The 57020-nt window shown below is 48.0% G+C and carries 58 protein-coding genes and 1 pseudogene (1 of these 59 only partly in view); 50 read left to right on the plus strand and 9 right to left on the minus strand.

Annotated features, from left to right (window positions below; all coding sequences use genetic code 11):
• Positions 1 to 519, plus strand: partial view of a glycosyltransferase family 4 protein gene (locus AC2JF8_RS00575; protein WP_500729313.1) — the 3' end only. 648 nt of this gene lie to the left of the window's left edge; the window shows 519 of its 1167 coding nt (coding positions 649–1167); the start codon falls outside the window, past its left edge; the stop codon is at positions 517 to 519.
• Positions 520 to 605: 86 nt separating this feature from the next.
• Here the strand turns inward: AC2JF8_RS00575 and AC2JF8_RS00580 are convergent, their stop codons facing one another.
• The gene (locus AC2JF8_RS00580) at positions 606 to 1268 is read right to left on the minus strand and encodes a YigZ family protein (RefSeq protein ID WP_500760225.1); all 663 of its coding nucleotides are present in this window, start codon (positions 1266 to 1268) and stop codon (positions 606 to 608) included.
• 45 nt (positions 1269 to 1313) lie between these two features.
• On the opposite strand from AC2JF8_RS00580, the gene AC2JF8_RS00585 reads away from it, so the two are divergent.
• The 17 genes from AC2JF8_RS00585 (at position 1314) to whiA (ending at position 22181) form a co-directional block, all read left to right on the plus strand.
• Positions 1314 to 2597: a helicase-related protein gene (locus AC2JF8_RS00585; protein WP_500760227.1), complete on the plus strand. Its 1284-nt coding sequence runs from the start codon at positions 1314 to 1316 to the stop codon at positions 2595 to 2597.
• The gene (locus AC2JF8_RS00590; RefSeq protein ID WP_500729317.1) at positions 2594 to 3289 is read left to right on the plus strand and encodes a ComF family protein; all 696 of its coding nucleotides are present in this window, start codon (positions 2594 to 2596) and stop codon (positions 3287 to 3289) included. Before AC2JF8_RS00585 ends, AC2JF8_RS00590 begins: the two co-directional genes overlap by 4 nt.
• Before the next feature lie 82 nt (positions 3290 to 3371).
• The gene (hpf, locus tag AC2JF8_RS00595) at positions 3372 to 3926 is read left to right on the plus strand and encodes a ribosome hibernation-promoting factor, HPF/YfiA family (RefSeq protein WP_500729318.1); all 555 of its coding nucleotides are present in this window, start codon (positions 3372 to 3374) and stop codon (positions 3924 to 3926) included.
• A gap of 126 nt (positions 3927 to 4052) precedes the next feature.
• The gene (gene secA / locus AC2JF8_RS00600; RefSeq protein ID WP_500760230.1) at positions 4053 to 6452 is read left to right on the plus strand and encodes a preprotein translocase subunit SecA; all 2400 of its coding nucleotides are present in this window, start codon (positions 4053 to 4055) and stop codon (positions 6450 to 6452) included.
• A 69-nt stretch (positions 6453 to 6521) separates the two neighbouring features.
• A protein-coding gene (prfB, locus tag AC2JF8_RS00605) for a peptide chain release factor 2 (RefSeq protein ID WP_500760233.1) occupies positions 6522 to 7638 on the plus strand; the annotation gives its coding sequence in 2 pieces (ribosomal slippage) (positions 6522 to 6593 and positions 6595 to 7638; 1116 coding nt in all).
• An 8-nt stretch (positions 7639 to 7646) separates the two neighbouring features.
• Positions 7647 to 7925 (plus strand): hypothetical protein, encoded by a 279-nt coding sequence (locus AC2JF8_RS00610; RefSeq protein WP_500729321.1) that lies wholly within the window; start codon positions 7647 to 7649, stop codon positions 7923 to 7925.
• 18 nt (positions 7926 to 7943) lie between these two features.
• Positions 7944 to 8906 carry an HPr(Ser) kinase/phosphatase gene (hprK, locus tag AC2JF8_RS00615; protein WP_500729322.1) on the plus strand — a complete coding sequence of 321 codons (963 nt, stop codon included), beginning with the start codon at positions 7944 to 7946 and terminating at the stop codon, positions 8904 to 8906.
• Positions 8903 to 9739, plus strand: a complete 837-nt coding sequence (gene lgt, locus AC2JF8_RS00620) for a prolipoprotein diacylglyceryl transferase (protein WP_500760235.1) — start codon at positions 8903 to 8905, stop codon at positions 9737 to 9739. Before hprK ends, lgt begins: the two co-directional genes overlap by 4 nt.
• Positions 9740 to 9772: 33 nt before the next feature.
• A complete protein-coding gene (locus tag AC2JF8_RS00625; protein ID WP_500760238.1) occupies positions 9773 to 10792 on the plus strand; it encodes an NAD(P)H-dependent glycerol-3-phosphate dehydrogenase in 1020 nt (339 codons plus the stop codon).
• Between the two features lie 57 nt (positions 10793 to 10849).
• Positions 10850 to 11776 (plus strand): thioredoxin-disulfide reductase, encoded by a 927-nt coding sequence (trxB, locus tag AC2JF8_RS00630; RefSeq protein ID WP_500729325.1) that lies wholly within the window; start codon positions 10850 to 10852, stop codon positions 11774 to 11776.
• Positions 11777 to 11915: 139 nt separating this feature from the next.
• Complete coding sequence (locus AC2JF8_RS00635) at positions 11916 to 13640, plus strand: phospho-sugar mutase (protein ID WP_500760241.1); 1725 nt, start codon at positions 11916 to 11918, stop codon at positions 13638 to 13640.
• A 96-nt stretch (positions 13641 to 13736) separates the two neighbouring features.
• A complete protein-coding gene (gene uvrB, locus AC2JF8_RS00640) occupies positions 13737 to 15776 on the plus strand; it encodes an excinuclease ABC subunit UvrB (RefSeq protein ID WP_500760243.1) in 2040 nt (679 codons plus the stop codon).
• The gene (gene uvrA, locus AC2JF8_RS00645; protein WP_500760244.1) at positions 15766 to 18618 is read left to right on the plus strand and encodes an excinuclease ABC subunit UvrA; all 2853 of its coding nucleotides are present in this window, start codon (positions 15766 to 15768) and stop codon (positions 18616 to 18618) included. The genes uvrB and uvrA overlap by 11 nt, the downstream gene beginning before the upstream one ends.
• Before the next feature lie 51 nt (positions 18619 to 18669).
• Positions 18670 to 19209, plus strand: coding sequence for an HdeD family acid-resistance protein (locus tag AC2JF8_RS00650; RefSeq protein WP_500729329.1), 540 nt, complete (start codon positions 18670 to 18672; stop codon positions 19207 to 19209).
• Positions 19210 to 19328: 119 nt separating this feature from the next.
• Positions 19329 to 20207 (plus strand): RNase adapter RapZ, encoded by an 879-nt coding sequence (gene rapZ, locus AC2JF8_RS00655; protein WP_500729330.1) that lies wholly within the window; start codon positions 19329 to 19331, stop codon positions 20205 to 20207.
• A gap of 4 nt (positions 20208 to 20211) precedes the next feature.
• A complete protein-coding gene (locus tag AC2JF8_RS00660; protein WP_500729331.1) occupies positions 20212 to 21240 on the plus strand; it encodes a gluconeogenesis factor YvcK family protein in 1029 nt (342 codons plus the stop codon).
• Between the two features lie 5 nt (positions 21241 to 21245).
• On the plus strand, positions 21246 to 22181 hold the full coding sequence (gene whiA, locus AC2JF8_RS00665; RefSeq protein ID WP_500729332.1) for a DNA-binding protein WhiA: 936 nt from the start codon (positions 21246 to 21248) through the stop codon (positions 22179 to 22181).
• A 33-nt stretch (positions 22182 to 22214) separates the two neighbouring features.
• On the opposite strand, the gene AC2JF8_RS00670 is transcribed toward whiA, so the two are convergent.
• Entirely contained in the window at positions 22215 to 22997 is a 783-nt protein-coding gene (locus tag AC2JF8_RS00670) for a DeoR/GlpR family DNA-binding transcription regulator (RefSeq protein ID WP_500729333.1), read from the minus strand.
• Between the two features lie 276 nt (positions 22998 to 23273).
• On the opposite strand from AC2JF8_RS00670, the gene AC2JF8_RS00675 reads away from it, so the two are divergent.
• From AC2JF8_RS00675 to AC2JF8_RS00705, 7 genes are all read left to right on the plus strand, one after another.
• On the plus strand, positions 23274 to 23741 hold the full coding sequence (locus AC2JF8_RS00675) for a PTS sugar transporter subunit IIA (protein WP_500729334.1): 468 nt from the start codon (positions 23274 to 23276) through the stop codon (positions 23739 to 23741).
• Positions 23742 to 23752: 11 nt separating this feature from the next.
• Positions 23753 to 24070 carry a PTS sugar transporter subunit IIB gene (locus tag AC2JF8_RS00680; protein ID WP_500760247.1) on the plus strand — a complete coding sequence of 106 codons (318 nt, stop codon included), beginning with the start codon at positions 23753 to 23755 and terminating at the stop codon, positions 24068 to 24070.
• A gap of 20 nt (positions 24071 to 24090) precedes the next feature.
• Positions 24091 to 25635 (plus strand): PTS galactitol transporter subunit IIC, encoded by a 1545-nt coding sequence (locus AC2JF8_RS00685; protein WP_500729362.1) that lies wholly within the window; start codon positions 24091 to 24093, stop codon positions 25633 to 25635.
• A 20-nt stretch (positions 25636 to 25655) separates the two neighbouring features.
• A complete protein-coding gene (locus tag AC2JF8_RS00690; protein WP_500729336.1) occupies positions 25656 to 25913 on the plus strand; it encodes a hypothetical protein in 258 nt (85 codons plus the stop codon).
• A gap of 6 nt (positions 25914 to 25919) precedes the next feature.
• Positions 25920 to 26663 (plus strand): class II aldolase/adducin family protein, encoded by a 744-nt coding sequence (locus AC2JF8_RS00695; RefSeq protein ID WP_500729337.1) that lies wholly within the window; start codon positions 25920 to 25922, stop codon positions 26661 to 26663.
• 700 nt (positions 26664 to 27363) lie between these two features.
• Positions 27364 to 27492: a hypothetical protein gene (locus AC2JF8_RS00700; protein WP_500760250.1), complete on the plus strand. Its 129-nt coding sequence runs from the start codon at positions 27364 to 27366 to the stop codon at positions 27490 to 27492.
• Positions 27493 to 27519: 27 nt separating this feature from the next.
• A complete protein-coding gene (locus AC2JF8_RS00705; protein ID WP_500760253.1) occupies positions 27520 to 27894 on the plus strand; it encodes a hypothetical protein in 375 nt (124 codons plus the stop codon).
• A 150-nt stretch (positions 27895 to 28044) separates the two neighbouring features.
• On the opposite strand, the gene clpP is transcribed toward AC2JF8_RS00705, so the two are convergent.
• Positions 28045 to 28629: an ATP-dependent Clp endopeptidase proteolytic subunit ClpP gene (gene clpP, locus AC2JF8_RS00710; RefSeq protein ID WP_500729339.1), complete on the minus strand. Its 585-nt coding sequence runs from the start codon at positions 28627 to 28629 to the stop codon at positions 28045 to 28047.
• Between the two features lie 172 nt (positions 28630 to 28801).
• Between clpP and AC2JF8_RS00715 the strand changes: the two genes are divergently transcribed.
• Positions 28802 to 30550 (plus strand): SH3-like domain-containing protein, encoded by a 1749-nt coding sequence (locus tag AC2JF8_RS00715; RefSeq protein WP_500729340.1) that lies wholly within the window; start codon positions 28802 to 28804, stop codon positions 30548 to 30550.
• Between the two features lie 32 nt (positions 30551 to 30582).
• On the opposite strand, the gene AC2JF8_RS00720 is transcribed toward AC2JF8_RS00715, so the two are convergent.
• Both AC2JF8_RS00720 and AC2JF8_RS00725 read right to left on the minus strand, forming a co-directional pair.
• Positions 30583 to 31017 (minus strand): Fur family transcriptional regulator, encoded by a 435-nt coding sequence (locus tag AC2JF8_RS00720; RefSeq protein WP_500760839.1) that lies wholly within the window; start codon positions 31015 to 31017, stop codon positions 30583 to 30585.
• Positions 31018 to 31143: 126 nt separating this feature from the next.
• Positions 31144 to 32586 carry an APC family permease gene (locus tag AC2JF8_RS00725; RefSeq protein ID WP_500760256.1) on the minus strand — a complete coding sequence of 481 codons (1443 nt, stop codon included), beginning with the start codon at positions 32584 to 32586 and terminating at the stop codon, positions 31144 to 31146.
• A 178-nt stretch (positions 32587 to 32764) separates the two neighbouring features.
• On the opposite strand from AC2JF8_RS00725, the gene AC2JF8_RS00730 reads away from it, so the two are divergent.
• The 10 genes from AC2JF8_RS00730 to AC2JF8_RS00775 all read left to right on the plus strand — a co-directional run bounded on the left by AC2JF8_RS00730 (position 32765) and on the right by AC2JF8_RS00775 (position 43747).
• Positions 32765 to 34303, plus strand: coding sequence for an LBA0864 family S-layer associated protein (locus AC2JF8_RS00730; RefSeq protein WP_500760259.1), 1539 nt, complete (start codon positions 32765 to 32767; stop codon positions 34301 to 34303).
• Between the two features lie 155 nt (positions 34304 to 34458).
• Complete coding sequence (locus AC2JF8_RS00735) at positions 34459 to 35997, plus strand: SH3-like domain-containing protein (RefSeq protein ID WP_500760262.1); 1539 nt, start codon at positions 34459 to 34461, stop codon at positions 35995 to 35997.
• 179 nt (positions 35998 to 36176) lie between these two features.
• Positions 36177 to 37205 carry an ornithine carbamoyltransferase gene (gene argF, locus AC2JF8_RS00740; RefSeq protein ID WP_500760265.1) on the plus strand — a complete coding sequence of 343 codons (1029 nt, stop codon included), beginning with the start codon at positions 36177 to 36179 and terminating at the stop codon, positions 37203 to 37205.
• Positions 37206 to 37643: 438 nt separating this feature from the next.
• Positions 37644 to 38675 carry a sugar-binding transcriptional regulator gene (locus AC2JF8_RS00745; protein ID WP_500729346.1) on the plus strand — a complete coding sequence of 344 codons (1032 nt, stop codon included), beginning with the start codon at positions 37644 to 37646 and terminating at the stop codon, positions 38673 to 38675.
• Between the two features lie 62 nt (positions 38676 to 38737).
• Positions 38738 to 39754: a type I glyceraldehyde-3-phosphate dehydrogenase gene (gap, locus tag AC2JF8_RS00750; RefSeq protein ID WP_500729347.1), complete on the plus strand. Its 1017-nt coding sequence runs from the start codon at positions 38738 to 38740 to the stop codon at positions 39752 to 39754.
• A 103-nt stretch (positions 39755 to 39857) separates the two neighbouring features.
• Complete coding sequence (locus tag AC2JF8_RS00755) at positions 39858 to 41069, plus strand: phosphoglycerate kinase (RefSeq protein ID WP_500760267.1); 1212 nt, start codon at positions 39858 to 39860, stop codon at positions 41067 to 41069.
• A gap of 25 nt (positions 41070 to 41094) precedes the next feature.
• Positions 41095 to 41850: a triose-phosphate isomerase gene (gene tpiA / locus AC2JF8_RS00760; RefSeq protein ID WP_500729349.1), complete on the plus strand. Its 756-nt coding sequence runs from the start codon at positions 41095 to 41097 to the stop codon at positions 41848 to 41850.
• A 103-nt stretch (positions 41851 to 41953) separates the two neighbouring features.
• Positions 41954 to 42604 (plus strand): hypothetical protein, encoded by a 651-nt coding sequence (locus tag AC2JF8_RS00765; RefSeq protein WP_500760270.1) that lies wholly within the window; start codon positions 41954 to 41956, stop codon positions 42602 to 42604.
• 126 nt (positions 42605 to 42730) lie between these two features.
• Positions 42731 to 43345, plus strand: a complete 615-nt coding sequence (locus AC2JF8_RS00770; RefSeq protein WP_500729351.1) for a hypothetical protein — start codon at positions 42731 to 42733, stop codon at positions 43343 to 43345.
• 75 nt (positions 43346 to 43420) lie between these two features.
• Positions 43421 to 43747 carry an SGNH/GDSL hydrolase family protein gene (locus AC2JF8_RS00775; protein ID WP_500760272.1) on the plus strand — a complete coding sequence of 109 codons (327 nt, stop codon included), beginning with the start codon at positions 43421 to 43423 and terminating at the stop codon, positions 43745 to 43747.
• A 146-nt stretch (positions 43748 to 43893) separates the two neighbouring features.
• Here AC2JF8_RS00775 and AC2JF8_RS00780 read toward each other — a convergent pair.
• Positions 43894 to 44235 (minus strand): annotated as a pseudogene (locus AC2JF8_RS00780) (hypothetical protein); the annotation flags it as partial.
• Between the two features lie 296 nt (positions 44236 to 44531).
• Between AC2JF8_RS00780 and AC2JF8_RS00785 the strand changes: the two are divergent.
• Both AC2JF8_RS00785 and AC2JF8_RS00790 read left to right on the plus strand, forming a co-directional pair.
• Positions 44532 to 45596 carry a PucR family transcriptional regulator gene (locus AC2JF8_RS00785; protein WP_500760275.1) on the plus strand — a complete coding sequence of 355 codons (1065 nt, stop codon included), beginning with the start codon at positions 44532 to 44534 and terminating at the stop codon, positions 45594 to 45596.
• 5 nt (positions 45597 to 45601) lie between these two features.
• Entirely contained in the window at positions 45602 to 46084 is a 483-nt protein-coding gene (locus AC2JF8_RS00790) for a PTS sugar transporter subunit IIB (protein ID WP_500760278.1), read from the plus strand.
• 120 nt (positions 46085 to 46204) lie between these two features.
• Here the strand turns inward: AC2JF8_RS00790 and AC2JF8_RS00795 are convergent, their stop codons facing one another.
• Positions 46205 to 46813, minus strand: a complete 609-nt coding sequence (locus AC2JF8_RS00795; RefSeq protein WP_500760281.1) for a KpsF/GutQ family sugar-phosphate isomerase — start codon at positions 46811 to 46813, stop codon at positions 46205 to 46207.
• A gap of 159 nt (positions 46814 to 46972) precedes the next feature.
• Between AC2JF8_RS00795 and AC2JF8_RS00800 the strand changes: the two genes are divergently transcribed.
• From AC2JF8_RS00800 to AC2JF8_RS00830, 7 genes are read left to right on the plus strand one after another with little or no spacing between them, the layout of a single operon-like run.
• The gene (locus AC2JF8_RS00800; protein ID WP_500760282.1) at positions 46973 to 47455 is read left to right on the plus strand and encodes a PTS sugar transporter subunit IIB; all 483 of its coding nucleotides are present in this window, start codon (positions 46973 to 46975) and stop codon (positions 47453 to 47455) included.
• Between the two features lie 15 nt (positions 47456 to 47470).
• The gene (locus AC2JF8_RS00805) at positions 47471 to 48217 is read left to right on the plus strand and encodes a PTS mannose/fructose/sorbose/N-acetylgalactosamine transporter subunit IIC (RefSeq protein WP_500760285.1); all 747 of its coding nucleotides are present in this window, start codon (positions 47471 to 47473) and stop codon (positions 48215 to 48217) included.
• 10 nt (positions 48218 to 48227) lie between these two features.
• Positions 48228 to 49052, plus strand: coding sequence for a PTS system mannose/fructose/sorbose family transporter subunit IID (locus AC2JF8_RS00810; RefSeq protein ID WP_500760288.1), 825 nt, complete (start codon positions 48228 to 48230; stop codon positions 49050 to 49052).
• An 11-nt stretch (positions 49053 to 49063) separates the two neighbouring features.
• Positions 49064 to 49996, plus strand: coding sequence for a phosphoglycerate dehydrogenase (locus AC2JF8_RS00815; RefSeq protein ID WP_500760290.1), 933 nt, complete (start codon positions 49064 to 49066; stop codon positions 49994 to 49996).
• A 1-nt stretch (position 49997) separates the two neighbouring features.
• A complete protein-coding gene (locus AC2JF8_RS00820; protein ID WP_500760293.1) occupies positions 49998 to 50408 on the plus strand; it encodes a PTS sugar transporter subunit IIA in 411 nt (136 codons plus the stop codon).
• Between the two features lie 2 nt (positions 50409 to 50410).
• Positions 50411 to 51313 (plus strand): dihydrodipicolinate synthase family protein, encoded by a 903-nt coding sequence (locus AC2JF8_RS00825; protein ID WP_500760295.1) that lies wholly within the window; start codon positions 50411 to 50413, stop codon positions 51311 to 51313.
• Positions 51314 to 51315: 2 nt separating this feature from the next.
• Entirely contained in the window at positions 51316 to 51948 is a 633-nt protein-coding gene (locus tag AC2JF8_RS00830) for a beta/alpha barrel domain-containing protein (protein WP_500760297.1), read from the plus strand.
• A gap of 90 nt (positions 51949 to 52038) precedes the next feature.
• Here AC2JF8_RS00830 and AC2JF8_RS00835 read toward each other — a convergent pair whose 3' ends face one another.
• On the minus strand, positions 52039 to 52557 hold the full coding sequence (locus AC2JF8_RS00835; RefSeq protein ID WP_500760300.1) for an LURP-one-related/scramblase family protein: 519 nt from the start codon (positions 52555 to 52557) through the stop codon (positions 52039 to 52041).
• A gap of 12 nt (positions 52558 to 52569) precedes the next feature.
• The gene (locus AC2JF8_RS00840) at positions 52570 to 53445 is read right to left on the minus strand and encodes a Cof-type HAD-IIB family hydrolase (protein ID WP_500760303.1); all 876 of its coding nucleotides are present in this window, start codon (positions 53443 to 53445) and stop codon (positions 52570 to 52572) included.
• A gap of 160 nt (positions 53446 to 53605) precedes the next feature.
• On the opposite strand from AC2JF8_RS00840, the gene AC2JF8_RS00845 reads away from it, so the two are divergent.
• From AC2JF8_RS00845 to AC2JF8_RS00865, 5 genes are all read left to right on the plus strand, one after another.
• Positions 53606 to 54301 carry a uracil-DNA glycosylase gene (locus AC2JF8_RS00845; protein WP_500760306.1) on the plus strand — a complete coding sequence of 232 codons (696 nt, stop codon included), beginning with the start codon at positions 53606 to 53608 and terminating at the stop codon, positions 54299 to 54301.
• An 11-nt stretch (positions 54302 to 54312) separates the two neighbouring features.
• On the plus strand, positions 54313 to 55302 hold the full coding sequence (gene pta, locus AC2JF8_RS00850; RefSeq protein ID WP_500760308.1) for a phosphate acetyltransferase: 990 nt from the start codon (positions 54313 to 54315) through the stop codon (positions 55300 to 55302).
• Entirely contained in the window at positions 55299 to 55775 is a 477-nt protein-coding gene (tsaE, locus tag AC2JF8_RS00855) for a tRNA (adenosine(37)-N6)-threonylcarbamoyltransferase complex ATPase subunit type 1 TsaE (protein ID WP_500760310.1), read from the plus strand. The genes pta and tsaE overlap by 4 nt, the downstream gene beginning before the upstream one ends.
• Positions 55776 to 55936: 161 nt before the next feature.
• Positions 55937 to 56179, plus strand: coding sequence for a hypothetical protein (locus tag AC2JF8_RS00860; RefSeq protein WP_500760312.1), 243 nt, complete (start codon positions 55937 to 55939; stop codon positions 56177 to 56179).
• A 13-nt stretch (positions 56180 to 56192) separates the two neighbouring features.
• Positions 56193 to 56957: an SLAP domain-containing protein gene (locus tag AC2JF8_RS00865; RefSeq protein ID WP_500760315.1), complete on the plus strand. Its 765-nt coding sequence runs from the start codon at positions 56193 to 56195 to the stop codon at positions 56955 to 56957.
• Positions 56958 to 57020: the final 63 nt, after the last annotated feature.

Consider the following 57020-nt stretch of genomic DNA (forward strand, 5'->3'; position numbering starts at 1 on the left):
GACACGGGTGCACTCTACATTGGCTTTATGATTGCCATTTTTTCGCTCAAGGGGCTTAAGAACGTTACGTTTATTTCGCTGCTCGTCCCGGTCACGATTCTTGGAGTGCCAATCACGGACACAATCTACGCAATGATTCGGCGCAAGCTCAATAACCGGCCGGTTTCAGAGGCTGACAAGCACCACTTGCACCACCAATTGATGAAAATGGGGCTGACGCACCGGCAGTCAGTGCTTGCAATTTACGCACTGTCGCTCGTCTTTTCGTTTATATCGCTGCTGTTTTTGCTTTCGCCGGTTTGGGGGATGTGGCTGCTGATTGCCGGTTTAGTTCTTGCTTTGGAGCTTTTTGTTGAGTCGATTGGCTTATTGGGCGAAAAGTACAAGCCCCTCTTGCAGTTAACGCAAAAAATAATCAACTCGCGCAGCAAAAAGGATCCCACCGTTGAGGTGTGGCACCTCGGGCAGGACAAGCCGGATCAATTGAAAAGCAAAAACAAGCCCGGGGCGGACAAGTAAAAAAGACTGGCAATACCGTTTTTTAAAGCGGTAGCTGCCAGTCTTTTTTTGTTAGGGCAAATTATTGCGGGACGGTGACCACACCCTTACTGTTCGTGGTAGTTGGTGGCGCTGACCGGGAGCTCATTGTAGCGCCGGTCGCCCAAGGCAAATTCAATCTTGCCGGCCAGGAGGTTGGTCAGCTTGTCCTCAAGGTCCTGCTGGGCGTCTTCATCGATAAAGAGGTGGATGGCGACGTCAACGCCGTAGTCGATGTGGGCAACGAAAATCTGCTCTTGGGTTAAAAAATGCTGGACCTCGTCAAAGCGGCTGTAGGGAACGTGAAAAATGAGCTCCTGCTGCAGGACGCGCTTGACCACCCCGATGGCCTCGACGCCCTTGGTGACGCTGTTTGAATAGGCCCGAATCAGGCCGCCCGCGCCGAGCTTGATCCCGCCGAAGTAGCGCGTGACAATAACGGTCACGTTTTTTAGGTTCATCAGCTGAAGGGCCTTCAGTTCGGGCACGCCCGCGGTCCCGGACGGTTCGCCGTTATCGCTGGCCTTGACGTGCTCGTCGTTGGGCCCAATCGTGTAGGCGTAAGTGTTATGGGTTGCATCGCGGTATTTTTGTGTGGCTCCTTCAATCGCCGCTTCGGCTTCGGCAACTGTCGTGGTTCGCACCAGGGTTGCGATGAAGCGGCTCTTTTTGATGGTCAGCTCGTGGCTGCCGTTTTCTTTAATCGTTAAGTAATTTTGCGTCTCTGGCAAAAGATCTGCCTCCTTTTTGCGTAGTTAATGGTGGAGGGTGAGAGTATGGAAAATTTAACACGCCTCGCCGGCCGCCAGTGGATTAGCCGTCAAGAGGATTTTAGCATAAGAGTGGGACTAACCAAAGTCAGGGCGATTGAAAATGGCCGCTGCAGCCGCTGTGGTGCTACGGTCACCGCCAAGCTGCCCGGCGGACGCTTCTACTGCCGGGCCTGCATCGGAATCGGCCGCGTTGTTGAGGGCGACTGGCTGGTGCGCTGCACAGGCAACGGTGCGTTTCCCCACCTTAAAAACGGCGGCCTGACGTGGAAGGGCCGGCTGACTGCGGGGCAGGAAAAAATTGCCCGCAGCCTGGTGGCTAACCTGGACAAAAAGGAGAGCGTGCTTGTGCATGCCGTTACCGGTGCCGGCAAGACGGAGATGCTCTTCCCCCTGGTTGCCGCGTGTCTGGCCCGCGGGGGCCGCTGCTGCATTGCGACGCCGCGCATCGACGTGGTCAATGAACTGTACCCCCGTTTTCAGGCGGCGTTTGGCGCAGTCGCCATCGGCAAGTACCACGGCCGCGAATTTAAGGAGCCGGGACTAGAGCAGCTGACGATTTGCACGACGCACCAGCTGCTCAAGTTTTTCAGTGCGTTTGACCTGCTGGTCATCGATGAAGCAGATGCTTTTCCCTATGCCGGGGACGAGCAGCTGCACTTTGGGGCACGCAGCGCGGTCAGGGCCGGCGGCATGCGCGTTTACCTCACGGCTACGCCGACTAAAGACCTGCTCCAAGAAGTCGCAGCGGGCCGGATGCAAGTCCTGCGGCTCAACCGCCGCTTTCACGGTGGTCTGCTGCCGGTTCCCCGTGAGCGCTTTTTCCTGCGGCCGTTTTTACAAAGGGGCCGCATCAACGCCCACCTGCTGCGAGAGATTGTGAACGCAATTGCGGCCGGCCACCCCTTGCTGCTCTTTGTTCCGCGGATTGATCAGATTCCGCTCTATTTGGCTGCCCTCAGAAGGGAAGACCGCCTACAGGGCGTTGCGCTTGCCGGGGTGCACGCCCGGGACAAGGACCGCTTGGAAAAGGTGGACGAGTTCCGGTCTGGAAAGCTGCAGCTGCTCGTTACCACGACCATCCTGGAACGCGGCGTCACCTTTAAGAACGTGTGGGTAATCATCGTCCAGGCCGACGACCAGATTTACACCGCATCGAGTCTCGTTCAGATTGCCGGGCGGGTTGGCCGTGCGGCAGACGACCCAACGGGACTTGTGGAGTTTTGCTACCGCAAATACACGGCCAGTATTCGCCGGGCGGTGCGGCAGATCAGGGAGATGAACGAATGAAAAAGTGCCTTCTGTGCGGCCAGGACTTCGTTTTGCCTGTCCCGCTCCTGCGCCTTTTTTCCCGGCACGGGGCTCGTGCGTCCTGTATTTGTGGACGCTGCCTGGCCCGTTTTCGCCGCCTTCCCCAGAAGCGCTGCCGGGTGTGCTCCGGGCAGCTCGAAGACGGACAAGCAGGGATGTGTGCGGATTGCGTGAGGTGGCAAAATATTTACGGCTCCAACCTGTTGCACAACCAGGCCCTCTACCGCTATAACGAGGCCTTTCACGACCTGATGGTCAGATACAAGCGCTACGGGGACTATGTCCTGCGCCACGTTTTGCAGGAATTGTGCTACCGTGAACTGCACAAGCGTCATGCCGATTTTTATGTGCCCGTGCCGACGTCGCCCGAACACAGCGCTAAGCGCCAGTTTGATACGGTCAGTGCCATTTTTGGCGATCTGGTCCACCTGACGCCGATCTTGGGCAAAAAGCCGGGTGGGGGCGCGCAGGGGGAAAAAACACGCCGAGAACGCCTCGAGAGCCAGCAGAATTTTTTTGTTAAAGAAAGGCTTAAGTTTAATTTAAATAATCATAAAGTTCTACTGCTGGATGATATTTATACTACTGGTCGAACGCTGTATCACGCTCGGGACGCGCTTGCAGCGGTTTTTCCAAAAGCCCGCATCATGAGCTTCTCAATTTGCAGGTAGAATTATCTTGTTCTGTGCTTTTAAGTTTTGCTATAATATAGATAACGTAAAACTGCACGAGCAGTTGAAAGGAGAGTCTCATATGTTAAAGTATAATATTCGTGGTGAAAATATTGAGGTAACCGATGCTCTAAGAAGTTACGTTGAGAAGCGACTGAAGAAATTAGAAAAGTATTTCGAGTTGAATCAGGACATGCTTGCCCATGTTAACCTGAAAGTATATCGTGATCACACGGCTAAAGTTGAAGTTACCATCCCACTGCCATACTTGGTATTGCGAGCAGAAGAGACAACTGATGACATGTACCGCAGTATCGACTTTGTTTCCGAGAAGCTGGAGAGACAGATCAGGAAGTTCAAGACGCGCGTCAACCGCAAGAGCCGGGAGAAGGGCATGAACGACTTTTTCGTCGAAGCAGCAGCGGAAGAACAGGATGACGATACAAAGGACAACAGCGAATTTGCTATTGTCCGCAACAAGCATATTGGCCTGAAACCGATGAGTCCAGAAGAGGCAGTTTTACAAATGAACATGCTGGAACACGATTTCTTTGTTTTCCAGGACGCTGAGACCGACGGCACCAGCATTGTTTACCGGAGAAATGATGGCCGCTATGGTTTGATTGAAACAAAATAATAATGTTATTTAGGCGGGGCCTCACCTCTTGTGTGAGGTCTTTGTTTTGTTTATTTTTCATTTAGGGCCAATCATGTTAGAATTATCATGTGTTTTTATACTTTACTACATATAAGGATCGATTAAATGGCAAACATTTTAAAGAAGCTATACAACAACGATAAAAGGGAACTAAAGAAATTCGAAAAGATTGCGGCTCGAGTTGAGAGCCATGCCGATGAATACAGCAAGCTCTCGGACGAGGAGCTAAAGGCCAAGACGCCCGCATTCAGGGAACGGCTGCAGAATGGTGAAAGCTTAGACAGTCTTATGCCTGAAGCATTTGCGGTTGCGCGTGAAGGAGCCAAACGCGTGCTCGGCTTATTTCCGTTCCACGTACAAATCCTGGGTGGCATCGCCCTGCACTTTGGCAACATCGCCGAAATGATGACCGGTGAAGGCAAGACGCTGACCGCAACCATGCCGGTATACCTAAACGCCTTGACGGGAAAAGGCGTGCACGTTGTTACGGTCAACGAATATCTGTCCAGCCGTGACGCCGAGGAAATGGGCCAACTGTACAGGTGGCTCGGCCTAACGGTCGGCCTGAACCTCAATTCAATGTCGCCGGATGAAAAGCGGGAAGCGTACGCCGCGGACGTGACCTATTCAACCAACTCTGAACTCGGCTTCGATTATCTGCGGGACAACATGGTTGTCTACAAGGAGCAGATGGTTCAGCGTGAACTTAACTACGCAATCATCGATGAGGTTGACTCAATCTTGATTGATGAGGCACGTACCCCGTTGATTATTTCTGGCGAAGCGGAGCAGGCCAACGGCGACTATATCCGTGCCGACCGGTTTGTTAAGACGCTGCATGAAGACAAGAGCGACGAGGATGCCGATGACAATGAGGATCACGGTGACTACAAGATTGACTGGCCCACTAAGACAATCTCGCTAACCAGGACGGGTATCGAGAAGGCCTGTGAGCACTTTGGGCTGAAAAACCTGTACGACGTTGAAAACCAAAAGCTGGTCCACCACCTGGACCAGGCTCTGCGGGCTAATTACATTATGCTCAAGGACATTGACTACGTGGTCCAGGAAGGCGAAGTTCTGATTGTCGACTCGTTCACCGGGCGTGTAATGCAGGGTCGGCGCTATTCCGACGGCCTGCACCAGGCAATCGAGGCCAAGGAGGGCGTTCGGATCCAGGAAGAATCCAAGACGCAGGCCACGATTACCTACCAGAATTTCTTTAGGATGTACAAGAAATTATCCGGCATGACCGGTACGGCCAAGACGGAGGAAGAGGAGTTCCGCGAAATCTACAACATGCAGGTCATCACGATTCCGACGAACCGCCCGAAGATCAGGAAGGACCGTTCCGACATTCTGTATCCTACCCTGGACTCCAAGTTTGCCGCAGTTGTTGATGAGATTAAGGAGCGCCACTCTAAGGGGCAGCCGGTTTTGGTTGGTACCGTTGCGGTTGAAAGCTCCGAACGATTGAGCATGCTGCTTAACCAGGAGGGCATTCCGCACGCCGTCTTGAACGCTAAGAACCACGCTAAGGAAGCACAGATTATCATGAATGCGGGTCAGCGCGGTGCCGTTACGATTGCCACTAACATGGCCGGTCGTGGTACCGATATCAAGTTGGGGCCCGGCGTCAAGGAATTGGGCGGTCTGGCTGTTATCGGTACCGAACGGCACGAATCCCGCAGAATCGACAACCAGCTGCGGGGCCGGTCTGGCCGTCAGGGCGACCCGGGCGTAACCCGCTTCTACCTCTCGCTGGAAGATGATTTAATGAAAAGGTTTGGGGGCGATCGGGTCAAGAACTTCCTGGACCGCTTGTCCGATAATGATGACGACAAGGTAATCGAGAGTCGTTTGATCACCCGGCAGGTTGAATCTGCCCAGAAGCGGGTAGAGGGCAACAACTATGACACCCGTAAGCAAACCCTGCAGTACGACGATGTTATGCGTATTCAGCGTGAAATCATTTACGGTGAACGGATGCAGGTCATTAATGAGGAGAACTCACTGAAGGACGTTCTGCTTCCGATGATCCGGCGTACCATTAACAGCCAGGTCGACATGTTCACGCAGGGCGACCGCAGCAAGTGGCGGCTCGATTCGCTGCGCGACTTCATCAGCTCGAGTCTGACAACCGAGGAAAAAGCGGCTGAAATCGACTTCAAGACCATTACGGTGTCGGAGTTAAAGCAAAAACTGTACAATCTGGTAGAGAAGAATTACAAGGAGAAGGAACAGATTCTAGCCGATCCGTCCGAGATGCTCGAATTCGAGAAAGTGGTTATTTTGAGGGTGGTTGACGACCGCTGGACCGACCACATCGATGCCATGGACCAGCTGCGCCAGTCAATCAGCCTGCGGGGTTACGGCCAGCTCAACCCGCTGGTCGAGTACCAGGATTCAGGCTACAACATGTTTGAGGAAATGATTTCAAATATTGAGTTTGACGTGACCCGTCTATTCATGAAGGCTGAGATCAGGCAAAATCTTACCCGTTAAAAGTTAAGGTTGAGGGGAAAGCGGCTGCTTTCCCCTTTTGCTGTAAATTGATTAAGGAGAATATTAGTGATGGAACCAAGCGAAATTCAAAGTGAACTGGACAACTTAAAGAAGCGTCTTGATCACTTTAGGGGGTCTCTTTGACCTCGAAGCGATTAACGAGAGCATTCTGGTCAATGAGAACAAGATGCAGGAGCCTTCTTTTTGGAATAGCCAGGAGAAGGCACAAAAATTAATCAGTGAAAACAACGTGCTGAAGGAGAAGAGGGATTCCTTTTTAAGCCTGCAGGAAAACTACCAAAATGAGGTCACGGCGGTCGAACTGCTCCGCGAGGAGCCGGATGCGGACCTGCAAGAAGAGGTTGAACGCGACCTGCAAAAGCTGCAGGACGAATTTCATGAATATGAGATGGACCTGCTGCTGGCGGGCAAGTATGACAACCACAATGCGCTGCTTGAAATCCACCCCGGGGCCGGGGGCACGGAAGCGATGGACTGGGCCCAGATGCTGCTGCGGATGTACCAGCGCTATGCTGATAGTCGCGGCTTTGCGTTTGAAATCAGCAACTACGAGCCCGGTGAAGAGGCCGGGCTCAAAAGCGTCAGTGCCCGGATCAGCGGCAAAAACGCATACGGACTGCTCAAGTCCGAAAACGGCGTTCACCGCCTGGTGCGGATTTCGCCGTTTGACGCGGCCAAGAGGAGGCACACTTCCTTTGCATCGGTCGAAGTGATTCCCGAGGTTGACGACAGCATTAAGATTGATATTAATCCGAAGGACCTGCGCATTGATGTCTACCGTTCAAGCGGTGCCGGTGGTCAGCATATTAACAAGACTTCTAGCGCGGTGCGGATCACGCACCTGCCAACGGGTTTTGTCACCACCTCACAGGCGCAGCGCTCGCAGCTGCAGAACCGGGAGACGGCGATGAACGAATTGCGGGCCAAGCTTTTTCACCAGGAAGAGGAGAAAAAGCGCCAGCACAAGCAGGAATTGAAGGGCGACCAGAAGGAGATCGGCTGGGGTTCGCAAATCAGGTCCTACGTTTTCCACCCTTATAATTTGGTTAAAGATATGCGCACGGGCTATGAAACGGCCGATACAAGTGGTGTAATGGATGGAAAGTTGCAGCCGTTTGTTTACGCGTACCTGCAATGGCTGCTCGGTCAGGATAATCCGGAATAGGTGATAAAATGAGTTTTTGGGGAATTGTTGGCCTCGTTTTGCTGGCGGTGGTCATCTTAAGTATTTTGTTTGCGGTGTTTCACATTTTGATTATGCTGTTGCCCGCGGTTGTCGTGATTGCAGCGCTTATTTGGCTGATCAACCGCTTTACCAAAAAAGACGACGATAATGCGCCAACTGGTTCACGGTTTGACCAGCAGAATTGGTCCGAACCGTGGGGTGAAAATGGGTCCCAATTGCGGCGCAAGAAGGTCCGTGATGCCGAAACCAAGGATGTGGATAAATAATCTAAGGGGGCAATTGAAATGGCGAAAGCAGTCAAACTGAAAAATTTAATACGTGACAACAAGATTGTGCACGTCGTCCAGGGCAAGCAGTACATTGCGGATAAAGAAATAGTGGTTTCCGATATTTACCGGCCCGGGCTGGAACTGACGGGCTACTTTGATTTTTACCCCAAAAAGCGGATCCAGCTGCTGGGGCGCACGGAGATCTCATACGCCGCCCGGTTGGACCACGAGAGCCTGGTGCACGTTTTTGGCAAGCTGTGCACGGAGGCCACGCCCTGCTTCTTTGTGTCGCGTTCTTTGCGTGTGCCGCCGGAACTGCTGGTTGCTGCGGATGAAGCACACATTCCCATCTTGTCTTCCCACGAGTCGACCACCTACGTTTTGAGCATTCTGACCGAATACCTGCGTGAGCGCCTGGCGGTTCGGGATACGATCCATGGCGTGCTGATTGAGGTCAAGGGCTTAGGCGTTCTGCTCACCGGTGATTCCGGGGTCGGCAAGTCTGAAACGGCACTGGGGCTAATCCACCGCGGGCACCGGCTGATCGCGGACGACCGGGTTGACGTCTACCAGAAGGACGTGGAAACCGTGATGGGCGAGTCGCCGCAGATTCTGAAGCACCTGATGGAGATCCGGGGCATCGGAATCATCGACGTCATGGACCTGTTCGGTGTGGGCGCCGTGAAGAACCGTGAGAGCATCAAGCTGGTGATCAAGCTGGTTAACTGGGACAATAGCGCCAACTATGATCGCCTGGGCTTTGAAGAGAGCAAGCGTGACATCTGCAACGTCGAGGTTCCCCAGGTGACCATTCCGGTCAAGGTGGGACGCAACATGGAGGACATCATCGAGATCGCGGTGATGAATTTCAGGGCAAAGCAGATTGGCTATAATGCAACCGAGACTTTTGACCGCAACCTGAGCAAGCTGATTGCCCAAAATTCCCGGAAAGATGCAGAAAAGGATAATGATAAATGATTCTCACAATCAATCCGGTTGCTTTTACCCTGGGCGGCCTGAGCGTCAAGTGGTATGGCGTCATCATGGCGGTTGCAATTATCCTGGCCGTCTCGATGGCAATCGTGGAGGGCCGCAGGCGGCAAATTGCAAGCGATGATTTCCTCGACCTGTTATTGTGGGGCGTCCCGCTGGGATACGTAGGCGCCCGCGCCTATTACGTAGTTTTCGAGTGGGACTACTACGCCCAGCACCCCGACCAGATTATTGCAATTTGGAACGGCGGGGTCGCTATTTACGGCGGCCTGCTTGCCGGCCTGGTTGTTCTCCTAGTATTTTGTTACCGGCGCATGTTGCCACCCTTTTTAATGCTCGATGTGATTACGCCGGGCGTCATGGCTGCACAGATTCTGGGCCGTTGGGGCAACTTCGTCAACCAAGAAGCACACGGCGGTCCTACCACGCTGCATTTTCTGCAGTCGCTGCACCTGCCGGAGTTTATCATCAGCCAAATGAAAATCGGCGGCGTCTATTACCAGCCCACTTTTTTGTATGAGTCGCTCTTCAACCTTCTGGGGCTGCTCCTCATTCTGGCTCTACGCCACCGCAAGCACCTGTTCAAACAGGGCGAGGTCTGCATGCTTTATGTCGGCTGGTATGCGGTTGTACGCTTTTTCGTTGAGGGGCTGCGGACCGATAGCTTATACTTGGGCGGCGTCATCCGGGTCTCGCAATTGTTGAGCCTGATTTTGTTTATTGTGGTTCTCGGTCTGTTTTGCTACCGCCGCATGGTGGTCAAGCCGAAGTGGTACCTCGATGGCAGCGGCCTGAAGTTTCCGTACACGCGGGATTAGCACAGTATTATTTGAAAGAGAGACGGGAAGAAAATGGTAAAAATTGCAGTTTTAGGAGCCGGATCATGGGGCACTGTTTTGGGTTCGATGCTTGCCGACAACGGTAACGAGGTTGTGCTTTTTGGCAACAATGAAAAGGTTGTCCGTGAAATTAACGAGCACCACACAAACACCCACTACATGAGGAATTGGAGCATCAATACGGCGGCCCGGGCGACAAGCGACCTGCGTCAGGCACTGGATGGGGCAGCAATTGTCCTCTTCGTTTTGCCTACGCAGGCCATTCGCAGCGTTGCCCAGAATGTGGCTGCGGTCATGGCAAAAAGCGGGCAAAAGCCGCTGATCGTGACAGCCACGAAGGGAATCGAACCGGGCTCTAAGAAACTAATCTCGGAGATCCTGGAAGAAGAGCTCTATCCCGCCAATCCGGACCAGATTGTGGCAATTTCTGGTCCAAGTCACGCGGAAAGCGTTGCCGAAAAAGACCTTACCGCCATTTCCTGTGCTTCAACCAGCATGGAAAACGCGCGGCGGGTGCAGGAGCTTTTTTGCAATGACTACTTCCGCCTGTACACCAACAACGACCTGGTGGGAGTCGAGGTGGCCGGTGCGGTCAAAAACGTGATTGCGATTGCAGCCGGCATCCTGGTGGGCAAGCACTACGGTGATGACGCCAAGGCGGCACTGATGACCCGGGGCTTAGCCGAAATAACGCGCCTGGGCGTCAATTATTTTGGGGCCAAGCCGCTGACCTTCAGCGGTCTTGCGGGCATCGGCGATTTGATTGTGACCTGCACCTCGGTCAACTCGCGCAATTGGCGCTGTGGCAAGCAGCTCGGCGAGGGCAAGAGCCTGGACTACGTGCTCAAGAACATGGGGCAGGTGGTCGAAGGCGCTACTACCGTCAAGGCGGTTCACGAGTTGTGTCAGGAAAAGCAGATTGACATGCCAATCAGCGAAGCGATTTACCGCGTTATGTATAAAGGTGCCAACGTTGATGACGAGATTACGCGGATGATGGGCAGAAGTCCCAAACAGGAAATTAGACTTTAGTCCAGGGTTATAGTATTATTTACTTACTAAAAATAAGAATGATACAGGGAGAAAAACATGACAAAAAAATATGACGTAATCATCATTGGTGCAGGACCCGGTGGATTAACCGCGGCCTTATATGCTTCCCGGGCCAACTTGGCAGTTTTGCTCCTTGACCGTGGTCTTTACGGCGGTCAGATGAATAATACGGATGCAATTGACAACTACCCGGGGTTCAGCGAGATTAAGGGGCCGGAACTCGGCGAAAAGATGTATAACTCAATCATGCGCTTCGGCACCGAGTTTGAGTACGGTGACGTGCAGTCGGTGACGGTAGACGGCACCGATAAGATTGTCAAGACCGATACGGGTGAATATAGTGCGCCGGCACTGATCATTGCCACCGGTGCTGACCACAGTCACCTGGGCGTTCCCGGCGAGGAGGAATATTCGGGCAAGGGCGTTTCCTACTGTGCCGTCTGTGACGCTGCTTTCTTCAAGGATGAGGACATCACGGTTATCGGCGGGGGCGACTCCGCAATTGAAGAGGGGATTTACCTCGCCCAGAGCGCGAAGTCAGTGACGGTGATCCACCGGCGCGACCAGCTGCGTGCCCAGCCGACACTGCAGAAGCGCGCCTTTGCGAACGAGAAGATGCACTTCATTTGGAACGGCCTGACCGAGTCAATTGATGGCGACGGCAAGCGGGTGACCGGTGTTACCTACAAGGATAAGGAAACGGGCGAAGAAAAGAAGCTGGCAACGCACGGCGTCTTTATTTACGTCGGCGTGATCCCGCAGACCGCTCCCTTCAAGGAGTTAGGCATCACCGATGAAAAGGGCTGGATACCGACCGATGAGCACATGAAGACGAAGGTCAGCGGCATTTTTGCACTCGGTGACGTTCGGGCCAAGGACCTGCGCCAGATTGCCAATGCCGTCGGTGATGGCAGCATTGCTGGCCAGGAGGCTTACAACTACCTGCAGGAACTAAATGATTAATAAAGAATAATTAAAGAACTCAGTTTGAAGGCTGAATTCTTTTTTATTTTGCAGATAGCGCGATCGATAAATGCTAGAATAAGAGTTATCAAAATGAAATAGCACAATAATTTTACGATAGAATCGAGGACTAAGCTCCATGAGCGCAGAAGAAATTTTTCGAAAATGGCAGCAAGCACCGCACATGCCCGATTACCTGCGGGACCAGCTGGCTGAATTAGGGCAAGACCACCAGTGGATTGAGGATGCGTTCGGGCAGGACATCAACTTTGGCACCGCGGGAATGCGGGGAAGGCTTGAACCGGGCACCAACCGGATTAACCTGTTTACGGTTGGCCGCGTTACCGAGGGTCTCGCCCGTCTGATCGATGAAGAAGGCGCCCAGGCGCAAAGGCGCGGCGTGGTGATTTCTTTTGATTCCCGTTACCATTCGCGCGACTTTGCCGAGCATGCAGCCCGGGTTCTGGGTGCACACGGCATTCACGTTTACCTCTTCGATGACCTGCGCCCAACCCCAGAATTGTCTTACGCGGTCCGCCACCTGCACACTTACGCCGGCATCAATATCACCGCTTCCCATAACGCCAAGCAGTATAACGGCTACAAGGTTTACGGCGCGGATGGGGCCCAGATGGGACCGGAAAATGCGGACCGGGTTTTTGACTACATGCAAAAGGTGGACGACATCTTTGGCGTTGAGGCTGCTCCCGTTGAGCGCCTCCGCGCTCAGGGAATTCTGCAGCTGATCGGCGAGGATCTTGATGAAGCCTACCTGGACGAATTAAAAACCGTCAATGTCAACCACCAGTTAATCAGGGAAAACGCGGACCGCCTAACGCTAATCTACACGCCACTCCACGGCACGGGCAAGATGCTCTATGAGCGCGCGTTTAGACGGGGCGGTTTTACCAACGTCATCCCCGTACCGAGCCAGTCCATCGTTGATCCCGAATTTCCGACGACCAAAAAGCCAAACCCGGAATACCGCGACGTCTTTGACCCGGGCATTGAACTCGCCGATGCCAAGGGGGCAGATCTGATTATCGCAACGGATCCCGATGCCGACCGCATGGGCGCGTGCGTCAGGACGAAGGACGGCAGTTTTCAGGTCTTGACGGGGAACCAGATTGCGACCCTCATGATTTACTACCTGCTGGTTAACCTGAAAAATAGCGGCCGGCTGAGTGCTGACTTTGAGCTCGTTACCTCGGTGGTTTCCAGCAGCATGCCACTTAAGATTGCACGCGCTTTCGGCATCAAAACCAAGTCCGTTCTTACCGGATTCAAGTTTATCGGCGAGGAAATCGACCGCATGAACAAGGAGCACGACGGCAAATTTTTGATGGGGTTCGAGGAAAGCTACGGCTACCTCTTCAAGCCCTTCGCGCGCGACAAGGATGCGATGCAGGGCGCGCTTATGTTTGCCGAGGTGGCAGCTTACTATGCATCCCGTGGCATGACCGTTCTTGACGGCCTCCAGGAAATTTGGCAAAAGTACGGCACGTCCTACGAAATTACGCGGGCGGTTGAGATGCCCGGCATCGGCGGCCAGAAGAAGATGGTGGCACTCATGGCCAACTTGCGCAGCAGGCACTTAGACGCGGTTGCCGGCGTCAAGGTAGTCAAGACGCAGGACTTTTGGACCCAAGTGGAAACGGCGGCGGGGCAGGAAACGCCCCTTGCTGGCCTGCCGAAGTCGAATGTCCTGAAGTATTACCTCGAAGACGAAACCTGGCTTGCGCTGCGCCCGTCTGGCACCGAACCGGTTATTAAGGTTTACGTTGGCGTCAACAAGCCCGACATCAAAACCGCGATGGCGGCCGCGGCCGGCTACCAGGATGCTCTGGCGCAGCTGCTCAGGTAAAGCAAATAATGTGCGAAAATACGTTCGGTGGAGTAAAATATACCTGTGAATTAAAAGTTGGACTTTTCGTCCAACTTTTTTACGAGGAGCGAATCTATGATTAAAAGACAAGATAAACGCAAATTTGAACTTGTGTCCAAGTTTAAGCCGGCGGGCGACCAGAAACAGGCAATCGATCAACTGACGGCTGGTTTTAAAAAGGGTTATAAGGAACAGATCCTTGAGGGGGCCACGGGGACGGGCAAGACCTTCACGATGGCCAACGTTATTGCCCGGCTGAACAAGCCGACGCTGGTGATTTCGCATAACAAGACCCTCGTGGGGCAGCTCTACGGTGAATTCAAGGAGTTTTTCCCGCACAATGCGGTTGACTACTTCGTCTCATACTACGACTACTACCAGCCCGAGGCCTACGTGCCCCAGTCCGACACGTACATCGAAAAGGACTCGGCGATCAACGATGAGATTGACCAGCTGCGCCACCAGGCGACTAGCGACCTCATGGAGCGCAACGACGTCATTGTGGTGGCGTCCGTGTCCTGCATCTATGGGCTAGGGGACCCGCATGAGTATGCGGCCAGCGTGATTACCATCCATGAGGGCGACGATTACGGCAGGAACGTTTTATTGCGCAACCTGGTCAACATCCAGTACGACCGCAACGATATTGACTTCCAGCGTGGACGTTTTCGCGTACGCGGAGACGTTGTCGAAGTCTTTCCGGCGGGCAACTCCAACCACGCCTACCGGATTGAGTTTTTTGGCGATGAAATCGACCGTATCGTTGAAGTGGACTCACTGACCGGCGAGGTGATTGGGGAGCGGGAAAGCATCTCGCTGTTTCCCGCAACGCACTTCATGACCAACGATGAGCAACTGCGCCGGGCACTCAAGGCTATTTCGCAGGAAATGAAAATCCAGGTAAAGGATTTTGAGGGGCAGGGCAAGCTGCTTGAGGCCGAACGGATCAAGCAGCGGACCACGTTTGACATGGAAATGATGGGTGAGGTCGGCTACACCAACGGGATTGAAAATTACTCACGGCACATGGAGGGGCGCAAGGAGGGCGAGCCGCCGTATACCCTGCTCGACTTCTTCCCCGATGACTTTTTGATTCTGATTGACGAGTCGCACGCCACGATGCCAGAGATTCGCGCAATGTACAACGGTGACCGCAACCGGAAGAAGACGTTGATCGACTATGGCTTTCGTTTGCCCTCTGCGCTTGATAACCGGCCGCTTAAATTAGAGGAATTTGAAAAGCACGTCCGGCAGATTATGTACGTGTCGGCAACGCCGGGCGACTACGAGTTGGCCCGCACCGACCACAAGGTGGAGCAGATTATCAGGCCGACCGGACTGCTCGACCCCCAAATAGAGGTTCGGCCGGTCGAGGGCCAGATTGACGACCTGGTGGGCGAGATCAACCAGCGCATTGAGAACAACGAGCGTGTTTTCGTCACGACCTTAACCAAAAAGATGTCGGAAGACCTGACCGACTACCTCAAGGACCTCGGCATCAAGGTGCAGTACCTGCACTCCGACGTTAAGACGCTGGAACGGATGCAGATCCTGCGGGATTTGCGCCTGGGCAAGTATGATGTCCTGATTGGGATCAACCTCTTGCGTGAGGGCATCGACGTCCCGGAGGTTTCCCTGGTCGCAATCCTCGACGCGGACAAGGAAGGCTTTTTGCGTGCCTACCGGCCGCTCGTACAAACGATGGGTCGGACCGCGCGCAACGCCCACGGCGAGGTCATCATGTACGCCGATACGATCACGGACTCGATGCGCCAAGCCATTGAGGCAACCAGGAGAAGGCGCAAGCTGCAAATTAAGTTTAATGAGGAACACGGCATGACGCCGCAGACGATTGTCAAACCGATCCGGGACGTCATCTCTGCCACCAAGGTAGCGGAAGTGGCTGATAGCGACAGTTTTGCCGACCTGAACTTCGACGAATTAACCGCCAAGCAGAAGAAAGACATGATCAAAGACCTGCGCAAGCAGATGCAGGATGCGGCCAAGAAGCTGGACTTCGAAGGTGCTGCCACGCTGCGCGACGCAATCATGGAACTTGAAAGTTCAACGCGCAAACCGATTAAGAAAAAGGGAAAAACACTAAATGGTAAATGATAAAATTGTTATCCGTGGTGCACGGGAACATAACCTGAAGAATATTAGCCTGTCGATTCCCAAGGACAAGTTAGTTGTAATTACGGGCCTGTCGGGTTCGGGCAAGAGCTCGCTGGCCTTCGATACGCTGTACGCGGAAGGACGCAGGCGGTATGTGCAGTCGCTGTCGAGTTATGCCCGGCAGTTTTTGGGGCAGATGGACAAGCCGGACGTCGATTCAATCGACGGGCTGAATCCGGCCATTTCAATTGACCAGAAGACGACCTCGCACAATCCGCGCTCTACGGTTGGAACGGTCACGGAAATCAACGACTACCTGCGTCTGCTCTGGGCCCGGGTAGGGCACCCGCTGTGTCCCAATGACGGGACGCCAATCGAACGCCAGTCGGTTGAACAGATGGTTAACCGCATCTTGGCCCTGCCAGAACGCAGCCGGATTCAGCTCTTGGCCCCCGTGATTAGGGCAAAGCGGGGTGCGCACAAGGAGGTGTTCAAGCGGGTGCAGCGGGCCGGTTACGTGCGCGTGATTGTTGACGGCGAGATGCACGAGATTGGCGAGGATTTTGACCTCGATAAGAACAAGCGGCACACAATCGACATCGTGGTCGACCGGTTGATTGTCAAGGATGGTATCCGGTCGCGGCTGTTCGATTCGGTCGAAGCCGCATTGCGTCTGTCGGACGGCTACATGAACGTTGACGTCATTGGCGGTGAGACGCTGAACTTTTCGGAATACTACGCCTGTCCCCAGTGCGGGTTCACGGTGGGCGAGATGGAGCCCCGGCTCTTTTCCTTCAATGCCCCCTTTGGTGCCTGTCCGGACTGCGATGGACTGGGCGTCAAGCTGGCCGTTGACGAGGACCTGGTGGTTCCTGACCGTGCCAAAACGCTGGCTGCAGGTGCGCTTGTCCCCTGGAAAAACTCCAAATATTACACTGCGATGCTAGAGCAGGCCTGTGAGGCACTCAAGATCCCACTCGACAAGCCCTTTAACAAGCTGACAGCCAAGCAGCAGATGACGATTTTGCACGGCTCTGACAAGAAAATCAAGTTCCACGTTACCGGCGACTTTGGCGTGAACGATGCCACTGCGCCCTTCGAAGGCGTGATGGACAACGTGGAGCGGCGCTACTTGCACCCGATGTCGAAGTTCATGCGGGATGCAATGGGCAAGTACATGACGGAGCTCACGTGTGCCACGTGCCACGGTAAAAGGCTGAACCGCAAGGCGCTAGCCGTCAAGGTGATGGGCAGAGACATTGCGGAAGCATCGGAATTGCCCATCAACCGTGCACTCGACTTCTTTGGCAAGATTGACCTCAATGAACAGGAGACCGCTATTGCCAAGCCGATCTTAAAGGAAGTGCGGGACCGCTTAAACTTTTTAAACAGCGTCGGACTCGATTACCTGACGCTGTCGCGGTCGGCCAATACCCTGTCGGGCGGCGAGGCCCAGCGGATACGGCTAGCCACGCAGATTGGTTCCAACTTGTCGGGCGTTATGTACGTGCTTGATGAACCGTCCATCGGGCTGCACCAGCGCGATAATGACCGCCTGATTGCGGCCCTTAAGCGGATGCGCGATCTGGGCAACTCCCTGATTGTGGTTGAGCACGATGACGAGACGATGAAGCAGGCTGATTACCTGATCGACATGGGTCCCGGTGCGGGCGCGAATGGCGGCGAGGTGATGGCAGCTGGCAGTCCGCAGGAAGTTGAAAAAAGTGCTCGGTCACTGACGGGGCAGTACCTGGCCGGTAAAAAGTTTGTGCCGGTGCCGCTGAAGCGGCGCAAGGGCAGCGGCAAGAAAATTACCGTGAAGGGTGCGGCCGAAAATAACCTGAAGAACCTCAAGGTGGACTTTCCGCTCGGCAAGTTTGTAGTGGTGTCGGGCGTTTCTGGCTCCGGCAAGTCGACGCTGGTCAACACAATCCTGAAGCGGGCACTGGCCCAAAAATTAAACCGCAACCAGACGAAGCCGGGCAAGTACAAGTCGATTACGGGCTACAAGAACATCGAAAAGATCATCGACATCGACCAGAGCCCGATTGGCAGGACGCCGCGCAGCAACCCCGCCACCTACACCGGCGTTTTTGACGATATCAGGGCGCTCTTTGCCCAGACCAACGAGGCCAAGCTGCGGGGTTACACTAAGGCCCGCTTCTCCTTCAATGTCAAGGGCGGCCGCTGCGAGGCCTGCCACGGCGATGGCATTATCAAGATCGAAATGAACTTTTTGCCCGACGTTTATGTGCCATGCGAGGTCTGCCACGGCAGCCGCTACAACTCGGAAACGATGGAAGTCACTTACCGCAAGAAAAATATTGCGCAGGTCCTGGATATGACCATTAGCGAATCCTGCGACTTTTTCAAGAACATCCCCAAGATTGCCCGCAAGCTGCAGACGATTGTTGACGTTGGTCTGGGCTACGTCAAGCTGGGCCAGTCGGCCACGACGCTGTCCGGCGGCGAGGCCCAACGAATGAAGCTGGCTGCGGAACTGCAAAAGCTGTCAACGGGCAATAATTTTTACATCCTGGACGAGCCGACCACTGGTCTGCATACGGATGACATCAAGCGCTTGCTTGAGGTTCTGCAGCGGCTTGTTGACCAGGGCAATACCGTTTTGGTGATTGAGCACAACCTGGACGTGATTAAAAATGCGGACTGGCTCATCGACATGGGACCTGAAGGCGGTGAAGGAGGCGGCGAAGTTGTTGCCACGGGTACCCCGGAGCAGCTCGCTACCGTCAAAAAGAGCTACACCGGGCAGTACCTTAAGCCGATTCTCGAGCGGGATACGGCTCTCACCAGGCGTGCAACTAAGAATTCAATCCAATAGTATTCATTTAATTTGGATAAAGAGTAAAATAGTCCACAAGGAGGAAAAAAGATGGATAATTTTAGTTTCGGGGAGAAGCGGGGCTTTAACTGGGCCGCCTTCATTTCCGGTGTATTAATGATAGTTGCCGGCTTATTCTTAATCCGTCATCCCGGTACGGCTCTGCACGCGTTTGTGCTGCTGTTTGCCATTCTGTCGATTGTGCAGGGATTTGTTTGGCTGGCGATTTACAGCCGCTTCCGCTACTTGATACCGAACAGCTGGTTGTCAATTGTTTCGGGGGTTTTGGATATTCTCATCGGCATCATGTTTCTTTATTCATACGATGCTGGTGGCCTCACGATTGCGTACCTGTTTGCCTTCTGGTTTCTGTTTGACTCAATCTCGGGGATCATCTTTTCGTGGCACCTGCGCAACGTTTCCAGCATCTACTCGTGGATGAACATAATATTGAATGTACTCGGATTGCTGATTGCGGTCAGTCTGATGTTCAATCCTGCCTTGTCCGCCTTGACGCTGATCTGGCTCGTGTCGTTTTGGCTGCTTATTTTTGGGCTAAACGAAATTGTGGCAGCCTTCGTCAACCGCTAGGCAAAGATAATAAAGCAATAATAAAAGTTCGTAAAGAGCTTTTTTTTTGCATAAACTTTGCATAAAAAAGTTGTGAAACGCCCGGTATGTTATAATTTTTGTAATGGGAGGCTGGCAATATGGCTGATGATAAAAAACAGTTGTTGATTGTGACGGGGATGAGTGGTGCAGGCAAGACCGTGGCCGCACATGCGCTCGAAGATATGGGCTACTTTGTCGTTGATAATTTGCCTCCGACGCTGCTTCCAAGCTTCTGGAGTTTAATTGTTGATTCGGATGACTTCACGAAGGTGGCCGTGGTGCTGGACTTGCGAATCAAGAGTTTCTATAAGGACCTGCTCGATGAAGTGAATTCGCTCGAGGACAATGGCAGCGTCCAGACTCGTATTGTGTTTTTAAATGCATCTGATGATACCCTGGTTGCCCGTTACAAGGAAACGCGCCGGGTGCCCCCGCTTGGTTCTGGCGGCCGGCTCCTTGACAGTATTAAGAACGAACGGCAGATCTTGACGGGCATTAAGAATCGGGCAAACGACATCATTGACACTTCCGAATTGAGTTCCAAGGAGCTAAAGCAAAAGCTCATCGCGGAGTTCAGCGGCAAGCAAAAGCAGGAGTTTGCAATCGAAGTGATGTCTTTTGGTTTTAAGTACGGGATGCCGATCGATGCCGACATCGTGATGGATGTCCGCTTTTTGCCCAACCCCTTTTATATTCCGGAACTGCGCCCGTTTACGGGACTGGACAAGCGCGTCTTTGACTATGTTATGGATAAAAAAGAAACGGTGACTTTCTACCGGAAGCTGCTTGATCTCATCCAGAGTGCGCTGCCTGGCTATATCAAAGAGGGAAAGAGCAAGTTGACGATTGCCATTGGCTGCACGGGCGGCCAGCACCGCAGCGTAGCAATCGCCCAGCAGCTAGCCCATGATCTAGCCCAGAATTACGCAGTTGATATCACGCACCGCGAAATTAGCCGGTATACGAAGAAAAGGTGAAAAAATGGTTTATAAGAATAACAAAACGGGCAGAGCCGCCACCGGCAAGCGGCCACGGGTAGTTGTAATTGGTGGCGGCACGGGCTTGCCCGTAGTGCTAAATGCACTAAAGGACAAGGATGCCGAAATAACAGCAATTGTGGCCGTATCTGATGATGGGGGCTCGTCGGGCTCGATTCGCAACTTCATTAACGTGGTTCCGCCTGGTGACATTCGCAACGTCCTTGTTTCCTTGAGCAATATTTCCCAAGAAGCAAAAGACATCTTTCAGTACCGCTTTGATTCATCGGACTCCTTTTTTTCAGGCCATGCGATTGGCAACCTGGTTATTGCGGCCCTCAATGAGATGCACGGCAATATTTTTGACGCCGTCCAGTCACTGTCCCAAATGATGAACGTGGACGGCCATGTGTATCCGGCGTCCAATGAACCCCTGACCTTGAACGCCGAGTTTATCGATGGCACCGTTCAGTCTGGTGAAAAGGAAATCACCGATATGGACAAGCGCATCAAGCGCATCTGGGTTACCAATACCAATTCAGATTCCGCACCCGAAGCCGTTGCCCCCGTTTTGGCGGCAATCATGCAGGCCGATGCCGTTGTTTTGGGTCCGGGCAGCCTGTTTACGTCCATCCTGCCGAACCTCATGATCCCCAATCTGGGCGAAGCCGTCCGTAAGACCCGGGCAGAGGTGATCTACATCTGCAACATCATGACCCAGCTCGGCGAGACCGACCACTTTTCGGACCGGGACCACGTGGCGGTAATCAACAAGCACCTTGGCGGCCACTACATCGACACGACCCTGGTCAATGGTGCCAAGATTGACATGGGGAAGTTCAACCCCAGCGACTACGATGCGTACATGGAGCCGGTTAAGAATGATTTCGCGGGTTTGCGCGCAGAGGGCTGCCGCGTGATCACCGACGACTTCATTGATCAGCGCAGCGGACTAGTGTTCCATGACGGCAAAAAAGTGGCGCGCGAGGTTATCAACCTGGCCTTCGCCGCGATGGCACGCAGAAAGGAATAGCGGATATGGCAAGCTATGCTAGCGGGGTGAAGAAGGAACTTACGGCGCTGCCGATTCATTCCGAGCACGCCAAGGCGGAACTGGCCGCCTTTCTGCGTATGAACGGCGTGCTTAACTACCATGATCACCAGTTCAGTCTGGATATCACGACCGAAAACCCGGCGATTGCGCGGCGCATCTTCTCACTGATCAAGAGCGCGTACCGGATTGAGCCGCTCCTAATCGTGTCGCGCAAGATGAAGCTGAAGAAGAACAACCAGTACCTGGTACGTTTGCAGACGCACGTGCGCGAAGTATTGGCCAACCTGGAAATACTGTCGCCGTCCGCGGGTCTCATTACCAGGATTCCCAAGCGGATTACCGCATCACGCGAGGGGGCGATGTCGTACTTGCGCGGTGCTTTTCTGGCCAGCGGCAGCGTCAATAACCCCGCAACGAGCCGCTATCACCTTGAGGTTTATTCGGCTTACGAAGACCACAACGATGACCTGCTTGAACTGATGAATCATTACTTTAACCTGAATGCCAAGAGCACTAAGCGCCGGCGGGGCTACATCGTTTACGTTAAGGAAGCCGAAAAAATCGGCGACTTTCTCCACATTGTCGGCGCCCTGAATGCCATGCTGGCCTTCGAAGACCTGCGCATCATGCGCGACATGCGCAACTCGGTCAACCGCCTCGTCAATTGTGACACGGCCAACCTTAAGAAGACGGCAACGGCGGCCGCCAAGCAGGTTGAGGACATTGAGCTGATTGAGCGCAAAATCGGCCTGGACAATATTCCCGAAAAGTTGCAGGGTCTGGCCCGTCTGCGTCTTGCCAACCCCGAATTGTCGCTGAAAGAAGTGGCCGAGCAGGTGCCGGATGGTCCCATTTCCAAGTCGGGAGCCAACCACCGGTTTCAGAAGCTGCATGAATTGGCCAAGAGCCTGGGCGAATAAAAAAGAATCCTTCACTGGTGAAGGGTTCTTTTTTTAGTGGCTTGAGGCAACAATCAGTTCAATTCCGCTATGGGCGATGCTTCTAACTATGTCTTTTGCGGGGACTTTATCGGTAATAATGGTTTGAATTTTATCTGATTCAAAGTCAGAAAGCAGGATATAGTCGTTTTTGCCAAATTTACTGTGATCAATCAAGAAAATAGTTTTTTGTGCACGATTAATAGCAGCTCTTTTCATGAAAGTTTGGTTTTCATCAGCCATATAAATTCCTCTGCTGTCAATGGAACTACATGAAAGAAAAGTCAAATTTGGGCGATAATTATGATTTAAATCATCAATTGCTTTGGGTCCTAGAATGGAGTTAGAACGGTAGGAAACTTGGCCCCCTAGTACTGATAAGTCAATGTTTTTAAGCTGCGTAACCTCGTCAACAATGTTAATGTTGTTAGTAATTACATGAATATTTTTTTTTCCTGCAAAATATTTTGGTAGAAAAGTTAATGTTGACGAACCGTCAAGAAAAATTGCAGCACCATCAGTAATTAATTCTGCAGCATATTTACAAAGTTTGTTTTTAATCGTAACATTTTCACTTTTTCTAGTTGCATATGCTATTTCAACGTTAGAATTTTCTAGCAAGCTAACGTATCCATGGGTGCGCTGAACTGTATTAGTGGCCTGGAGGCTAATAAGGTCCCTTCGTAAAGTAGAAATGCTTATTCCAAGTTCTTTTTGTAGAACATTAGTACTAATTCTCTTGTTGTGAGCTAAAATTTCAATTATTTTCTGTAGTCGATCGGCCTTAGATATATTCAAAATTACTCCTCCTAAATTTCTGAGAGTGAACCTTATTGGTTCTCTTTTTTTCGTTTGGATATGTTTAATTATAGCGTTTACAGCGACTAAATAAATTTAAATAGCAAGTTATCATGCAAAAAAATATTATATATCTTATTTGATTGAATTTTTTTGAACTATTTATTTTTGCAATAAAAAATAAATACTATTGCTAATCTATTGAAAGCGTTTTATAATATTATGTGTAAAATAAAAGTTCATAAAAGTTCAAACAAATGAACAAAGGAGGAAAAGATGAGTGAATATGCCGACTTGTTTACAAAAGAATTAATTTTTGAAGGAGTTGATGCTACAGATAGAGATGATTTATATCAAACAATTGCACGGAAACTTACTGAATCTGGAGTAACGAAATCGAGCTATTTTGATGCTCTGTGCAAAAGGGAGGATGAGTTTCCTACGGGATTAGAAACGCAATATCTTCCCATAGCTTTGCCACATGCAAATCCAGAAAATGTTAACAAAGCTTTTATTGCGGTTGTAAAAACTAAAAAAGAAATTGTTATGAAACAGATGGGCACTGACGAGGAGATGAGTACCAGAAATTTCTTCTTTTTGGGAATTGTTAAAGAAAAACAAGAATTGCAGGTTAAATTGCTGCAACGGTTTATGCAATTAATGAATGATAAAAATTTTGTTGATGGCTTTAAAAGGCTAGATGAACCAGCCAAAGTATATAAGTATTTAGTTGATAGATTTTGAAGGAGATTATCATGTTAAAAATTGTCGTTGCATGTGGAAGTGGAATTGCTACTAGTGAAACAGTCGTTGGCTCTGTGAAATCATTTTTGGAAAAGCACCAAGTTAGAGGGGTAGAAGTCGAGGCTACAGACTTTAAGCAATTGGCAAGTGTTTTATCAAACTACGATATCTATGTTTGGCTGGCAAAACCAACTCCGGAAATTCATGGTATTTGTCAAAAAGAAGGTATACCTGAAATAAATGGTGTCGATATCTTAACGGGATCCAAAGGTGACAAAACATATTTGGAACTTGTTAATGCAATGATGTCTTTGAAAAGTCTGGCTTAAAAGAAAGGAGATGAATGCAAATGGAAATACTAAAAAATATTGTTAATTATGTTTTAAATTTGGGTGCTGCTGTTTTTGTACCCTTGATTATGTTCATAATTTCAATAATTGCACGATTAAAGTTAAGCAAGGCTGTAAAGGCGTCTTTAACTTTGGGTGTTGCCTTTAGTGGAATGACGTTGGTTGTCAACTACATGACGGATTCAATTTCGCCTGCAGCTAAAGCCATGTCAAAAATGTTGCATTTGAGTTTAAACGCAATTGATCAGGGATGGCCAGGAGTAGCAGCTATTACGTGGTCATACAAGGCCGCATTTCTATTCTTTCCATTTTTACTATTAATTAATTTCGTTATGTTAACTTTTAACTGGACGAAAACATTGAACGTTGATATGTGGAATGTTTGGAATAAAATATTCACCTATGTTGTTGTGCTATATTTTACACATAACGCATTTTACGGATTTATTGTTGCAGGTATTCAAATTGTTCTAGAGCTCAAAGCTGGTGATATGTGGCAAAGGCATATTGAGGACATGACCGGGATTCCTGGAGTGACTGTTCCGCACTTTATAACATTATTTGCAGTAGTTTTAATGCCACTGAATAAGTTATTAGATTTCATTCCAATTATGAATAAGCCAGCGGACGCTAATGCTATTCAAAAGAAAATTGGTATTTTCGCAGATAATTCAGTTATGGGTGCAATTATTGGGGTCTTGCTAGGCTTTGGAGCGGGATATTCTGTTTCTGGTTCATTAAAATTGGCAATCGAAGCCGCTGCAGCGATGACAATGTTTCCTATGATTTCTAAATTATTTATGGAGGCTTTGAATCCTATTGCGAGTGCTATGAACGATATGATGAAAAAGCATTTCAAGGGTCGTCAAGTTTTCATTGGATTAGATTGGCCAATTCTTGCAGGTCGTAATGAGCTATGGGTTACTGTTATTATTCTTGTACCCGTTATGTTAATTATGGCAATGTTTTTACCTGGAAATACCGTTTTGCCATTTGCAGGAATTATTAATTTATCATTCGTAGTTGCTGCGCTTCTCTTAACTGGCGCTAACTTGTGGCGGATGCTTACCTTGGGAATTATAACTACACCATTGTTCTTATATGGCGCTACGTATTTTGCGCCTGTTATAACTAATTTAGCGAAGTCTACGGGAGCAGTTCATGTGAGTGCTGGTCAGCAACTCTCTTGGTCAACTTTTGAAGGACCAGATTTTAGATTGTTTTTTGCGCAGGCTTTTAATGGTAAGTGGTGGGCCATTGTTGCGGCACTGGTTTGGCTTCTAATTTTCATTTGGCTATATAAAGATCAAAACAAAGTAGCGTTACCAAGTAAACGTTATGCCACTAATCTGAATTTAGTTGATGAAAGTATTGTGCTTGATTCATCGAACAGTGCAGAACCGGTAAATAATAGTTGGACAATTTCTAATATTGACGGACTAGACTTTGCCAATGTGCATAAAAGAAAGTCAGATGTCCAATTTAAAAGAAAATTCAATTTGTCTGATATTGATAATACAGATTTTAGCAATTTTAATGGCTGATTATGAAGGAAAGTGTTTACATGAAAAACAAAACTTCCCTTTCTAAGGCTTATTCAAAAATTTGGTGGTCATTTGCGCTGTTCATCAATGTAATTCTGACAATTCAAGCAATAGTAACAGAAAATATTTTGGGTTGTATAAGTGTAACTTTATTTGGTCTGTTTATTGCAAAATACGGAGATCCAGTTATTTTTGCAAAGTATAATCAACAAAGGGAAATTAGATATCAAAAAGCACGTGCTAAAAGTAAACAATTAAAAAGAAATAGAAAAGGATAAAATAAAATGATAGAGAACTATAATATTACAAAAGAAAGATTGCCATTTGAAAATGAAAGAAAAGACATTGCTGAAGTAGCACGAGAAATGTTCAATCGCCAAATGACTAATGTTGCTGGCGGCAATATTTCAATCAAGATTACTCCAGATGAAACTTTTTCTTATGATGGACAAACATATTATGCAAATCATGATTATCTATTGATGACGCCAACGTTTATGTCAGAAGCGTGGTTCTCAAGATTAAGTGCTTCGCAAATTCTTGTTATTGATATGGAAACCGGTAAAAAGTTAGCGGGAGAAGGTCGATTGACCCGTGAAATAAATATGCATATAGGTGCATATAAAGCAAATAGTGGTATTCAAGTTGTTTATCATTCGCATGCACCTAAAAGCATGTTTTGGGCTACTATGGGACAGGATATGCCTAATCTAACAGAGATTACATCATTTAATATTCCATTAGGAAAAATCAAATGTTTACCATATCGGGAAGCATGTAGCAAAGAATTAGCAGATTTAGTTCACGATGAACTGGTTAAATTAGGCGATGATGCTAAGGAGAATATTTTTTTGCTCAATAGCCACGGGATTTTGATTACCGAAACGGATTTGCATGCTGCCGCAGAAGTTTTAGAGACTGTAGAATGGAATGCTGAAATTGCTTATAAACAGACAATTTTCAAGAAATTAGGAATTATAGACCAGTATCAATCACGAGGGAAAAGTACTAACGGCATGATTGATTAAAAAGCAAGAGTAATTACATATTCAAAAATAAAAGAGGCTAAACGTATTCGTGATAATATCACTGTTTAGCCTCTTTTTAATCAAAGTCATAATAATAGTTCTACAATTAAATCAATCGGTGAAGTAAACCCGCTAGATTGGATTCCAAGCCATCTAGCGGTTTTATTATGGTTAAAGTTACCGTCGAACAAAAATCACAGGCGCTTAGGCTAATTAAAGAAGTCTACAGTGGTCGCCACGTGGCCAAGATAATTAGCACAGGGTCACAAAAAAATTATGGTAGTCGATTCAAGCTTCAGATCTTAATTGGAAAAAATAATATGACTAGACTTAGCAAAATACTGCTTTTTTTCAGGATTACTCCCCCTAGCTTAATTGTGCACTGGCAAAACTATTTGATGAAGACGTGTTTGTTGTGCTTGATATTAATAGAAGCCGACTACCGATGAATAAAAACAAAAAATTAAAAAATAATAATAAATAATGTTTACAATTAATAATAAATAATTTATAATTTAATTTAACTAGCAATAGTTGAATTAGTCTATCATGAAATAGTTATGTTTTAAAAGGGCGCAATTCATTGTGGTCAATGCTTGCAGTCGCGATTATTCAGCCGGCAGTGATTTCTGCGGGCGTGATAAAAGCGGCAAATGATGCTCAATGATATTGCCACGCACCTTTTTAACTCAAAGCGTGGATGATAGCATTCAAAGAGGATGACAAGATTAAGGGTATTCCGGCCTTTGTGCTGTATGGCCGCGGAAAAAAGCTTTTCTTCCCGGCTACCGGCAAGGGTTATGCCCCGAAATTACGCTTTCTTGGTTAGAAAAGCAAAATTTAAAGGGTAAAACAAATGAAAAACAAAATAACAAGAGCCGTCCTGATCTTAATAAGTCCAATATGGATATCCTTATTTAATCGAGAGCCTTACGTCTTTTTAATATGGGCAGTCAACGGCTACCTGATATCGATAATAGCCACGGCCTGGATCGTTATTGAGGGGAATACGCTGCTTGAACAAATCGGCAACGACCTGATCTACTGCTTGATCATGCAGGGTCCAGCAATCAATTTTGAGTTGCAATGCTTAATGAATTGGACGGACAAGCAGCAGAACCATCCGCTGCTGATCTTCTTTATCCTGTTGTTAAACGTCGGTTTGATAATTCTGTTTGACTGCCTGATTTATCAGGCCAACTTTCAGAATAAGAGGCACAGCAAAGGATAGAAACTTTATTGTACTTAGATTCTGAGATTGGCATAAACCTTTTAGGTGGCTGGGTGCGCTGATAACACGCCACCCTTTTTTAATTAACCGCATATAAAGGGTCTGGAAAAATTTATTTCCCAGACCCTTATTCTGATTAAATCTGCTTGGTTATTTCTTCTGGTTGACCATGATCTCGTCAATTAGGCCGTAGTCCTTGGCTTCCTGGGCGGTCATGTAATTGTCGCGTTCAGTGTCTTTTTGAATCTTCTTCAGCGGTTGACCGGTCGTGTCATGCAGGATTTCATTAATCTTTTCCCGGTTCTTTAGGATTTCGTTAGCTGCAATCTGAATGTCGGTTTGCTGGCCCTGCGCGCCACCAAGCGGCTGGTGAATCAAGACGGTGGAGTTCGGCAGGGCAAAGCGTTTGCCCTTGGCACCACTAGTCAAAAGAATGGATGCCATTGAAGCAGCCATGCCGATAGCAATCGTGGAGACGTCGGACTTGATAAAGTTCATGGTGTCCATTATGCCCAGACCGGAAGTGATCACGCCACCCGGTGAATTAATGTAAAGCGAAATGTCCTTGGTGTTATCCTGAGCATCAAGGAACAGCAGCTGTGCAATGATTGAGTTGGCCATATTATCGTTGATTTCGCCACTAAGCATGATAATGCGGTCCTTCAACAACCGGGAATAAATGTCATAAGCGCGTTCGCCACGGGCAGTTTGTTCAATAACTGTAGGTACAAGCATATTTTACCTCCTAAATTTATGTTTCTCTTTTAATTAGCACTCTAATAAGTACAGTGCTAATTAAAGCACTTACGCTAAAGGCTGTCAATGAAAGTGTATTGATTTTGTATTCTTTGTTACAGCATCCGTATTATATAATAGCAATATAGAATTTTGATTTGGAGGAAATGTTTTGAAGCGTTTTAAAAAATTTGCGACGATTTCGATGACACTGCTGGGTGGCCTGCTGATTTCAGCCAAGCTATCGGCGACACCGGTTGCGGCAGATTCAGACAACACTCAGCCACAGGGGCAGGACAGCACGAATCAGCCTGCAAACGCGGCACCCGCTAACAAGACGGGTGACAGCGGCAAGACCGATGCAAACAAGCCTGGTGCAACGGACAACGAAGCGGCTGATAACGGGGGGCAGGATGATGCTAGTGATCAGCCTATGCCTAAGAAAAAGAAGCCTAAGCAGGTAGTTACCGGCTACGCGATGATGACCAAGGTGGCTGGCAACAAGAACTACAAGGTGTGGAAGAGCGTTACCAACGGCAAGGTGCACAAGAAAGTGGCCGATGGGATCAACTTCCAGTACAGCCACATCCAGTCAGACCAACTGATTGAGACCAAGAAGCAGCGCTACTGGCGCATTTACGTTAATGGCCGTCAGGTTGGCTACGTCAACGAGAAGTTTTTTGCGAGAAACCAAATCGCAGTGCCCAAGACCATCTCACTGGTGCGCAATGAAAACTACACCTTTCCCACCCGTGATGCTATCTCTTACGTTACCAACTTTATGGGCACGGTGATTGACAGTCAGGATGAACAGGTCAAGGTTTCAAAAGAAAATATCGACTGCTCAAAGCCTAAGACCTACAAGATTAAGTATACCTATGGCGATGCCAAGGCAGTGGTCAAGATTACGGTAAGAAAGAGCACGACCGAAGGGATTGCCGACCAGAATGCGGTAAACACCATCACGGCCAGACCGGGAACTAGCGACCACCAGACGTGGAAGACCCACTACGGTTCATCCATCAACTACATTAGCCCAACCGAGTACACTCCCGAAACGGAAAAGCACACCTTAACCAGTGGCAACTTGACCTTGAAGACAAGATTGTACCAGCCGGTTCTGCTCAGCGTAAAGGATCCTAGCGATGACAACATCAACCGGGTCGGTCACATTCCAGAAGGCGTGACGGTATCAAACAACTGGGCTTACACGAGTCTGCTCAGTCACACGAACCTGACCTCCGGCCACATTGTGGGCTATGACATGAGCAAGATTACCAACCCGTTCGATGCCCAGCTCATGCTTGACATGTCGCAGAAGGATTTCAACAAGTTTGCTGCGAACATCAAGGTCAGCCCGTACATTCCGATTGGCCACGGCCAGGCACTGGGCGCCAGCGACGACTACGTCTACATTTTGAACAACGACAACACGCTGAAGCAAACGACTGATTCAATGGAATTGGTTCAGATCCGCAAGAGTGACCTGCAGATCAACAAGATTTGGACGTTCAAGACCTGGGTCGGCGACGAGACCAACCCGCGCTACTTCCAAAACGGCGTGATCGTTTCCGATAAGGAGATGTATGCCGTCTACCACGACACCGATAACAACTGCTACGAATACTGGCAGCTAACCCGTACCGGCGACAACTGGTATCCAAAATTGGTGGGCAAGACCGACGGCAACTTTGTCAATAACAATGCGCCGGTTCAAGGCTTCACTTACGACACCAAGAACAAGAACTTCTACCTGGCCTTCAACGACCTGATCTTTAAGATCGGCCGTGACGGCACGCTGAAGGATACTTATTCATTCGACACCGGTCGGGAGATCGAAGGCATGTCGGTCAGTGGCGGCAAGTTATACGTTAACTTGGCCCAGCGTGCAGAGCTGCTGGCCAGCGCAAAAATCAAGTAATCAAGCATTAGTAATGCAAAAACAAGAGCTTCTCAGCTCTTGTTTTTTTGCTCTGCGCTTTTTTTCTGGCAATCGGGACAGAGCCCGTAAATCTCCAGGTGACTTGTGGATGCGACGTAACCGGTCTGCTTTTCGGCCTCCATGCGCATGCGCGCTTCAACCGCACTAAAGTCGGGGTAGAAGACATCCGCAATCTTGCCACAACTAGTACAGATAATGTGAAAGTGAGGCTTGACAAAGTAGTCGTAGTGCAGGGATTCATCGCCATTCTTGATTTCAACCACCACACCGGCTTCAACCAGCTTGTTAAGCGTGTTATAAACGGTTGCGCGGTATGTCGGCTGGCGTTCCCCGTCACTGATTGCTTCAAGGATAGTCGCAGCGGTGGGGTGATTGTGGTGTGTCATCAGGTAAGAAAGAATCTTCAGTCGCGGTTTTGTGACTTTCAGATGGTGAGTGCGCAGCATGCCTTCTGCTTCATTAAGATAATCTGCCACGGTGTCATCTCCTTTGTTTGTTTAACTATAGTTTAGCATTATTGCACACAAAAAAACCGCCCTTTGCAAGGCGGCTTAAATATTTTTTAAACGGTATTATGAATTGAGCTTGGCGTCCTGGCGGTGCTTAATGGCTGGCAGGATAAGGCCCAGCATAACCAGCACGATTGGGGTGATGATATTCAGTGCCAGCGTGAACGGATCTGACGAATAGATGCCGAGCACGCAGCAGGCGAGGTTGATGGCAAAGCACCAGATGCCTGCGACGTATGCCAGCCCCTGGTGTTTGGTCATCTGGTAGTTACCAGGGGTGTGGAACTTAGCGTTTTGCTTGCGCAGTGCAATGTAAGCAGCAAACACCCACAGGTAGCGCAGCGGCATCACAATCGAATTGAGCTTGATTAATTGGGCCATAACCGCCTGAGCATCGGGCAGCAGGGCCTGCAGTACGATCAGGCCGCCGGAAAGAACTACGATCATCCAGATGCCGTTAATGTAGGCCCCGTGCTTGTTGACCTTCAGGAGCTTCTTGGGGATGTAATCCTTGGCTTCCTTGCTGCCGAGAAGCATTCTCAGCGGTGCGTCGATGCTGAGCACAAGCGTTGAAAATTGGCCGATAACGTTGCACCAGGCATAGATATACATGAACAGTCCGCCCAGGCCGTAGTATTCGCCCAGCCGGTTGAAGGCCATGTAAGGACCATTAGAAATATATTCGTTGAGGTTGTTGTTAACCGCCTTGGTATCGAACATCATTGCGAGGGCGATGGTGCCTAAGATGGCCGATACCATGACCATTGCCGACAATCCGAGCATTGCCTTCGGGAAGTTGCGGGCAGGATCCTTCAGCTTGTTGACGTAAGGCGAAATCTTTTCCGCGCCGCCGACGGCGAAGACCAGAATGGACAGGGAAGTAAAGTACTGCATGTTGAAGTTGGGCACGAAGTTTTTCCAGTGCCAGCCAATGTTCATGAAGCTGGCGTGTGGATTAATCGCCGGTGCGGCAAACATCATGATAATGAACAAAAGCGACATGATAAACATTGATGAGCCGGCGATTGTTGACAGCGTCTTGATGACGGAAACGCCGCGGCTTGCGAGCCAGCAGAAGAAAAGAAAGACGACCAGGGTTGCCAGTTGCGTCCAGGAAGTAGGAATGCTGTCGTACCAGTTGGTATTGCCGAAGATGCCCCAGGACATGCCCCTTAACCCACCGGTACCCTTGCTTGAAATATAGACAACGTGCACGGCCCAATAGGTCCATCCGGTGTAATAGGCCCACTTGGGTCCCATTGTGGCATTTACCCACGAGGAAACGCCGCCGTTGGACTCCTTGAATACGGAACCAAGTTCACCGACCATGAGTGAATACGGGATGAAGAATAGCAGGAAGATAAGTATCCAGCTGAAGACAACCTGTGTCCCGTTGAAGTACACGAAGCCGTTGACGACATTGCCAAAGCCCCAGACAGTGGAGAAGGCCATTAATGCTAGAGTGGTCCACACCATCTTTTTTGTTTGTTTCTGTGATTCGATCATATAATCTGTTCTCCCAAAATAAAAATAATAACCGCCTAATTATATACCAAACAAGGATGCAATACTATTTTATCTGCAAATTTTATGACTTACGTACAAAATAACTATTGATTCACCAGCATAATAGTGCCAAAATAATTAATATATGAAACAAAAAGAGAAAAAGAGGAAAAGTGAAATGAAAAAAGGAGTCAAGTCTAAGTTATTGATTGCCGGTACGGTAATCGCAGCGAGCCTATTCGTGGGATGCAATAATTCTGTGACAAATGCCCAAAGCTACCGCAAGGCGGTCACGAAGATTGCGGGTACGAAGAACTTTGCCGTCTACCGGCACGTTTCCAAGCAGGGACCATCCGGCAAATTTACGTCAACTAAGTATTTCAAGCACGCTCAGATTCAATCGAAAAATTCGGTTGTAACTAAGCGGGGCAAGTTCTGGAAGATTATCGTTGACGGCCGCACCGTTGGTTGGGTTAACCAGAACTTCTTTGCGCGCAACCAGATTTCGGTTGCCAAGAAGGTTAGCCTGGTGCAAAATCCGGACTTTTCGTTCAGGACCAAGGATGCCATCAACTACGTGACCGACGGAAGCGGTACCGCCGTCAGTCCAAATAAGGTTAGCGTGTCTAAGTCAAGCATTAACTCGGGCACGCCGGGCGAAACGAAGGTTGACTACAGTTACGGCAAGGCCAAAGCAAGCGTTAGCGTCACCGTTCGCGGAGATAAGAACGAGGGCATTGCGCACGCTGGCATTACGCCTAAAAACGGTCCCAAGGCCGTTGCCACCTGGAAGGGCAGCTCGAAGTCATCATCCCGCAACTGGAACGCGGCCCACAATTATACCGCTGAGACCAGGGCAAACGCCTTTCGCGCAAATGGCTTGACCTTGAAGACCAAGCTGTTCCAGCCGCGCTTCGTCAGTTTAGGCTACCACCAGGCAGGCGACCAGATGGGCCAGGTTGGCCCCATCCCAGAAGGCATTACCGTTCATGGTTCCAACTTCACGGTTGCGGAATTCACATCCAGCAGCAGCCAGAATGGCCACTTGGTGTCGTACGACCTGAACCACATTAACAAGTTTAGGGCGCAGAACCTGGCAGACCTCAACTGGTCGACGTTCAAGCGTTATGCTTCGCACATCAAGGTCAGCCCGTACATCAAGCTGGGTCACGGCCAGGCTATCGGTTCGTCGGGCAGCTACATCTACGTCATTGCCAACAACAATACGTCCAGCAACTCCAGTCAGTCCGAAGAAATTCTGCAGATCCGCAAGTCCGACATGAAGATCAACCAGATTTGGAGCTTCAGGATCTGGAACGGCACGTCGTCCGGCCACACCAACCGCTACATTCATAACGCAACGTTCGCCGGCGACAACACCATGTACTGCCTGTTCCACAACGGCGGCAACGGTTACTACGAATACTGGAAGGTCACAAGGTCAGGCGACACCTGGACGCCGGTTGAAGTTGGTGCCACGAGGGGCAACTTCATTAGCAACCATTCACCGGTTCAGGGCTTCACGTACGACCAAAGTCACGGCAACTTCTACATCGGCTTCAACGACTACATCTTCAAGGTCGCTCAAGACGGCACATACAAGAAGACCCACCGCCTGCACGTTAAGCGTGAGATCGAGGGCCTGTCGACTTCAGGCAGCAAGCTCTACGTTGAATTTGCTCAACGCGGCGAGCTGACTGCGGGCAAGATTAAGTAAAAAATTTATACATGAATTAAGGCAGCTTCAAGCACGGGGCTGCTTTTTTTGTGCTAGATTTTTGCTTAAAGGTGTATCAAGCACCAACTTTCCATTGCTTCTATTTGCTCTTAGTGCAAAAATAATATATACGAATATTGAAAGGAAACGGATTAATGGGGAGAAGATTGAGAAGCAAGCTGCTGATTGTGGGGGCTGCAACCGTAATCGGCTTATTTTTTGCTGGCAGCACTACTTGCGCATATGCAAAAAGCTATCATAAGGCCGTGACCAAGATTGCCGGCACGGGCAATTATGCCATTTACCACCACGTTAAAAAGAAGGGGCCGACGGGCAGGTTTACCTCAACGAAGTATTTTAAACACGCACAGATTCAGTCTAAACAGTGGCGTAAAACCAAAAAGGGCAAGTTTTGGAAAATAATCGTGGACGGGCGTCCCGTGGGCTGGGTTAACCAGAACTTCTTTGTGCGCAACCGCATAGCAGTTGCCAAGAAGGTCAGCCTCGTGCAGAATGCCGATTACTTCTTCAATACGCGGGATGCAATTAATTACGTTGCCAACGCAAGCGGCACCGCCGTCGACGTATCGCGGGTGCGGGTCTCGCACTCGGACATTAACTCCGGCATGCCCGGCAGGACGATTGTTGATTACCGCTACGGCAAGGCCCGGGCGAGCGTCGCCGTGACGGTTCGCGACAATGTTAAGGAAGGCATTGCTCGCGCCCGCAAGAAGCCTATTTGGGGCCCTTTTCCCGTCCCCACGTGGAAGGGGAGCTCGAAGTCCACGTCGCGCAATTGGAATGCCAAGCACCATTTTACCTTTGAAACCCGGCCGAACACGTTTTACGCGGGCGGCCTGACCCTGAAGACCAAGCTCTTTCAGCCCCGGTTCGTTAGCCTTGACTACCACAAGGCAGCGGATCGAATGGGGCAAGTGGGCATCATTCCGCAAGGCATCACGGTTCGCCACTCCACTTTTACCGTTGCGGTGTTCAATTCAAGCCGTGACAAAAAGGGCCACTTGGTTTCTTACGACTTGAAGCGGATCAAGAAGTACAAGGCGCAGAATCTTCCCGGCCTGAAGTGGAGGACGTTTAAAAAATACGCCGCCCACATCAAGGTCAGTCCCTACATTAAATTGGGGCACGGGCAGTCAATCAGTGCAGCGGGCAAGTATATTTACGTCCTTGCCAATGACAACGCCTATAAAAACGCTACAAGGTCTGAGGAAATCCTGCAGATTCGCAAATCAGACCTGTCTGTTAACCAAATCTGGAGCTTTAGGATCTGGAACAAGACCAAAAAGAAGCTGACGGGGCGCTACATCCACAACGCAACGTTTGCCGATGGGCACACCATGTACTGCCTGTTTCATAACGGCAGTCACCACCGCTACGAATACTGGAAGGTGACAAGGACAGGCGACACCTGGACGCCGGTTGAAGTGGGCGCCACGAACAGCGACTTCATCAGCAACCATTCGCCGGTCCAGGGCTTCACCTACGATCCGCGCCACAACCAGTTCTACATTGCCTTCAACGACTACATCTTCAAGGTGGCTCGAGACGGAACCTGCCGAGCCACCTACCCGTTGAACGTGCGGCGCGAAATCGAGGGGCTGTCGGTTGCGGGTGGCAGACTCTACGTTGAATTTGCCCAGCGCGGCGAATTGACGGTCGGCAGGACCACGTAAAACTTGGCGGCATTTCTTCATCATAAACGAGCGGCGGCTTTGATTGCGGGCCGCCTTTTATTTAATTGCCGTGCAATGTTTAAGACTTTCTATAAAAGGTATGCAAGACTACAAAAAATATACGGAATCATGTAACATTAGGGCAGTTAAAGAAATAATCAACAATAAGGAGAATGTTTATGCATAAGCGCGATTTTATCAATACTGCTGATTTTTCACGAGAAGAAATGCTGCACTTGGCCCAATTGGGCCTAAAGATCAAGGAGGCCATCGGACACGGCTATTACCCGCCGCTTTTAAAAAACCGGAGTCTGGGTATGATTTTTGAACAGACCTCGACCAGAACGCGGACCTCGGCGGAAACGGCAATGACGGAGCTGGGCGGCCACGCCCTGTACCTGGCACCGGGGCAAATCCAACTGGGAAAAAGCGGCCACGAGAATTTAACCGACACGGGTCGTGTATTGGGCGATTTGGTTGACATCATTGGCATTCGTGCAGACACGCACGAGGAGGTTGTCGCGTTAGCAGAAGCATCGGCGGCGCCCGTCGTCAATTTCTTATGCGACCGGGACCACCCGCTGCAGGCCGTGGGCGATCTGATTACGATTATGGAACACATGCCGGCTGGAAAAGAATTAGATCAGATCAAGCTGGTGTTTGTGGGCGATGCGACCCAGATTGCCGTGTCGATAATGATGCTGTGTGCCATTATGGGGATGCAGTTTGTCCAGTATGGTCCCCAAGAAAAATGGATGCCCGCAGACAAGCTCAGCCAGGCCAAGAAAATTGCGGCTGCAAGTGGCGGGTCAATCACGCTGACGGAGGATGAGGGTGCGCTTGAAGGCGCTGACTTCGTTTATACAGATGTCTGGTACGGTCTATATGACCAGCAGCTGTCCAAAAAAGAGTACATGAAAATCTTTTACCCTAAATATAGGGTAGATGTGGCCATGCTTGAGAAAACAGGCAATCCTAATGTGAAGTTCATGCACTGCCTGCCGGCGAACCGGGGCGAAGAAGTTACCGCTGAGGTCCTGGACGGCAAATATTCGATTGCCTGGCAGCAGGCACCGAATAAGAAGACGGCCATGAGAGCGGTATTTGCCTACCTGCTTGCCCCGACTGTGAAAAAGGCGTCAGCAAAGCGAGCTGCAGGCTACCGAAGTGAGCTGGCTGCGCTGCTGGAAGAAGACGCTGACGAATAGTAAAAAGTCATAGAAAATTTGCGGAAAACAAAAGAGTGGCCGGGTGCGCGCAGCACCTGACCACTCTTTTTAACGTGAAATACTTGATGGGTCCCCTGAGAGTCGAACTCAGATTTTAAGAACCGGAATCTTACGTGCGATCCATTACACTAAGGACCCAAATCAATACGATAAATAGTATAACAGAAAAAAGCGCAAAGTGGAATTGTTTTTTTCAAAAAGAGCAAGATGGCGTGCCAGCGTAAAGGCACAAAGGCAAAAATCAAATTGCCCTCTTTTTGCTTGAATATTTTGGGGCGGGTTGTTATACTAGAGGTGTCGATTGAGGGATGAAGATTTACTAGTTGTAATTCTACGTTTCTCTTATATTTTTAGACCTACCGGGACATAAAATGACAAAAGATGGGTCACAAATGTCCCAGCGGAAGGAGCGAAATTATGAACTCGGAATTTCCGGTGCTTGAAGCTCTCGTTCCTGATATCTTAAAAGTTTTTCGGCAAAGATACCTTGTCCTTGAGCAAATTTCGCTTCGCGCACCCGTTGGGCGCAGAAGCATTGCGCAGTCCCTGGGACTTTCTGAACGAAACGTGCGAACGGAAACGGATTATCTCCGTGATTTAGGCTTGATTGAAATCAAGAGTTTTGGCATGTTCATGACGGAAAAGGGCAAGAAGATTTTGCAGAGCGCAGCACCGCTCATTGACCGCTTGTTCAACGCTCGTCAAAGTGAAATTGACCTGGCGCATAAGCTGGGCATTGAACGAACGATTATTGTTCCCGGTGATAGCGACCTGCAGGAGATTGTGTACGAGCGCATGGGCGAGGAGCTGAATGCGGCCCTCGACCTGCTTTTGCCCCTGGGGCACTCGATCATCACGGTGCTCGGTGGGGCGGCCCTAGCCAGGTCTGCGCGGAACTTGTCTAAAAATTTAGGTAAAAATCGGCAGCTAGAATTTGTGCCGGGACGCGGTGCCCTGGGTGAAAATGTTGCGATCCAAAGCAACACGATTGTCCAGGAAATGGCGCTGGAGACTGGGGGCAAGTATAAGACACTGTATTTGCCCGAGCAGGTTTCTTCGGCGGCTTACAAGTCGCTTATCCGTGAATCCGCGTTTGCGGACGTGCTTGAGGACATCTCTAAGACGGATGTCGTCATTCATGGCATTGGCCTGGCACACGACATGGCGCGGCGACGGGGGTACGACTCAATTCGGCTCTCCGAACTGCGCGAGAAGAAGGTTGTCACCGAATGTTTTGGGTGTTTTTTCGATGGCAATGGCAAGATTGTCGACCGCGTGCATCAAGTTGGCCTGCAGTTCGAGAATCTCAACAAAATACCCCACATATTTGCCTTTGCTTGCGGCGGCCGCAAGGCCAAAGCGATTAAGGCCTATATGCCTAATGCCCCTCATCAAACCTGGTTAATTACTGATGAGGGTGCCTCAAAGAAGATTTTAAAGGGGATTTAAGGCCCATTTAAAATAATTGATGTTTACAGTTCTAAAATAGTTCTTAAGGAGGACTTTAGAAAATGACAGTTAAAATTGGTATTAACGGCTTTGGCCGTATCGGTCGTTTAGCATTCCGTCGGATCATGGATTTGGGCGAAAAGTCAAAGGATATCGAAGTTGTTGCAATTAACGACTTGACTACCCCAGCAATGCTCGCTCACCTGCTCAAGTACGACTCAACTCATGGCACTTTTGACCACGAAGTTTCAGCTACAGACGATTCAATCGTTGTTGACGGCAAGAAGTACCGTGTATACGCTGAACCACAAGCACAAAACATTCCGTGGGTTAAGGAAGACGGCGTTGACTTTGTTCTTGAATGTACTGGCTTCTACACCAGCAAGGCTAAGTCACAAGCTCACCTTGACGCAGGTGCCAAGAGGGTCCTCATTTCAGCTCCTGCCGGCAACGACCTGAAGACCATCGTTTACGGCGTAAACGACAGTACTTTGGACGCAAGCGACAAGATTGTTTCAGCTGGTTCATGTACGACTAACTCATTGGCTCCAATGGTTAACGCTCTGCAAAAAGAATTTGGCATCAAGGTAGCTACTATGACTACTGTTCACGCCTACACTTCAACCCAAATGCTTTTGGATGGACCTGTTCGCGGTGGTAACCTGCGTGCCGCTCGTGCAGCCGCTGTTAACATTATTCCTCACTCAACTGGTGCTGCTAAGGCCATTGGTCTGGTTGTTCCAGAATTGAACGGTAAGGTTAACGGTCACGCACAACGTGTTCCTGTTACTGACGGTTCATTGACTGAATTGGTTTCAATCCTTGACAAGAAGGTTACTGCTGACGAAGTTAACTCAGCAATGAAGAAGTACGAGAGTCCTTCATACGCTTATGTTGACGACGAAATCGTTTCAAGCGACGTTGTTGGTATGACTGCTGGCTCAATCTTTGACCCAACTCAAACGATGGTAACCACTGCCGGCGACAACCAATTGGTTAAGACTGTTGCTTGGTACGACAATGAATACTCATTCACTTGCCAAATGGTTCGTACTTTGTTGAAATTTGCTACTCTTTAATTTAATAAAATTAATTATTAAGCAGTAAAAGAGAAGGCGGAGGGGAAATTCTTCCTTCCGCCTTTTTCTGAAGAGAAAATAATTGAGTTATCGGAGGATATAGATGGCTAAATTAATTGTTTCAGACCTTGACGTCGAGGGTAAAAAAGTTCTGGTGCGGGTCGACTTCAACGTGCCGATCAAGGAAGGCGTGATTGGCGACGACAACAGAATCGTTGCAGCACTGCCAACCATCAAGTACATTATTGAAAACGGCGGCAAGGCAATCTTGCTCAGCCACTTGGGCCGCGTTAAGTCCGACGCCGACAAGCAGGAATTGACCCTTGCGCCGGTTGCAAAGCGCCTGGGCGAACTGCTCAAGAAGCCCGTAACTTTCGTTCCTGAAAATGAGGGCCAGGAAGTTGAAGACGCGATTGATAAGATGCAGGACGGTGACGTTATCGTCCTTGAAAACACCCGTTTCCAGGACATCGACAACGACTTCGGCAAGCGCGAGAGCAAGAACGACCCAACCTTGGGCGCATACTGGGCAGGTTTAGGCGACATGTACGTTAACGATGCCTTCGGGACCGCGCACAGAAGCCACGCCTCTAACGTTGGCATTGCCGAGGCGATGAAGAAGGCGAATAAGCCCGCAGCGGCTGGCTACCTGATGGAAAAGGAAATCAAGTTCTTGGGCGACGCCGTTGCCAACCCGGTTCACCCCTTTGTTACCATCCTGGGCGGCGCCAAGGTTTCCGACAAGATTGACGTCATCACCAACCTGATTCCTAAGTCGGACCACATCCTGATTGGTGGGGGCATGGCATACACCTTCTTAGCTGCTCAGGGTCATGAGATTGGCAAATCATTGTTTGAACCCGACAAGGTTGACTTGGCCAAAAAATTGCTCAAGGATGCTGACGGGAAGATCGTGCTTCCGGTTGATAATCTAGCCGCAACCGAATTTTCAAACGATGCTGCCCGCAAGGTAGTTGGTGATGATATTCCGGAAAACATGATGGGTCTGGACATTGGTCCTAAGACCGTCGAGAAGTTCAAGGAAATCCTGAAGGACGCCAAGACGGTTGTTTGGAACGGACCGATGGGGGCCTTTGAAATGTCCAACTTTGCCGAGGGTACTTTGGAAGTGGGCAAGGCACTGGCTAATCTAACTGATGCTACCACCATCATCGGTGGTGGTGACTCCACTGCTGCGGCCAAGCAATTGGGCATTGCCCCGAAGATTACCCACATCTCAACCGGTGGCGGTGCTTCCTTGCAATACCTCGAAGGCAAGGAATTACCAGGAATTGCCTGCATTTCAGATAAGTAAGTTCTAAGAAAGGACGTTAATCATTATGCGTACACCTATTATTGCTGGAAACTGGAAGCTGAACATGAACCCTGCGCAGACAAGTGAATTTGTTGCTGCGGTCAAGGACAAGCTGCCAAGTTCAAGCAAGGTTGAATCATTAATCTGTGCGCCAGCTGTCGACCTTGATGCCTTAAAGAAGGCTGCTGCTGGTTCAGACTTGCTGGTTGGAGCAGAAAATGCCTACTTCGAGGATGAGGGTGCCTTCACCGGAGAAACCTCACCTAAGGTATTAAAGGAAATGGGCATCAACTACTGCATCATCGGACACTCCGAGCGCCGGGGCTACTTCCATGAAACGGATGAAGACATTAACAAAAAGGCCAAGGCGCTCTTTGCTAATGGCGTGACGCCAATTATCTGCTGCGGCGAATCGTTGGAAACGCGTGAAGCCAACAAGCAGGAAGAGTGGGTTGTTGGTCAAATCAAGGCTGCTTTGGCAGGATTGTCAAGCGACCAGGTTGCCAAGACCGTGATTGCCTACGAGCCAATTTGGGCCATCGGCACGGGCAAGACAGCCAGTTCTGACCAGGCTCAGGAAATGTGCAAGACCATCCGTGACACGGTCAAGGACCTGTACAACGAGGAAACTGCTGCCAACGTCCGCATCCAGTACGGCGGCTCAGTCAATCCGGGCAACGTCAAGGAATTGATGGCTAAACCTGATATTGACGGCGGTCTCGTTGGTGGTGCCAGCCTGAAGCCTGATTCATATCTTGCTTTGGTCAACTACCAAGACTAAATTTTAACTGTTAAAGTGAATAAGCTCCTGCAAGCTGCAGGGGCTTTTTTGCGTCTTTCCTGTAAAAGAACTTGTTATTTCAATACAAAAGACTGATAATATATTGAAAGAGATCTCAAAAAGGGAGGGCAATTATGAAAAAAAAATTACTGACGGTGCTTGCGCTGGCTGCCACGTTGACCACCGCTGCCGGCGCTATAGCTGTTCAACCTACCCAGGTGCACGCGACCAGCAGCAAGATGAGCAAGTATGGCTCAAGTCCTTCGTCTTTCCAAAGTCCTGGCGCGGTGAATGGTACAGCATGAGTGTTTTGCCGCTATACCCAGTCAACTTTCACCGGACCAGCTTCGTGCTGCCGTGGACCAATGAGAATGTAAAGATTGCTACGGTGGGCAGGATGAAGGGCAACAAGAAGTACCTGTGGCAAATGGGTGGCAACTGGTTCAAGCAGAACGGCAAGTACGTTAACCAGTTTATGCGCGGCTCGACGGAAAGGGTCCGCGGACAGAAGTGGATTGTCCTGAGTCCGATTGATGAAAAATCACGCAAAGTAGGTTTTACCTATACTGTGAAAACGGAGGTTTTAGACGGCAAGAAGCAGCCGGTGCTCTTTGAAGCAATCCAGGGGACCGGCAAGGTTATCCTCCAGTTCTTCAGGAATAAGGCACTCGCGGACAAGTACGGTCACCAGCAGTTCAAGGACATGACCTACAACCCGAACTATGCTAGTTTTGATGGCGTGTTGCGTTTATAAATATTAAAAGACAAGGGCAATACCTGTGCATAATATAATTATTCATTTATTTATAAATTTATGCTTGCTTTAATCCGTGAATAGTTGATAATTGAAGTTATAATATTTTATTCGGGAGAACATACTATGAAACATGCAAAGATAATCACGCTCCTTGCGGCTGCAGCCGTAACACTATCAGCCGGCAGTGTTGCAGCTAACGCCACGCAGTCGGTTGAAGCTGCCAAGGTCAAAAAAAGCAAGCAGAACAAGTACAGCTTTGCCAAGGCGTACACCCTTCCTAAGTCGTGGCGGGGCAAGTGGTACAGCACCAGCTACATAACGCCCAGCCCGTTGAATATTCATAAGTCGAGTATGGAAACCCCGTGGTCCGGCCAGCACGTCAAGGCGGTCAAAGTGGGCAAGGTCAAGGGCACCAACAAGTACCCGTGGCAGATGTCTAGTGCCTGGAAGCTAAAGAACAGTGACGTGTTTACGAACATGATGCGCATAACCACGAAGAAGATGCGGGGCAATAAGTGGATTGTGGCGAGTGCCGCAGATGAAAAATCAACTGCAATGGGCTTTGCATATACCTTAAAGATGGAAAAGCTAAACGGCAAGAAGCAGCAGGTTCTCTTCGAGGCGCTGACTGATACGGGCGAAGTCACCAACCAGTACTTCCGCTCGCGCGATCTTGCTAAGAAGTACGCTAATACGCACTTCAAGGGCATGACCTACCGCAAGATTAACCCGCGTTAAATAATAAAGTCGCAGCGAGCAATTTCGCTGCGGCTTTTTGTGTAGAGAGAATTTTTGTGAGTCAGGAGCATAGTAATGAGACTACTCTTAACCGGTGACAGCATCATTGCGTCCAGCGTAATTTGCCGGTATTACCCGCAGAACGCCATCCTTGTTTCACCGCCGGCGGTGGACGAATCGCGGCAGACCAACCGTACTAACGAGTTGGTCACAACTTACACCGCCAGAATGCAAAAGGTGGCTAAGCAGTATCATTTGCGATTCATCAACCTTTATCAGGCGATGATTAACCAGGGCGACCTCGCGCACCTGTGCCGCGGGCAACTTAACGATGGCCTGCACTTCGGGGCGGCGGGATACAAGATGCTTGTCGATTTGCTGGTAGAAGAACTGGAAAAATAGATCGGAATATTTTTACGTTGTGTAATCTAACTGCCGATTATATTTAAAACTTAATAATCTTTCATCCATTATCCTATCAACCTAAAATACACCTTGAGCGATGCTTTGCGGCACCATTCAGGTGTATTTTGCTTTTCAATAAAAAATTAGAGCTGGACGCTGTACTTGCCACCAATCGGCGGAAACGTTGGCAGGCGCAGGGGCGTGGTGTGCCACTGGGTGAAGAGCGTTGCGCATAGCAATATAAAGGGCACGTCCTCCGGGCGCGCGATGTCGCAAGTGAGGACGACGCCGACCTTTTTAACGTCGGTCTTGACCATGGCCACCTTCTTGAACCCGGCTAAAAATTTATAACTGCCCTTTTTGATGCTGCCGGTAACGATATAGTTCAGCCTCGTGATGTAAAAGAGGTTGGTGGCGGGGCTGTTTAAGCGCTTGACCTTGACCAGGGAATGGTTAACCACATCGATGGTATATGAGGCAATCACGCTGCGGCTTTTTGCATGAAAAATTTTGGTGACAGTGAATTAGGTGAAAAAATGTAGCTGCTCTGAACCAGTGTAGGTACCATTTGTAGTTAATAAACCCTTACTGGGCGATAATCATTCATATCAGTCATGTCCATCATGCAGAAGTAGAGAACGATGATATAAATTTCTTTTACCAGTCATACTGAAATTAAATCTTTTGATATGGTATACTGTCATTGTAAATTTTACCGATAATATAATTACATTTAATTAGGGAACCAATAAGTGTCTCAAATTAATAGTGGAAGTAAAACATGAATTTAAAAGCTATTTTTCAGGATTTCGAAAAAGTGGTTAAGAAGAATTCGAATATTTCTATCAGTCTGTTTGACTCCAGGGGTCAATTGATTGACAGTAGTCAAGAGGATACTTCAGATCTTAATTTAAGCAATTTACGAGATAATAATACGCATGTTGTTGTATATCGAGTTGAGATTTCAGATAATTTTTACGGGTATTTGGTAATTAAGACAAAAGAAGTGTACGAGTATCTAAATGAGGTTGGTTCTGTTCTTTTTGAAACTTTTAAAACCAGGATTGAACTTGAAGCCGAAAAACGTCAGCGAGATAGGATACTTTCGACCAATGAAAAACTTATTGAATCAATTATATATAATAACAATATTACCGTTAGTCTGAATTTGATGAAACAGGTATTGTTAAAGAATGATGTGTTTCGAATTCCTATTATTTGTCTTAGCTCAAAGTCATTCAATGGAGATGTACTGATTAACCTAAAGTATAAGATAAATGATAATCAAACTTTTTATTCAGAAATAAGCTCTAATACCATCGCCTTGTTTATGCATCTTAATAATAAACAATTTGACGGTTATGAAGATTACCTAACGTCAATAATTAAAGAACTTGAAGAATGGGGATTGGATCACACCACCTTTTATATAGGAACACTGGTCAATAATATTCATGATTATGAGCAAAGTTACCGCCAAGCTCTTTGGTTAAAAGATTATATATCTGCCGAAAGTGGCTCTATTCTGTTTTTTAAGGATTATTATCTGACTTACTTAATGCAAAATACTGAATTGTCATATGTAGCCTTTAATAATTATATTGACAACATAAAACAACAAAATATTGACTTAAAGGAAGTTAAAAATATATTGGAAAATTTGTCAGAGAGTGATTTTAATCTATCACAAGCTGCAAGAAAAATGTATATTCATAAGAATACGCTTTTGTACAGGATAACCAAACTCGAGCAAGATGTTTTTGGCTTTAATATCCGTAATAACTTCAAAAACAAAGTTTTTGTTTGTTCTTTTTTGGATTACATCGAATATATAAGAATTGGGTAGAGAAAATGTCGTTAAAAGTTAAATTAGTTCGAGTTGATGATAGGTTGCTGCACTCAACAATTGTTTTAACGTGGAGTAGGTTTTTAAATATAAACTGCTTTTTGATAGTGGACAATAATAACCATATCAATGATTTTTACTACAGTATTTTGAAATTAGGTATTCCCGAGGGTAAAGAGTTAAAAATCGTTTCGAATACCTCGTTAAATAATACTCTAGATGAATTAAGTCAATCAGATAAAAAATATAATATTATTTTGGTTTTTAGTTCATACGAAACCTTATTGGCTTCTGTTAAAAATGGTATGCAATATTTAGACGTTCAAATCCCATACAGAAGCAGTAGGTTAACAGTTTCTGGTCTTGAGAAGCAATTTGGCACTAAAGATTTAGATTTGCTCAGAAAGTGTAAAAAGGAAGGAATTAGATTCTACTTTCAAACCACGCCATATGAAGAAAGAAATTACGGTCCGTTTAATAAAATTTAGGTTTAATTGATTAATTTATTTGCTCCAATAACAGTTCCTCCATAAATAATTTGATAAAAATACCACTAATTCAGTAAGTTTAACACTGAACGAGTGGGTTTTTTTTGCATTAAATTGAATTTATTTGATATTACCAAAAAGTTTTTTCCCTAATGCTCCCCCCGGATGAAAACTTGCAAAATCTTTTTCATTAAATCCTTTAGCTTCAGAGAGCGCACATGCTAAGGCATCCCCGACAACTAATTCTGCAGTTGAACTTGAAGTTGGTGCAAGATTAAGATTATCAGCTTCTCTATCAACGTGAACCAACAAACTGTAATTGCATTCATTCACCAAAGTTGAATTATTGTTTCCCGTCATCGCGATAGTTTTTGCACCAATTTTTTTAATAAATTTGACCGGTATCAAAGTTTCCTTTGTTTCACCACTGTTTGAAATTATAAAGACAACATCGTTTTTAGTAATCATCCCTAAATCTCCGTGCATGCTTTCAGTAGCATGCACGAATAAAGACGGTATTCCTAGACTGGAAAAAGTTGCTGCAAGCTTTTGACCTATATGTCCGGTCTTGCCAACTCCCATGAAGACTATTCTTCCTGTGGATTTTTGACAAACATCAAATACCTTATGATAGTCTTCCTGGTATGTATCTACTTGATGATCGATTTCTTTTAGGGCTTTCATCTCTGTATTAATAACCCTATGAACAGTTTCAATATAATTAGTCATTGTGTAGCCTCCTATTTTTGCTTTAGTGCAAGCATAAACTTAGCTTGAAGAATAGTATTCGTACAAATGAACAAATAATACCCGTTAAATTTGTATCTTTTTATGTATCATATGTAAGCGTATTCATATATTGTTAAGGCAGTTAAGGAGGAAAAGAAAATGTCAGTAAAATTAACGAGAGTAGATTATAGAATGATTCATGGACAAGTAATTACGAGGTGGATCAAGCAATGTGATATTAACGAAATTGATGCTATTGATACACCACTAAGTGAAGATGAATTTATGCAGGAGGTGTTCAAGATGGCAGCACCTGCAGGTGTAAAAATAAATATATTTTCTGTACTAGATGCAATTAAAGCTCAAAAAGAAGGTCAATTTGATAAAAAGCGCTGTCTTCTATTGTTTAAAACAGTTCCTTCTATTTATGAAGCTGTCATTGGTGGTCTTAAATTAGAAGAGATACAAATTGGTGGTTTAGGAGGCGGTGCAGGTAGGAAAGCCGTTAATAATGCAATTACCCTTAATAAGGAAGATGGGGAAAAACTTAAGGAAATGGAAGATAAGGGAATACATATCTACCTTCAAACCACTCCAGATTATCCATCGGTAGAATTAGATGAAGCTTTAGCAAAGCTATAGCAGGGAGGTAAAAAAATGGTTATAAAAGCTATCTTAGTCGGAATATTATATTGGCTTGGAATGGGCAGGGCCGAGTACTATGTTGCTTACGCCCTGAGAAAGCCGGTCGTAACGGGAACTTTAATCGGCTTGATTTATGGTGATATTCAAGCTGGGTTGCTTTATGGCGCAACCATTCAGTTGATGTGGATGGGTGGAATTGAGGCTGGTGGCAATATTCCAGCTGACCAAAGTCTCGCAACATGTATTGCTGTACCCGCAGCAATTTTAAGTGGTATTAAGCCGGGAGCAGCAGTTGCTTTAGCGGTACCATTTAGCGTTTTAGGGGTTTTAATTAATAATTTACGCAGAACATTCAATTCATTCTTTAATACGAGAGTCGATAAATTAATCGCAGAAAAACGTTATGATTCAGTTGATATGTGGGAGTTTTTAATTCCCTGGGCTTGTAACTTTATCCTTTACTTCACGCCCGTCTTCGTCGCAACCCTATTTGGACCAGCAGTGCTGAAGGCATTTGTTAATGTGATACCAACTTGGCTAATGAACGGTCTAAATAATGCGGGTATGATGCTACCGGCACTTGGATTTGCATTAACTATTGTTGTTATGGGTAAGAAGAAATACATTCCGTTCTTTGTTTTAGGCTACTTCATGTTTGCCACGATGAAATTTTCAATGTTAACGGGAGCTGTTTTTGCAATTTCTATTGCTTTGATTTTCTCACTTCTAAAGCAAAACGATGATGTTGAAACGAATTAGGAGAAGTAAAATGGATAACAGTGTCACACAAAATAAAAAAATAACCAAGTTAGACATAATTAAAGCTTGGGCAAAGTGGTGTCTAGCAGTTGAAGTACCAGTTAGCTTTGATCGTATGCAGGCTTTGGCGTTTAGTTTCTCGATGAGTCATATTCTTAAAAAGGTTTACCAAGATGATCCTGATGAATATCAAAATGCAATGATGAGGCACGTGCAGATGTTTAATACCAATTGTGATTGGGGCAGCATCATTCACGGCATTACAATTTCTTTAGAAGAGCAACGGGCACAAGGAAATACACACGTCACACCCGAAATGATTGAATCCTTAAAAGTTGGCCTTATGGGGCCGCTGGCTGGTATTGGCGACAGCGTTGATCAGGGCATTGTAGCAACTATTCCGCTTGCAATCTTTGTACCTATGGCTCTCAAAGGGGCGGTTTGGGCAGCATTTGTTCCGGGAATAATCTACCTTGTTTGGAGTTACGGCTGGTCGTACTTTTTGATTAATCAAGGCTACAAATTGGGTAGAAACTCCGTAATGAAGCTCTTGAAGTCGGGTCTTCTTCAGCGCGTGATAGATGTTGCAAGTATAGTTGGATTATTCATGATTGGATGTTTGTCCGCATCATATGTAAAGTTCCCAATTGCTTTAAAGGCCGGAGGAGTAAGTATACAGCAAATTTTTGATCAAATACTCCCGGGAATGTTGCCGTTCATGTTGACTATGGCGATGTATTTCTACATTGACAAGAAGGGGCCCAAATTCATTCGAATTTTAGTTGTAACAATGATTCTGGCAATCGCTTTGACGGCTGTTGGAATTATGGCTTAGAAAGGAACGTTATGAAAATTTTAATTACTCCCCGTGGCTTTGCAAATGTTGGTAATGCTTACATACGAAAAATGAGGGATGCCGGGTTTACCGTTGACTATAATCAATCGGGAAAACAGTATACCTTTGAACAATTTAAGGAGAAAGCTCAAGATGTCGAAGGAATTATTGTTGGCGTTGACAAAATCAATAAGGAGTTGTTGGATGCTTCTCCCAATTTAAAAGCAATTTGCAAATTTGGTGTTGGAGTAGATAACATCGATTTAGTTGAGGCCGAAAAGAGGGGAATCAAAGTTGGCAGAACCGTTGGTTCAAATTCAAATTCAGTAGCTGAACATGTATTATCCTTTATGCTGGCTGAAGCCAAAAACTTATTTGACACTTTCACTGAAGTTAAGGCAGGGAAGTGGGAAAAATTTACTGGTACTGAAATTGAAGGAAAAACTTTAGGAATTGATGGCTTTGGTGCTATTGGAAAAATCTTGGCACGCAAAGCAAGCAGTTTGGGGATGAAGGTATTAGTCAATGATATTTTTGATATTAATTCTGAAACACAGAAAGCTTTTGGAATTGAACAGGTATCCTTTGAGGAGTTGCTAAAAGAATCTGACTTTCTAACTTTACACTTGCCACTAAATGAGAAAACCAGAAACACTATTGATGCCGCTGAATTGAGCAAAATGAAGCCGAATGCCTGCTTGATTAATGCCGCTAGGGGTGGAATTGTTAATGAAGATGCATTGCTAGATGCACTGAAAAACAACCAAATTGGTAGTGCCTACTTTGATGTTTTTAGTACCGAACCGCCCGAGGTAGGAAATGAATTATTAGCGCAACCTAATTTTTACTTAACCTCTCATACTGCGGCTAGAACTAAAGAAGCTGAACTTAGAACTTGTGCTTATTCAACCGATTTTATATTAAAGGAATTAAAGGATAAATAAAGTGGCTATTAAAATTATTGTTGCAACACACGGCAATTTTGGTAAGGAACTAGTTAAGTCAGCCGGAATGCTTGCAGGTGACACGTCAAGTATTGAGTCCCTCTCCCTGATGCCAGGTATGTCATTCGAAGATTTTGTTGAGCAGGCACAAACCGTTTTACAAAGCATAAAGGAAGAGCAAATATTATGTTTTGTCGATCTTTTTGGTGGAACTCCCTCAAATACAATGACGGCATTAACTAGAAAATATCAAATGAAAGTGATAACTGGTCTTAGCCTGCCAATGTTAATTGAGGTCTATTTAAAGGTACAAAGCGGTGAAGATGATTTGGATAAATTAACGCAAACTGCTTTGGCAGTAGCCAGTGATGCCGTTGTGGTTACTAATGAAAAATTGAAAGAGAATGTATAAATATGTTTAATGGAATTATCACACCAATCGTTACGCCTTTTAAAAGCGATGAGAAGCAAGTAATTAATTATAGGGCAACTGATCAGTTAATTGATTATTTGATTGGTAATGGTGTTAACGGTATATTTCCGCTGGGAAGCAATGGTGAGTTTACAATGCTTCTAACTCAGGAAAGAATTGAATTTGCCCAGCATGTAATAGAATACGTCAATCATCGCGTTCCTGTTTACGTTGGTACGGGTGCATGCAGTACCAATGAAGCAATTTATTTATCAAAAAAAGCTGAGGAATTGGGTGCAGATGCACTTTCAGTCATTACACCATATTTCTTTAAGCTCAGGGATGAAGATATCTTTAATTACTATAAAGCAATTGCTGAAAATGTTAAAATTCCTATCGTTTTATACAATATTCCAGGTAATACGCAGAATAATATCGCACCGCTGGTTTTGGATAAACTCGCAGAAATACCTAACATTGCAGGCATAAAAGACAGTAGCGGTAACTTAGATACTATCGATGCGTATTTAACCGTGGTTAAAAAACATGATAATTTACATTTTTTAATCGGTTCCGATTCAAAAATATCTTATGCAATTGAACGGGGTGCATCTGGTGCTATTGCCGGTACTAGTAATTTATTAGCTCAAAATTTAGTGGCTCTTTATAAGGCTTTAAAGAGGGGAGATGTAAATAAGGCAAAGTTAATGCAGGAAAGTTTGAGCCCTCTAAGAAATGTTATGCATAAAGCTCCAGTACCCGTCGTTTTAAAGCGCGCTGTGACGATTGCAGGTATTGCTGATGTTGGTGATGCGAGAAAACCTGAATCAGTTCCAGGTAAAGGTCTTAATCAGGAAATCAAAGATATGGTAGCTAATTATCAAATTAATTTGGGAGGTAAGTAAAAATGCGGAAATTTGATTATGTAAAAAGAATTTTAGATAGTTGTGCATTAGCCGTAGTCAGAGCGCCAAAAGAAAGAGTGCTGGAAGTAGCACAAGGAATTAGTCAAGGTGGGGTTGACGTCATGGAGATTAGCTACACCAATAATGATGCCCCGTTGGCAATTGATTTAGTCCATGAAAAACTGGGAGACAAGGTTCTCGTTGGTGCGGGAACGGTTTTGGACGCACAAACGGCGAGGGATGCCATTTCACATGATGCAGGCTTCCTATATTCCCCAATCTTTGATCAGGGTGTTGCAGAAATTGCAAATGAATATCAGATTCCTTATGCTGCAGGTTGTACTACTGTTTCTGAAGCCATTACAGCTATGCGAGCAGGTGCGACTTTCATTAAAATGTTTCCATATTCCGGTATTGAAGGACCAACAGTTATTAAGACAATAAAAACGCCGATTCCGTGGATGCCAGTTCTTCAGTCAGGCTCCATTAATGCTGCTAATTTACACGAGTGGCTCGATGCTGGTGCGGAGGTTCTTGGTATTGGTGGAGCATTGAATAAGGGAACAATTTCTGATATTGCACAAAGCGCAGCCCAAATACGTCAGGTAATATCTAATTATCGGCATAATAAGTAAAATCAGGTAATAAATCCCATCAGCACCAAAATACACCTTGAGCGATGCTTTGCGGCACCATTCAGGTGTATTTTGCTTTTCAATAAAAAATTAGAGCTGGACGCTGTACTTGCCACCAATCGGCGGAAACGTTGGCAGGCGCAGGGGCGTGGTGTGCCACTGGGTGAAGAGCGTTGCGCATAGCAATATAAAGGGCACGTCCTCCGGGCGCGCGATGTCGCAAGTGAGGACGACGCCGACCTTTTTAACGTCGGTCTTGACCGTGGCCACCTTCTTGAACCCGGCTAAAAATTTATAACTGCCCTTTTTGATGCTGCCGGTAACGATATAGTTCAGCCTCGTGATGTAAAAGAGGTTGGTGGCGGGGCTGTTTAAGCGCTTGACCTTGACCAGGGAATGGTTAACCACATCGATGGTATATGAGGCAATCACGCCATTGCCGTCGGCATAAAGGCGCCCAATTTCTTTTTGGTTCACTTGCCTTAGGTAAAGCGTGTGATTGGGGTTGTCCAAGTTGCCCTGGATGATATACTGCATCTTGCCCTTTTCATTAGTCACAGGAATCTGCCCGTATTCTCGTTCTTGCGTTAGTTCTAATAAATAGCGCATTTAAGCACCTCCTCATTCATTTTTGTTCATGCGAATAAATTTCTGCAAAATATAGGCTACGCCGTCGTCATTATTAGATTTGGTTTCTACTTGGGCAAGTTCCTTAATCGCGGGCACGGCATTGGCCATCGCTACGCCAGTGCCTGCTGCTTCGATCATGCTGGCGTCGTTTAAGTTGTCGCCAATTGCCGCGATCTCTGATTTCTTGATGCCTTTTTGGCGGGCGTAATCGAGTAGTGCCGGCCCCTTTTGCGCATGGACGTCGTTGATTTCAATGTTGGCCGCTGCGCTCGCGGTCACGGCTACCCCGCCGAGTGCCGCAATCTCTTTTTTAGCCGTGGAAAAGGCCTCAGGACCACGGGCATCAAAGGCAATCATCTTCATAATTTCAAGCTGCGGATCACGCAGCAGCTCGTCGTAGTCCTTGACCGGGGTCATGCTGAGCATGGCGTTGCTGCCAGCAGAAGTGGCCACCGCTTTTTTAAAGGGAACGTCAGGGTTAAGGGCCACCAATGAACGCGCCAGATTGACTACGCGCTGGCTGATGTCATGCGAATAAATGTGGTCCTCCGTCACGATTTCAAAGTAAATGTGATGCCGCTTGAGAATCGCTGCTATTGCCCGCGCCTTTTTGCTTGCGAGCGCGTGCTTGACCTGCAACTGGTCATTTGTATCATAGACCAATGCACCGTTAATGTTAATAAATCCGGTTTTCAGACCGCAGCTTCTGATTATTGCGCGCGACTGTCTGGGGGCCCGGCCCGTTGCTACCAGGAATTCAATCCCGCTTTTCTGGGCTGCCCGGATGGCCGCAACGTTGGCAGCCGATACCGTTATATCGCTGTTGAACAGCGTTCCATCCAAATCGCATGCTACTAATTTAATCAAGGATAAGATAGCTCCTTTCCCTTCAGGTACGATTGTTTTGTTTTTAGTAAAAATTAGGTCATACTGCCCGTCAAAAAAGCATTTAAATCTGGCAGTTTCTTTTCACCTGTAATCAATTTCATGATACCATAAAACTACTGAAAGCGAGGCAGTTCGAATAATGAAAAAGTTTATTGGCAACGACTGGGATGAAGTTTTAGCCCCTGTCTTTAAAAGTCCCGAATACCAGGAATTACGCGCGTTTCTCAAGCATGAGTATGCGTCTAAGCAGATTTTTCCCGATATGTATCATATTTTTACGGCCTTTAAATTAACGCCCTTTGCAAAAACCAAGGTAGTAATCCTGGGGCAAGATCCCTACCACAATCCGGGGCAGGCCACGGGCATGAGCTTTTCGGTAATGCCGGGCGTAAGCTTGCCGCCGTCTTTGCAGAACATCTACCAGGAACTGTACGACGATGTGGGCTGCATTCCCGTTAATCACGGCTATTTAAAAAAGTGGGCCGACCAGGGCGTGCTGCTGTTAAACGCGGTCTTGACCGTTCCGTATGGCCATGCAAACGGTCATCAGGGCAAGGGCTGGGAACGGGTTACGGATAGCGCTATCAAGGCGCTGAGTGCGCGGGGCCAGGTTGTCTTTATTCTGTGGGGACGTTACGCCCAGAACAAAATGCCCCTGATCGACCAGGAGCGGAATTTTGTGATCAAGTCGCCTCATCCTAGCCCCTTTTCCGCCGATCGGGGCTTCTTTGGCTCCCGGCCCTTTTCCAAGTGCAATGCCGCGTTAAAAAAATTTAACAAGATCCCGATTGACTGGCAGCTGCCAGAGCATGTCAATCAGACAGATTTAGCTTAGTTAGGAGCAATATGAGCGTTTTTGGGTTATTAAAAGAGCAAGTAAAGAAGTCCGGTTCAAAACTTAGAATCGTTTTTCCCGAGGGGGGCGACGTCAGGGTTTTAGAAGCGGCCGCCAGACTAGCAGAAGAGGGCATTCTCAAACCGTTGTTGCTGGGCGATTCGCAGCAAATCAAGGCAATGGGCAAACGGAACAATCTTAGGCTGGGGGACGTGGCAGTTGGTTTAGACACGCAGTGCCCACCAGACGAAATGGTGCAGGCATTTATCCAGGCCCGGGGGAAAGACCTTGCAAAAGCGGACGTACGGGCAATTTTGCGTGAGCCCAATTACTATGGCACGATGATGATCAAAATGGGCCAGGCTGACGGCATGGTCTCGGGCGCTGCCCATTCAACTGCGGCCACGGTGCGCCCGGCACTGCAGCTGATTCATGCTCAGGAAGGAATGCGGCGCGTATCGGGCGGCTTTATCATGGAGCGTGGCGGTGAAAAGTACATTTTTGCCGATTGTGCAATCAATCTTGAACCCGATAGTCAAACTCTTGCGGAAATTGCGTACCAGTCGGTGCAGACGGCCCGCATGATTGGCATTGAGCCGCGGGTGGCCTTTCTGAGTTTTTCCACCAAGGGCTCGGCCCAGGGCGCGATGGTCGATAAGGTGACGGAAGCTGCCAAATTATTCAAGCAGGCTCACCCCGAGGTTAAGGCCGACGGCGAATTGCAGTTTGATGCGGCCTTCGTTCCGGCCGTTGCCGCCAGCAAGGCGCCGGAGTCGGAAGTAGCGGGACGTGCGAACGTCTTCATTTTCCCGGAATTGCAGTCGGGCAACATTGCCTATAAGATTACGCAGCGGCTGGGCAACTTTACCGCTATCGGGCCAATCTTGCAGGGTCTGGCGCGTCCCGTCAACGACCTCTCGCGCGGTGCCAGTTCTACTGACATCTATAACATGGCGATACTGACCGCCGCCCAGGCACTTGCGGAGGACGCAGCACAATGAAGTTAGACGTTAATTCCCCCTTAGAAATGAAAAAAATCGGCGGGGCGATTGCTGAGACGGCCCAGCCGCACGACCTGCTTCTGCTTAACGGCGACCTGGGAGCCGGCAAGACTACGCTGACCCAGGGCATCGGCCGGGCATTGGGAATCAAACGACCCGTCAAGAGTCCCACCTTCACGATTGTGCGCGAGTATCGTGAGGGACACCTGCCGGTCTTCCACATGGATTTTTACCGGCTTGGTGATGATGACCTGTCTTCGATTGACCTGCGCGGCTATCTGGATGAGCCCGGCCTGGTCGTGATTGAATGGCCTGAAGTGATTGCGGCGGAACTACCCGCTGATTACCTAGAGATTGTGATCAGGCGGGTTGACGACAGCTGGGATTCGACCAAGCGTGTGCTTGAACTTAATCCGCAGGGGAAGCGCAACGAACGCTGGCTAGATGATATGATGCGTTTATTTAAGAAGTAGCCCCTGCGCTGAACAGGGCAAGTTAGCTGCTCGCTTTGGATAGACAGCGGACTGATTAACTACTAAAATCAAGGCATGTATATATAACTGAGCCCCGAAAGCTGTTTGACTTGAGGGATGCAGTTCACTCTTTAACTATTTTTGATTATTGAGGCATATCAATGAAAAAAACAAAAAACTTACTTATTAACTTGGCAGCGGGACTGCTGGTAGTGGCGTCCGTGGGCGCCACGGCAACCAGTATTAGCCCGGTGCATGCGGCCGCAACGACCCAGCAAAGCCCGAACTCTGAGCAGGGCACGTTAAAGTTGAACCACAAAACCCGCATCTACAACAAGTGGGGCCAAAAGGTGTACTCCTACCGGGGGCGGTCGGGGCTTATTCAAGTATGGCAGCACGGTTAAGTATCGGGGCAAGGTGAAGGCAATAACGGATCCGCGAACCAAGCGCTACGCATTTAGGGATGACGACTGGAACTGGTTCTATCTGCCCTACAGGACCATTCGAGGCCAAGAATACTACAACATTGGTCACGGCGGCTACGTTAAGGCGGCCAACGTCAGCAAGGTTGATGGCTGCTACCTGTATACCAACGAGGTAACTTTCAGGGCAAACGCAAAGTACCCAATATTAAGAGCCGTTAACGGCAAGCCCAAGTCTACCGGCAAGGCCATCAACAAGGGTCAAACCGTGACGCTGAACGGCAGAACCTCCGAGTATCCCCTGTATGGCTACTATGAGGATGGTGATGGCGACAGCAGCGACTTTCTGATTAAGGGCAGCAATAAGGAATACATTAGCTTGGACAACGACACGTTTAGGCAAATCTTGCTGCCGTACAGCAACTTTATGCAGGTGCTGGTGACGCAAGACTCCTATATGTATACTGAAAAGGGTGAAAAATTTATTCGCCACGTTCTGCCTAATGAAATCATCCTTGGCAACAATCCCAACAAGCGGGCGGATTATGCACCTCAGGATAAAAAGGGTGAGGTTCTTCAGGTGTACAAGGGGCTTTACATGTGGGCCGGCGATGACCAACGTGTGGAATTGTTCTATCAATTGGATGATTATCAATACGGGGTAAATAAGGTAGCCGTATTTATCAAGGCGGTGAACACGAAGTATGTTTATGGCCCGCAGCTAAAGCCGGTTAATGCGGAACAGGATGTAAAAAAGTAGCTGCATGGTTTGCATAGCGAACATGCCGGGCCTAAACTGCTAGAACCCGCTAAATAATTTAAC

Source organism: Lactobacillus sp. CA30L, assembly GCF_059900845.1.

Bases quoted from the DNA above. Each gene is read 5' to 3' on its own strand.
- pta (WP_500760308.1), top strand. From the start codon at position 54,313: ATGAGCGTTTTTGGGTTATTAAAAGAGCAAGTAAAGAAGTCCGGTTCA.
- whiA (WP_500729332.1), top strand. From the start codon at position 21,246: ATGGCAAGCTATGCTAGCGGGGTGAAGAAGGAACTTACGGCGCTGCCG.
- trxB (WP_500729325.1), top strand. From the start codon at position 10,850: ATGACAAAAAAATATGACGTAATCATCATTGGTGCAGGACCCGGTGGA.
- AC2JF8_RS00590 (WP_500729317.1), top strand. From the start codon at position 2,594: ATGAAAAAGTGCCTTCTGTGCGGCCAGGACTTCGTTTTGCCTGTCCCG.
- AC2JF8_RS00735 (WP_500760262.1), top strand. From the start codon at position 34,459: ATGGGGAGAAGATTGAGAAGCAAGCTGCTGATTGTGGGGGCTGCAACC.
- hpf (WP_500729318.1), top strand. From the start codon at position 3,372: ATGTTAAAGTATAATATTCGTGGTGAAAATATTGAGGTAACCGATGCT.
- AC2JF8_RS00635 (WP_500760241.1), top strand. From the start codon at position 11,916: ATGAGCGCAGAAGAAATTTTTCGAAAATGGCAGCAAGCACCGCACATG.
- argF (WP_500760265.1), top strand. From the start codon at position 36,177: ATGCATAAGCGCGATTTTATCAATACTGCTGATTTTTCACGAGAAGAA.
- AC2JF8_RS00755 (WP_500760267.1), top strand. From the start codon at position 39,858: ATGGCTAAATTAATTGTTTCAGACCTTGACGTCGAGGGTAAAAAAGTT.
- AC2JF8_RS00730 (WP_500760259.1), top strand. From the start codon at position 32,765: ATGAAAAAAGGAGTCAAGTCTAAGTTATTGATTGCCGGTACGGTAATC.
- uvrB (WP_500760243.1), top strand. From the start codon at position 13,737: ATGATTAAAAGACAAGATAAACGCAAATTTGAACTTGTGTCCAAGTTT.
- AC2JF8_RS00625 (WP_500760238.1), top strand. From the start codon at position 9,773: ATGGTAAAAATTGCAGTTTTAGGAGCCGGATCATGGGGCACTGTTTTG.
- AC2JF8_RS00720 (WP_500760839.1), bottom strand. From the start codon at position 31,017: ATGCTGCGCACTCACCATCTGAAAGTCACAAAACCGCGACTGAAGATT.
- AC2JF8_RS00775 (WP_500760272.1), top strand. From the start codon at position 43,421: ATGAGACTACTCTTAACCGGTGACAGCATCATTGCGTCCAGCGTAATT.
- AC2JF8_RS00805 (WP_500760285.1), top strand. From the start codon at position 47,471: ATGGTTATAAAAGCTATCTTAGTCGGAATATTATATTGGCTTGGAATG.
- hprK (WP_500729322.1), top strand. From the start codon at position 7,944: ATGGCGAAAGCAGTCAAACTGAAAAATTTAATACGTGACAACAAGATT.
- AC2JF8_RS00700 (WP_500760250.1), top strand. From the start codon at position 27,364: ATGATAGCATTCAAAGAGGATGACAAGATTAAGGGTATTCCGGCCTTT.
- AC2JF8_RS00785 (WP_500760275.1), top strand. From the start codon at position 44,532: ATGAATTTAAAAGCTATTTTTCAGGATTTCGAAAAAGTGGTTAAGAAG.
- clpP (WP_500729339.1), bottom strand. From the start codon at position 28,629: ATGCTTGTACCTACAGTTATTGAACAAACTGCCCGTGGCGAACGCGCT.
- secA (WP_500760230.1), top strand. From the start codon at position 4,053: ATGGCAAACATTTTAAAGAAGCTATACAACAACGATAAAAGGGAACTA.
- AC2JF8_RS00830 (WP_500760297.1), top strand. From the start codon at position 51,316: ATGCGGAAATTTGATTATGTAAAAAGAATTTTAGATAGTTGTGCATTA.
- AC2JF8_RS00770 (WP_500729351.1), top strand. From the start codon at position 42,731: ATGAAACATGCAAAGATAATCACGCTCCTTGCGGCTGCAGCCGTAACA.
- AC2JF8_RS00610 (WP_500729321.1), top strand. From the start codon at position 7,647: ATGAGTTTTTGGGGAATTGTTGGCCTCGTTTTGCTGGCGGTGGTCATC.
- tsaE (WP_500760310.1), top strand. From the start codon at position 55,299: ATGAAGTTAGACGTTAATTCCCCCTTAGAAATGAAAAAAATCGGCGGG.
- tpiA (WP_500729349.1), top strand. From the start codon at position 41,095: ATGCGTACACCTATTATTGCTGGAAACTGGAAGCTGAACATGAACCCT.
- AC2JF8_RS00695 (WP_500729337.1), top strand. From the start codon at position 25,920: ATGATAGAGAACTATAATATTACAAAAGAAAGATTGCCATTTGAAAAT.
- lgt (WP_500760235.1), top strand. From the start codon at position 8,903: ATGATTCTCACAATCAATCCGGTTGCTTTTACCCTGGGCGGCCTGAGC.
- AC2JF8_RS00790 (WP_500760278.1), top strand. From the start codon at position 45,602: ATGTCGTTAAAAGTTAAATTAGTTCGAGTTGATGATAGGTTGCTGCAC.
- AC2JF8_RS00745 (WP_500729346.1), top strand. From the start codon at position 37,644: ATGAACTCGGAATTTCCGGTGCTTGAAGCTCTCGTTCCTGATATCTTA.
- AC2JF8_RS00690 (WP_500729336.1), top strand. From the start codon at position 25,656: ATGAAAAACAAAACTTCCCTTTCTAAGGCTTATTCAAAAATTTGGTGG.
- AC2JF8_RS00725 (WP_500760256.1), bottom strand. From the start codon at position 32,586: ATGATCGAATCACAGAAACAAACAAAAAAGATGGTGTGGACCACTCTA.
- AC2JF8_RS00675 (WP_500729334.1), top strand. From the start codon at position 23,274: ATGAGTGAATATGCCGACTTGTTTACAAAAGAATTAATTTTTGAAGGA.
- uvrA (WP_500760244.1), top strand. From the start codon at position 15,766: ATGGTAAATGATAAAATTGTTATCCGTGGTGCACGGGAACATAACCTG.
- AC2JF8_RS00650 (WP_500729329.1), top strand. From the start codon at position 18,670: ATGGATAATTTTAGTTTCGGGGAGAAGCGGGGCTTTAACTGGGCCGCC.
- gap (WP_500729347.1), top strand. From the start codon at position 38,738: ATGACAGTTAAAATTGGTATTAACGGCTTTGGCCGTATCGGTCGTTTA.
- AC2JF8_RS00825 (WP_500760295.1), top strand. From the start codon at position 50,411: ATGTTTAATGGAATTATCACACCAATCGTTACGCCTTTTAAAAGCGAT.
- AC2JF8_RS00680 (WP_500760247.1), top strand. From the start codon at position 23,753: ATGTTAAAAATTGTCGTTGCATGTGGAAGTGGAATTGCTACTAGTGAA.
- AC2JF8_RS00585 (WP_500760227.1), top strand. From the start codon at position 1,314: ATGGAAAATTTAACACGCCTCGCCGGCCGCCAGTGGATTAGCCGTCAA.
- AC2JF8_RS00835 (WP_500760300.1), bottom strand. From the start codon at position 52,557: ATGCGCTATTTATTAGAACTAACGCAAGAACGAGAATACGGGCAGATT.
- AC2JF8_RS00660 (WP_500729331.1), top strand. From the start codon at position 20,212: ATGGTTTATAAGAATAACAAAACGGGCAGAGCCGCCACCGGCAAGCGG.
- AC2JF8_RS00845 (WP_500760306.1), top strand. From the start codon at position 53,606: ATGAAAAAGTTTATTGGCAACGACTGGGATGAAGTTTTAGCCCCTGTC.
- AC2JF8_RS00810 (WP_500760288.1), top strand. From the start codon at position 48,228: ATGGATAACAGTGTCACACAAAATAAAAAAATAACCAAGTTAGACATA.
- AC2JF8_RS00800 (WP_500760282.1), top strand. From the start codon at position 46,973: ATGTCAGTAAAATTAACGAGAGTAGATTATAGAATGATTCATGGACAA.
- AC2JF8_RS00860 (WP_500760312.1), top strand. From the start codon at position 55,937: ATGAAAAAAACAAAAAACTTACTTATTAACTTGGCAGCGGGACTGCTG.
- AC2JF8_RS00815 (WP_500760290.1), top strand. From the start codon at position 49,064: ATGAAAATTTTAATTACTCCCCGTGGCTTTGCAAATGTTGGTAATGCT.
- AC2JF8_RS00705 (WP_500760253.1), top strand. From the start codon at position 27,520: ATGAAAAACAAAATAACAAGAGCCGTCCTGATCTTAATAAGTCCAATA.
- AC2JF8_RS00795 (WP_500760281.1), bottom strand. From the start codon at position 46,813: ATGACTAATTATATTGAAACTGTTCATAGGGTTATTAATACAGAGATG.
- AC2JF8_RS00685 (WP_500729362.1), top strand. From the start codon at position 24,091: ATGGAAATACTAAAAAATATTGTTAATTATGTTTTAAATTTGGGTGCT.
- rapZ (WP_500729330.1), top strand. From the start codon at position 19,329: ATGGCTGATGATAAAAAACAGTTGTTGATTGTGACGGGGATGAGTGGT.